This window comes from Alphaproteobacteria bacterium, from assembly GCA_018667735.1.
Taxonomy (GTDB): domain Bacteria; phylum Pseudomonadota; class Alphaproteobacteria; order Rickettsiales; family JABIRX01; genus JABIRX01.
In genome coordinates this window covers 1-40,937 of sequence record JABIRX010000040.1, presented here as the reverse complement: position 1 = coordinate 40,937, position 40,937 = coordinate 1, and the positions used below count along the sequence as shown (strand labels likewise).

Below are 40,937 nucleotides of genomic sequence, written 5' to 3'. Positions count from 1 at the left end.
GAAATCATTAAGCGAGCAAACAATACAAGCTAAACTGAACAGTAAAAGGAAAGAGTTAACAGAATTAGAAAGTAAAAAGGAAAGTCCAAGCCTATTTAAGAAAGATAATTCAGCAGGTATTACAAGTTTAAAAACAGAAATCCAAGGTATTAAGCAAGTGTTAAAAACTGCTAAGGGTTTAAGCAGTTTAAACCAAGTTACAAAATCTGTACTTACTAAAGGAGAGCCAATTATAACCGAGGATAAATTAAGAATAGTAACTCAATCCTCTTCACCAAATCTGGATGGGGAAAATCTTAAGACTGCACAAAATGCTAAAATTTTGACAGACTTAATCTCACAAAAATTAACAGAAAGCAAAGTTATTTTACAAAAAGCAGCTAAAGGACAACAGTTATCCTCAGCTAGAGATCCTGCAGGATTAGGAGGTCAGGCAGTCCAAGTGGCCTCTATCAGTGTTAATGCATTGTCAGCAGAATTTCTTGGTAAAATACCTGGTTTTACTCTTGCTAAAGAAGTCAGTAAAGCTGCAAAAGTTGAAGTAGACACACAATTAGCAAAAACAAAATACAAGGCAATAGAAGAGAGAGGTACAGATTTAGATGGATTTGCAGCTAAATTTTGCGACTCACTAAAATATTCTGATGCAGAGAAACCATCAATTTTAGCAACTCTTAACGAAGCAGACTTAGTTAAAATAGCAGAAGAATCAGTAGCTAGAATATATACACATATAGATTCCACAACAAAGAGAAGTTTGGAAGAAATGGTTGCAACAAAAAAAACTTTTATTAGTAAAGCTCAAGATCCAACAGCTGTAGGGACTCATCTTTCTGTAGATAGCACCAGAACAGTAAGAGAGACCAGAACAGTTGATGGTTTGTTATCTAGAGGTGGAGTTATTGTTGATGGTGTAAAATATGTATATGATAAAAAGGGCGCTGATAAGTATGGCTTTAGAGTTTCAGATAAAATACCAAAGGATTATCTTAAAGAGCAAGATTATAAAATAAGTCATGGTCAGCTAAAACTATCTGATTTGTTAGAAAGAGCAGCTACACAAGAAGAAAGAAACGAACATGATAAGGGAGCTTGTAGTGCCGAGATGAGTCAAGCACAAGCTATTATGCAGAGTTGTTTAAAAGAGGGTAGTCAAACAGCAATATTAAATAATTTTCTTGATGGTAGGAGTCAAGCAAAGCCACAATTGAAGGATAAAACTCAATCTACATTTAGTGAACAGTTAACAAAATATAAAACCGCAAAAGCTAAGTTAGCTGAAATTAATGCAGAACCAAAATTAGCTAGAGAATCAGAAGTTGGTGAGCGTAAATTTGCTGATCCAGTTACAGAAACGCAACAAAAACCAGAAAGTCTAGCACAAGTGGTAAAGAATCTGTTTAAGAAAGAGAGCCCAGCGCAGCAACAACCAGCAGAGCAGCAACAAGTAGAGCAGCAACCAGCGGAACAACAACCAAGTCGAAAGTATTTACAAATGTTTAAATCAGTAGTTTCAAAGATGATAAACAAAGACGATATATCTCAAGAAGTTAGATTTGATAAAGTATATCCTGAAAACGGTAGCGTAGGTATTGAAAATCCAATGCTACAGAGCAATGGTGGTGCTAAATTTGAACCTGAAAGAAGCTCACTTAGTAGTGGAGCTAGTTCAGATAGAAGTTTAAGTACAGAAAGGTTAAGTGAAATATTGGAAGGAGAAAATGTTGGAGCTTTGAGTGAAGCAAGTGTAGCACAGCAACAGGGAGGAGCGGTTCAAGTGGAGAACGCTGGGACAGCCCAAAGTACAGTAGGAATAGGAAGATGATAAGTTTAAGAGGTTTAATTTATAGAAAAGTTTTTTTGATTCTGTTTTGGGTTTTTATAAGTTCATTTTTTGGTAAAGGAATTAGACCTTTTTCAGTTAAATAGCCAAATTCACCAATAGCATTTTCACTGATTAATTCTTCAATAAAGGCTTGTAGAGAATTTGTTGCTGGATAATTGTCAGTTTTTACATAGACAAAAAGAGATCGAGAAATAGGATATTGACCAGTTGAAATATTATCAAAACTAGCAGAAAAATTATCAATTTTTGCAGCTTGTACCTTATCTAAATTTTCTTCTAAAAAAGAATAACCAAAAATACCTAATGCATTTGGATTATTATTTAATTTGTTAATGACAATATTATCATTTTCGCCAGCTTCAGCATATTTATCATCCTCTCTGATTATCGAGCAAATCTTATGACGCTTTTTTTTATCTGGATATTGAGTTTTAAATTCACTAAATTTGTCACAAGATTTATGCATTACTAATTCAACAAAAGCATCTCTGGTACCAGAAGTTGGAGGAGGGCCATAAACATAGATTTTTTGTTTAGGTAAATTCGGGTTAATGTCACTCCAGTAATGATAAGGATTCTTAACTAATCTACCATTAATTGGTACATTTTTAGCTAATGCTAAAAATAATTCTGTTCTACTTAAGTTAAATTTATGATGATTTATTTTATTAGCTATAATAATGCCGTCAAAGCCGATTTGAATTTCTGCAATATTATTTACCCCATTTTTAGCGCATAAGCTAATCTCACTAGCTTTAATTGGTCTGGAGGCGTTAGATAAGTCAGGATAAGCAGAACCTATGCCTTGACAAAAAATTTTAAAACCACCACCCGTTCCAGTTGCCTCTATGATTGGTGCTCTATTGCTAGTTCTGCGGCTAAACTCCTCAGATGCAGATGCAATAAAAGGAAAAACTGTTGATGAACCTACAGCTTTTACTTGATCACGAGCAAAAGTGGGATTGTTTAGAAATATAACTGCAACAATTAAGTGTAATGTAAAACGCATAATAATTTTAAGATTTATTAAAAATATGTTTAAAGCTTTTTATAAGAAAATCAATAAAGAAAGAGTTAAAAAACTACATAAAATTTAAAAGCCATATGAATATATCTTTAGATAATTTATAGTTATTTTTGATAAGGTTACATAAAAAATATTTGAGCTATTAATCAAGTGACGTAGATTTAAATATTTGGTTAATTTTCTAAAGGAGGTTATTTTAAATGTATAACCAAATGAAATGACTAAATTAAAATTGACAGTGAGTGTAAGATAATCTTAAAGCAGTTAATTTATATAAAATTAGGTTTTATGATGAAGGCCTTATTAAAAGTTTAATTTATGCTACAATTTACTATTTATGATTATTAGATGAGCTTGTTATTGTGAAGTTTTTTTGCAATATTTAGGCTGTCATAACAAAAAATAGCATTTGCCCCCGCTCTTTTACATGCGATTAAACTTTCAACAAGGGTTTTATCATAATCTAAATAGTTTTTTTCAGCAGCAGCTTTTAAGTAAGCATATTCACCACTTACATGGTAAGCAAAAACAGGTATAGAAAATTTCTCTTTTACTTTTTGCATAACATCTAAATAGCTAATTGCTGGTTTTACCATGATCATATCCGCACCCTCATTAACATCTAGTTCAACTTCTGCAAGATATTCAGATGAATTAGCAAAAGACATCTGATAGCTATCTTTATTTGCGCTATTTAAATTCTCACTAGAACCAACAGCATCTCTAAAGGGGCCATAAAAATTTGAAGAAAATTTAACTGCATATGATAAAATTTTAACCTCTGTGAAATTAGCTTTATCTAATTCTGTTCTTATATGGCCGATACGACCATCCATCATATCTGATGGTGCAATAATATCAGCTCCTGCCGTTGCTAAAGTTAGAGCTTGTTTTGCTAAAATTTTAATAGTTTCATCATTTAAAACTTTACCATTTTTAACTAAACCATCATGCCCTAATTGATTATATGGATCTAAAGCAACATCTGCAATAATACCTATTTGATCTTGATATTCTGCTTTAATGGCTTTTATCGTCCTACAAATTAAATTATTGTGATTATATGCCTCCCTAGCATCAATAGTTTTAAATTTTTCCTCAATAACTGGAAAAAGAGCAATTGCCTTTATACCATATTTAATGGCTAATTTAATTTCTGCCAAAAGTAAATCTATAGATAAGCGGTAAATATCTGGCAGTGCTTTAATTGCTGTTTTCTGCTTTTCACCTTCTTGCACAAATAAAGGTAAAACTAAATCGTTAACTGTCAAATAATGCTCTTTAAGTAATTCTCTAAGCCAAGAATCTGTTCTATTACGCCTTAGTCTAGTTTGGGGAAATGATCGTGACATAAAATTATTTATCTTGATGAATATATGCTACAGATTATATCCAAAATACATCTTTTAGCAAGCAAACATATCAATTTTATGTTTCAAAGAGACTTAAAACAACACTGGGGCAGATTAAGAGATGATTTGACAAAATATTTAAAATATACTAAAAATAATGGTCATGAGATGAATAACAGATTGATTATGAGTGTTACAAATATAAAATTACCAGCTTTAACCACAGAATCGGATATCAGTGCTTACATTAAAAGCATAGCGGTATTCCCTTTATTAGAGCCAGAAGAAGAAAAGATATTATCATATAAGTTGCGCGATACAGGTGATGTTAAAGCGGCAGAAAGGTTAGTTACGAGTCATTTGCGCCTAGTTGTGAAAATAGCATATAGTTATAAAAATTACGGCTTATCAATGATGGATATTATTTCTGAAGGGAATATAGGTTTGATGCGAGCAGTTAAGAAATTCGATGTAACTAAAGGTTTTCGCTTATCTACTTATGCAATGTGGTGGATTAAAGCGCAAATTCAAGAATATGTGTTGCGTTCTTGGTCTATGGTTAAGATTGGCACAACAGTTGCACAGAAAAAACTATTCTTTAATTTAAACAAGCTAAAAAACAAGATTTTATCATACGAAAAACAATATCTAGCACAAGAAGATGTTAAGTTGATTTCTAATGAATTAGGTGTAACAGAAGCAGAAGTAAATGAAATGTCATCACGCTTAGATTGTGGAGATATCTATCTATATGATCAAGTGGGTGGAGATAGTGATGCTCCATGTTTAATAGATAATTTAGCTTCTGATGCAGAAAGCCAAGAAGATTTATATGCTAATCAACAAGAAAGAGAAGCTAATCTTGCAATGTTAAAACAAGCAGTTAATTGTCTCAATGAGCGTGAAGAATATATTATCAATAACCGTAAATTAAGTTACAATCCAAGAACTTTAGAAGATTTAAGTGTTGAATTTAAAGTTTCGAAAGAAAGAATTAGACAAATAGAAGCTAGAGCATTAGAAAAAATAAAAGAATATTTTAATAATAAATAATGAAAATCTCTTTAATTATTCTGTCTTTAATTCTGTCTTCATGTGCTTCTCATCTTCGTTCCACAGAAAGAGCTGTAGCTGTTGTTTATAATTTAGAAACAGAGCAAAAGCTAGGAGTGGTCAAATTTAATTATGATAAAAAGGGAGATGTTGTAATTAAGGTAGAATTGCAAAATATTTCAGCTGGTGAACATGGCTTTCACATACATGAATATGGTGATTTAAGAAATCATGGCCATAATTTAGGTGGTCATTTCAATCCTTTTAACGTAAAGCATGGTAATCCTAAAGATGGTTTCTTAGTGCATGTAGGTGATTTAGGAAATGTTAGAGCAAATAAATCTGGTGTAGTGAGTACAGAATTTACAGATATAAAAATAAGTTTAAGAGGAAGAAATTCCATTATTGGTAGAGCCGTAGTGCTACATGCAGGGCGTGATAATTTTCAAATTCAGCCAGCTGGCCACTCAGGTAAGAAAATTGCAGCAGGTGTTATAGGTTTAGTTAAGTAAAATAAGTTACTTAATTAACTCGTTTTTAGCTATTTGTCTTAGCAAAAAAATCTTTTCTAATAATAGTAGCAGATCTAGCCGGGCCAGTTGATACAATATCAATAGTTACTTCTAGCTTGTTGGCAATAAATTCTATGTATTTTTTCGCATTCTCTGGTAAGTCTCCATAATTTTTGATAGAACTTATGTCACTATTCCAGCCAGGCATTTCAGTATAGATTGGAGTTAAGCTTGCTTGAAGTTTTTGTGATGCTGGTAAATAATCATATTCAGTGCCATCTAAGGCTTTATATTTGTAACATATTTTTAAATTATTTAATTCGGACATTACATCTAATTTGGTTAAGGCAATAGAATTTATGCCACAAATGGTAATCATTTGTTTTAATTGCACTAAATCAAGCCAGCCACATCTTCTATCTCTTCCAGTTACAGTGCCAAATTCATGACCTTTTTCTTGTAAATGTTGGCCAATATCGTCAAATAATTCAGTGGGGAAAGGTCCTTCGCCAACTCGCGTTGTATAGGCTTTTACAATTGCAATATTATGATCAATTTTATCGCAACCAACACCACTTCCTGTGAAAGCTTGACTAGTTATAGTATTGGAGGAAGTAACATAAGGATAAGTGCCATAATCATTATCTAGCATTACACCTTGGGCACCTTCAAACATGATGGTTTTACCCTGCTTTTTATAGTCATTAAGTAATTTCCAAGCAGGCTTTGCATATTTTAGGATCTGCGGAGCTATTTCCTTTAGTTTTTGCAAAATTTCAGCTTTACTTACAGTTACATTATTTATAGAAGTAAGAATTGGGCCATAAAATTTTAGCAATTCATCTATTTTTCTTTCTACAATGTCAAAATCAGCTAAATCACAAACACGGATATTCTTTCTGGAAACCTTATCTGCATAAGCAGGACCTATACCTCTTTTAGTAGTGCCAATTTTTTCATTTGAACGAATTTTCTCACAAACTTCATCTATAGTTTGATGTAAAGGTAAAATTAAATTAGCATTCTCAGCAATTATTAGTTGTTCATCAGCTATTTTAATCCCTTGCGCTTCTATTTGAGCAATTTCTTTGATTAGGTGAAAAGGGTCTACAACTACGCCATTACCAATAACAGATATTTTGCCTTCTCTTAAAATATTGGAAGGTAATAAGCTTAGTTTGTAAGTTGTGTCTTCTACTACTATGGTGTGACCTGCATTATGGCCACCTTGGAATCTGACTACTACATCTGAGTTATCTGATAAAAAATCTACTATTTTTCCTTTACCCTCATCTCCCCATTGAAGACCCACAATTGATATAAGCATTATTTTGTTCTAACTTGTTAATTAAAAAAGCCTTATTAATATATATTTAAACTCTTACTTTGCAAGGTCTAGCTGAGTTATTTACAAAGTTCTAACATTTTGCTATAGGACTTAGTAAAACCCATTAAAGAGTAAGTATCTATAGAATATGTGCCCTTGGTTGAAGTAGCTTTAGCATCAACCACACTGCCAGCTTTCATTGCGTTGATAATTATTTTATCTGTGTCGCTATTTTCAGCCCAGGCTAACTCCCCCTCTATTTTACGTAGAAAATAAGGTTGGTTTTTGATCAAAAGCTCTATTTCGCTACCTAGTTGATATGGATAACCCCCTGATATACTGATCTCTGGCTCTCTATCCTTAAATTTGCTAACTACCAAATATGCTTTTGATCTATTAGTGTAGTTTCCAGACTCCTCTTTTGGCACCGCAACTATGTAACAAATTTTATCTTGCTCTTTGGAGCTAGTTAAAACATGCCAATCTTCAAAAATATGTTCTAAGTTTTTTGCCTGTACATTATGGCAAATTAGAAATAAAAATAGAGTTGTGTAGATTTTTTTTAACATAGCACATGAATAATAATTTATATAATAAGAATATTAAAATGAATTTTTTATCTAAAGCAATCATTATTTTTACAATGTTCTTTTTTGTAGCTTGCGAAAAATATTATGTTGGTCATGTAAAAACATCATCACAACATTTTCCCAATATAGAAACTTTTAGTTACAATATTTACAATGATAGAGTTATCATTAAGGGGATTATTAATGACGAGCTTTTCGTTGGGGATTTATATCATGCTGGTTTAGTTAGAAAGATAGAACAATTTAGAAACCCTGATATAAAAAGAAGTATTATTTATGATCGTAACAATTTATCAATTATCAGACTGGTGGGTAATAAATCAAATGTTTTAGAATGTTTTGTAAAACAAAAAAGCATGAGAAGTATAAAAAAAGGTGGCCAAGGGCGTTGTTATATGGTAAGAACAGGGCAACATTTTGATATTACTTTTGAAAGGCCGTATTTTTAATGAAAGATAAATCAAACTTAAAAACATTATATGCAGTTTTAGCTATTGTAATAGGCATGTTTTGTTTAGCCTTTGCCTCAGTTCCACTGTATAATTTATTTTGCAAAGTTACGGGGTTTGGAGGTACACCAAAGATAGTGGAATATGAATCACAAAAAATAGGGGAAAGAGATTTTGAGGTTTTTTTTAACGCAGATAGTCACCTGGATTGGTTTTTTAAGCCAGTGCAAAGAAAAATAAAAACAAAATCTGGTGTGAATAATCTAGTGTTTTATGAAGCTAAAAACATCTCAGAGAAGAGCTTAACGGGGACTGCTACTTATAACATTACGCCATCTAAAGCTGGTGCTTATTTTAGTAAAATAGAATGTTTTTGTTTTAATAGACAAAAATTAGCGGCAGGGCAGAAAATGGATTTCCCCGTGTCATTTTATATAGATCCAGCAATAGAAGATGACCCTTACCTTAAGGATGTAACACAGATTACTTTATCATATAGTTTTTTTGAGGCGGAAGATTGATGCGTGATATTTTTGATTTAACCCTTAATGATTTAGCAGCAGACATAGCAGAGGCCGGCTTTGAAAAATACCGTGCTAAACAAATTTGGAATTGGATTTACAAGAAAGGCTTTAGTGATTTTAATGAAATGGCTAATTTGCCTAAGAAATTACAAAATTACCTCAAAGATAATTTTGCGATTAATCAGCTTTCCATAGTAACTGAGCAGAAATCTAAAGATGGCACTATAAAATGGCTTTTTGCCTTAGCAGATGGTAAAGAAATAGAAACAGTTTTTATACCAGAAGAAAAAAGAGGAACCTTATGTATTTCTTCCCAAGTGGGCTGTACTTTAAATTGCAAATTTTGCCACACAGGCACACAATTATGGCAAAAAAATCTTACAACAGCAGAAATTATAGCCCAAATATTTTATGCAAAGCAATTGGTAGGTGAATTTGCGGCAGAGAGAAAGTTAATAACTAATATTGTTTTTATGGGGATGGGTGAACCATTGTTAAACTATGATAATGTTAAAAAAGTTTGCAAAACCATAATTCTGGCAGAAAGTTTTGATTTTTCGTGGCGTAAGGTAACAGTCTCTACCTCAGGTATTATTCCGCGGATTAAAGATATGAAGAATGATTTAAAAGTAGGCTTGGCAATTTCACTTCATGCATCTAATGAGCAGCTCAGGACCGAAATAATGCCTATTAATAAAAAATACCCTTTGGCAGAGTTGCTCGAAGTGTGCAAAGATTATGTAGTGCATACAGAGCAAAAAATTATGCTTGAATATGTTATGCTTGAAAATGTCAACGACACTAAAGAGCATGTAGAGGAGTTGCTAGATATTGTGAAGAATATTCCTGTAAAATTTAATTTAATTCCTTTTAATAGTTGGCCAGGCTGCGAATATAGCTCATCTTCTAATAATCGAATACATAAATTTTCTGAACTACTTTTTAATGCGGGTATTGAGGCTCCAATTAGGAAAACTAGGGGTGAAGATATTTTTGCTGCTTGTGGTCAGTTAAAATCATTTCTGACTAAAGAAAAAAAAGCTTAAATCTTAATTTTTTACTCATATCATATAACTGCATATAAGGTGAAAATGTTAGATTTAAAAACAATAACTATACTTGGTGGAACTGGATTTATTGGCAGGTATCTAGTAAAAGAAATAGCAAAAACAGGCTTGAAAATAAATCTAGTTTCAAGAAATGCAAATAAAAGCCTATTTCTTAAAGTGGCTGGCTCAGTTGGTCAAATTAACTTGATAGAAGCTAATTTGCTAAAAGATATTGATAAGCTTGAGCAAATAATCAAAAATAGTGATGTAGTTATAAATTTAGTTGGTTCTAACAAGATTAAAAGAAAAGCTGATTTTAATGATTATTATGCAAAACTACCAGAATTGATCGCTAGATTTTGTGCAAAATATAAAGTGAAAAAATTTATACATATTTCTTCTTTATGTACTAAAGCTATATCAAAATTTTCAACCGCAAAATATTTGGGTGAAAAATTGGTTAAAGAAGAATTTCCAGCGGCTATAATTATACGGCCAAGCTTGGTGTTTGGTTTAGAGGATAGCTTCTTTAATAGAATTATTAAATTATCAAAAATATTACCATGTTTTCCTTTGCCTAAAAAAAACAATAGTTTGATTCAGCCAGTATATGTGAATGACTTAGCTAGGGCTTTAACTAAGATTTTATTTGCTGAGCAACATAAGAGCAGTATTTATTATTTGGTTGGTCCTGATGTTTTTAATTTAGGGGAACTGATTATAATGATAAATAAAAAAATGGGTAGAAATATTAAAGTGGCATATTTACCTAAATTTATTTTTAATATAGCTGCAATGATTGTTGAAAATATAAATTCTGAAATTGTTACAAGAGATTATTTAAAGCGCTTGAGTGAAGATAGTATTACCAAAGATAAGCAGTTAACTTTTTTTGACATGCAGATTCAATTGCATAATTTGGAAGAAATATTGCCAAATTACAATGGAGTACATAAATCTTCATGTTATTACAATGGTTTGCTAAAAGAAAAATCTTGAGTAAATAATAATTTTTAATAATATACACGAAAATATAATATTATATATATGAAAACACATCAGTTCCATTTAGTAGACCCAAGTCCGTGGCCTATATTATCTTCATTCGCAGCTTTTATACTTTGTCTTGGCGGTGTGTTTTTTATGCATGAAGTACCTGCTGGTAAAATTATGTTACCTGCTGGCTTATTGTTGGTGTTGTATAGTATGTATGTGTGGTGGCGAGATGTAGTTAGGGAAGCAAAAGAAGATAAAGCCCATACAGCCCCAGTTAGAAAAGGTCTTAAAATAGGGATGACCTTATTTATAGTGTCAGAGGGCATGTTTTTCTTTGCCTTTTTCTTTGCCTTCTTCCATGCAAATTTCTTTCCAGCTGATATATTAGATGGTGCTTGGGCTGTTAAAGAAGGAGTATGGCCTCAAGAGCAGGTTAAAACTATTGATCCTTGGAGCTTACCATTTTTAAATACGCTAATTTTATTGTTATCTGGCACAACAGTTACCTGGGCGCATTTTTCTTTGTTAAATAACAACCACAAAGAGTTAGTTCAAGCTCTTGGTTGTACAGTATTGCTTGGTTTTATCTTTACAGGTTTTCAAGTTTATGAATATCATCACGCATTGGCACATAATTTTAGTTTTAGTGAAACTACTTATGGCTCAATATTTTATATGGCAACAGGTTTTCATGGCTTTCATGTGATTGTGGGTACTATCTTTTTATTAGTATGTTATTTACGCGCTAAGAAAGGGCAATTTACGGAAGAAAATCATTTAGGTTTTGAGTTTGCCGCATGGTATTGGCATTTTGTTGATGCAGTTTGGCTATTTCTATTTGCTGCAGTTTATATTTGGGGCTCTTAATTTTAAAGAATGAAGATTTTTTCATTCTTTAATTTGTGGAATTTTTCAAGCATTGGTATCGCGCTAGAGTCTACTTAATAATAGTAGCGTGTGTTTCTAGGCATTTGTTTTAAATAAATTTCTTGAGGATAAGTCTTGTTGCTTTGCTTGTTCCATTTAATAATTTATTTTTAAATGTTATTCGCCTCTTTAGATATTTTTTTATAATTTTAATGAAAAGTTAAAAATAAAACTAATTAGCTATCAGTAATTTATTGCTAAATGAATTGCTTTAGGGCAAGGAAAAGTAATTATTACTAAGATTTTTCTGTAGTTGAGTGGTTTTTTATATTATTTTTTTTGTGCTGCTAGGCTGTATAGGTGCTCTACTTAATTTAAAATAAAATACAGATCACAGCTTTCTGTATCGGAAGATTTGTTATAGTTCTTTGGGTTGCCGGTTATATCATCTATGCAATTGCTATTAGTTAATGCTAGATCTATTCTGATAGAGCCTGTTTCTGGGTATGAATCATCAAATTTATGATCTAGAAAGAAGCTGGTTTTTGGACTCAGAGAGTTTTCGTCTATTCTGGTTAAAGAGCTGGTTGATTTTCCGATAAAAAGAGAATAATTATTTTTACTAGAATTTCCAAAAGCAGACCATAAAATATCGGTTAGTTGTGTTTTGGGTACATTGCTTTCTGCGATTGCATCATATGTTGCGTTAGTTGTGCCATCGAATGAACCAACAATCAGTGCGGCTTTGCTTAAATGTTCCCAAGCATAATAACCCTCACTATACCATAATATATCACCATTTCCATCTCCATAATTTGCGTCTGACCAAAAATTAAAATGGCTTGGTAAATCGCCAGGTAATTGATTATACTGGAAAGAGAATTCTTTGAATGCTCTGTCATAGATTGCAAAATCACTATATATTTTTTTTAATTTACTTGAGTAAGTTATTTTTGTAGCAGCTGAGGTTATAACTATTAAAATAGCTATAATTAAGATTACAATTGATAGTTCAATTAAGCTAAAAGCTTTGTTTTTTAGATTATATTTCATATTTTTAACTTAATATTTATCATGCCTGGATTTTTATGGTCACGCTCAAAAGAGGAGATTTTATATTTAGCTTTGTTACTTTCAATTATTCTGGGTATTTCAATATATAATACCCCATATTGACTATGTTCATTTTTACCAATGCCAGTTATTAATTCAATATTGCTTATTTTCTGTGTGTAAGCAAAGTGTAAATTATTTTCCATAATACTAACCGCTTGATTTAAATTCTGGAAATGCAAATCAATAATTAATTTACTGGGTATTTTGGATTCATCTTTGCTAGTTAGACTATTATCCGGTTTTTCCAGATAATTTAGCCAATCTTGTAATTCTGATTCTGGTATTTTCTTAGACATATAGTTTTTCTTGCTAAAAATAATTCTATCCACTAAAAAGTGGTTAGCAATAAAAAAAAATATATGACAGAAATAATACCTTTTGATAAAAGAGATGGTTACATATGGTATAATGGTAAGCTGGTAGAGTGGCAGGAAACCAAGGTGCATGTATTAAATCATGGCTTGCATTATGGAAATTGCGTTTTTGAAGGAACCGCAGTTTATAATAATAACATCTTTAAATTGAGAGAGCATACAGAGAGGTTAATTAACTCTGCTAAATTATTAGATTACACAATTCCATATAGTGTAGAAGAGCTAGAAGAAGCAACAAAATTAATTGTAAAAACACAAAAAGTCAGCAATGGTTATATCAGACCATTTGCATGGCGTGGTTCAGAAAGAATGGCAATTAGCGCTAAAGAGAATTCTGTGCATGTTGCTATTGCTACCTGGACTTGGCCTCCATATTTTTCGGTGGATGCTAAGATGAAAGGCATTAATATGGTTTTTGCTGAATATAAAAGACCAGCGCCAGATACTGCTCCTTCGGCCTCAAAAGCAGCAGGTTTATATATGATTTGCACTATAAGTAAGCATAAAGCGGAAAGAGAAGGTTATAATGAAGCGATTATGCTGGATTTTGAAGGTTATATAGCCGAAGCTACATGTGCTAATATGTTTTTTATTATTAATGATGAATTACATACACCAAAAGCGGATCGTTTTTTAAATGGTATTACAAGACAAACAATTATTAATCTTGCAAAGGAAAGAGGTTATAAAGTTGTTGAAAGAAGAATAAAGCCTGAAGAATTAGCTGAAACTCAAGATTGTTTTTTAACTGGAACTGCCGCTGAAATAACTAGGGTTAACTCTATTGAAACTAAAGATAAAAAACATAAATATCAATTTACCTGTCATGATATCACCACTAATCTAATGACAGATTACTCCAAAGCAATAGGAAGATAGTGTCTGATAATTTGTGGGTATATGGCATTAATGCAGTAAAAGAGCTAGTTAATGTAAATAAAAGGAAAATCTTACAGGTTTTAATTACTGAAAAGAATTTTTATAAATATCAAAATCAGCCAGAATTTGTTTTGCTATTTAAGCAAAAGATCAGACAAATAAATTTCAAAGATTTCAACAAATATTTCGTTGAGCAGGTTAACCATCAAGGAATAGCGGTTGAAATTAGCAAGCCAACTTTATTTCAAGAGCAAAACTTATTAGAAAACATTACTAACATAAAGCAATTAGTAGTTTTAGATCAAATTACTGATGTTGGAAATATAGGGGCTATTATTCGCTCTATGGTAGCTTTTGGGTTTAATGATTTAATTGTTACAGAGCATAATTCAGTTTCAGATTATGGTCATTTATTAAAAGCGTCAGCTGGTATGTCTGAGCATCTCAATATTTATAAAATAACTAATTTAACTAAATTATTAAATAAAATTAAACCTCATGATTTTTGGTTAGCTGGCCTAGATGGTAACGCGAAGAATGATGTTTCATATCTAAAAAAATATGAAAAAATAGCTTTAATTTTGGGCAGTGAAGGTAAGGGTATTAGGAGTTTAGTGAAGAAAAACTTAGATCTAATGGTTTCAATACCAATATCTAGTAAAGTAGAAAGTCTAAATGTATCAAACGCTGCCGCAATAAGTTTTTATGCTTTACATAATTAATTAAAGTTCTGTAAATAAATTACTTCCCAACTCAGTTGATAGTTTTTAGTTTCTTTAAGCTTTCTTACTAGGCTTTTGGTGAATGTTGATTTTTTTTCTTGGGTATTTGCTCCGATGTTTTTAAGATCGTAAAAGAAATCTAATAAAGTGCTATATTCTTTTTTGATTAATTGCCTTTTGACAAATAAATTGGGAATCTTTGCTTCTTCTAATTTCTTTTTAATACTATCAATATTATGCATATTTCTTAGATTTATCTCAGGAAAATCTTGCCTGATTTCTTTGAAGGATTCTTGGCCTAAAGTGCTAATGATATAAGGGGCGGTAGTTTTTTTTACTCTGCGAACCTCACGTAAAATTTTACTAAGATCACCCCACTGAGCTGCAAGTGATGATATAACTATATCAAAGCTATCATAGGGCAGAGGTAATTTCTCCATATCAGCTTGAATAGTTTTAGTGTTTTTTATTTGTGACGCAGCTGCTACCATCTCGTGTGATATATCAACTTGAGTAATCTTAAGGGCTGGATTAGAAAAGCCAGATAAAAGCATTTCAGCATTAATTATTTTGGCTAAGTAACCAGTGCCACAACCCAAATCTAAAATTTGATGCCCTGGCATTATTTTGTTTTTTATACGAAAAAAAACCTCGGCTGCTACTTCTTTTTGAAGCTCAGAATATTGATTATAAGTTTTAGCTGCTGAGGAAAAATTATTGCTAATATTTTGTTTAACTAGTTCTAAAGTCATGAATTAATTTATTGAATTTAATATTATCACTTAAAAAGGGCACATGAGAGGACTCCTTAAAGAGCTCAAGCCTAACATTTTTAAAGCTAGTTGCAAATTTTTTTCTACTCATGCTAGAAACTACCTGATCTCTTTGTCCATAAATATACATGATTTCTTGATTACCCTTTAATTCTAGCTTAGGAATTTCGGGTAATTTTTTCAGCCAATAAAGCAAATTTTCAGTTTTGTAGTCATAGTTATTTATTTGTGTGATAACTTTTCTAAAATATTTATCACCAGCACAAATATAATTTTTAAAATTTTTCAAAAATAATCTAGGATTGTTTTTGAAGTTATTTACAATTTGTTGGTGTAAACTTCTAGTTATACCATGAGATTCATGCAAATATTCATATGGGCTAGCAATAAGAACAATTTTGGGGATATGTAATCTTTGGGCAATTTTAAGTGCAATATGTCCACCTTGTGACCAGCCTATAATTAAGTCATAATGTGAGGAAAGCTCATTATAATTGATATTCTTGTGAGTAATGTAATTATAATAATCACTGATTTCTGTGAGGTTTTGGCTAATTAGCATAGGATGTTGAGCCCAGCCGCTAATAGTTAAGCTTTTACTCATTTTGATATTCTTCCATTTTTGCGGCAAGTGCTGCAAGCTGAGCTATTACAGCATATGTAGGTAACTTGGTAGAAAAATCCTTAAGATTATCTGCTGCTATGAACTCAGCTCCAGTAGAGTTTAAGTTGGTTTGGGCATCTTTATTGGCGTTTATTCTGAGAATAGAACCTGTTGCTCTACCATTTATTAAGTAAATAAATGGTTCACATGGTGCTCCTTGATAATTATCAATAGTTTCTATACCTTCTTGAATTAAAATCTGCTCATTTAATTTCTTGCTTTTGAGGCTGTTCATTTTGTTACGAGTTTTTTTATTAACTGCAAAAACATCATCTGCATTTTTAGCAGTCATTATGCCCATGCCATAAGTGCCTTGATTAGCTTTAATATACACATATGGTTCGCTAGTAATGTTGTGCTGTTTATATTTTTCGTTAATTCTTTGTAGAGTTTTTTCGGTCTCTAAAGCAATACATTCTAAGCCCTTTCGTTCTTTAAAGTTTACTTTTTTGCAGAATCCCAACTCTGTAGTAATAAAAAATGGGTCAAAATTAAACTCCTTAGCAAACTCGCTAGCTATGTGATTATATTTTTGGAAATGTTCATATTTTGTACGGCGATACCAACCCATACCAGTAGGTGGGATTATTTCTTGCTTGATATTTTTCAATATTTCAGGGCTACCCGAAGTTAAGTCATTATTAAAGATAATTAAATCTGGCTCATAACCATTTATGGTAATGATAGAGTCGTTTTTTCTTTCTAGTGGATATATGGTTAATTCTTGCCCCAAGGCATCTTCTATATTAATCGCTTGTGTAAATTCGGGGTTAAATGATGCTAAAAAAACTTCACGACCTGTATTTTCGATAATTTTTTTAAGGGTTGAAATATTTTCTAGATATTTAAGATTTCTAGTGTGGAACTCAGTTATTAATAAAATTTTAGCAATATCTTTATGGAGATATTTTTTTAACTCCAGAGCAGATGCATCTCTTGCTGCAGCCGATAGATTATTGAATCCTGCTGGGAATATATTTGTGTCTACTGCAGTTATTTTGTGACCCGAATAACGCAAATCAACAGAATTATAGATGAAGGGTGGATATTGTTTAAACTTTTCTGCAAACCAAGCTTCAATTGAAGTTCCTTGATTCTCTATTGTTGATTGTATTTCTGAAAGCATATTTTCTTTGAAAATAATAAGAAGTATCTTGTTTTTTAGGGATAATCTCGTAAATTTAAAATCCACCGATACAGCATAAATGACTGATTTATTAAAGCAAGTTACAAAAACAAATAAAAAAAACGATGAATATGATGCGCATAGCATAGAAGTATTAGAGGGCTTAGAGCCAGTTAGAAAGCGTCCAGGTATGTATATTGGGGGCACAGATTTAAATGCGATGCATCACTTGATTGCAGAAGTATTTGATAATTCTATGGACGAAGTAGTAGCTGGTTATGCTACTAAAATAGAAGTAAATTTTGAAGCTAACAACAAAATTTCAATTTCAGATAATGGTAGGGGAATTCCAATTGATAAACATCCTAAATATCCGGATAAATCAGCCTTAGAAGTTATCTTATCTACTTTGCACGCAGGGGGTAAATTTAGTAATAAAGCATATCAAACTTCCGGTGGTTTGCATGGTGTTGGTATATCTGTAGTTAATGCCTTGTCGAAGGAGGTTATAGTTGAAGTAGTGAGGGATAAAAAGCTTTATCGTCAAAGTTTCAGTAGAGGAGTAGTTACTTCAAAATTAGAATTTATAGAGGAGGTCAAAACAAAGTCTGGTACAAAAGTGACTTTTGTACCAGATGAGCAAATTTTCACAGAACAAGCGCATTTTGAACCAGAAAAATTATATAAATTTATCAAAGCTAAAGCTTATTTGCACAAAGGAGTGAAAATACATTGGCTTTCATATCAAGAATTTCAGAATGTTCCAGTAAAGGAGGAAATTTGCTTTCCAAATGGTATTGAAGATTTATTAACAGATATTTGTGGTAGTGAGAAGCTGGTTATTGAAAAGAAATTTTCAGGAAACGAGAATTTAGCAGCAGGAGGTAGAGTTGAATGGTGTATTGCTTGGCCCGAATATACGGATGGGCATCTGCAGAGTTTTTGTAATACAGTTAAAACCCCACTAGGTGGAACTCATGTTAGTGGCATGAAGTCAGCTCTTTTAAAAGGTGTGCAAAATTTTGCTAATCTACAAAATAAGAAAAATTTAAATGTTAATGGTGATGATATCTTAAATGGCTCTATAATTATATTATCAGTTTTTATCTCAGAGCCACAATTTCAAGGCCAAACTAAGGAAAAGTTAGTGAGTAGGGAAGTTAGCAAAAGAATAGAGGATGTAGTTAGAGACCAATTTGAACATTTTTTAATAGATTGTAATAAGCAAGCAAATATCTTGCTAGATTACTTTATTTACAAGGCTGCAGAGAGGCTTAACCGTAAGAAATTTAATGAAGTTAACCGTAAAACCATCTTATCTAAATTAAGATTACCAGGTAAATTAACTGATTGTTCTAGAACGGAAGCTGCTGGGACAGAAATTTTCATAGTGGAAGGTGATTCGGCAGGAGGTTCAGCAAAGCAAGCAAGAGACCGAAAGACCCAAGCAATATTGCCTCTAAAAGGTAAAATCTTAAATGTAGCAAGTAGTAGTAGAGATAAAATTTTAGCTAATCAGGAAATTAGCGATTTAAATGTCGCTCTTGGTTGTGGTTCAAGATCTTCTTATGATGAAACAAATTTGCGCTATGAAAAAGTAGTAATTATGACAGATGCTGATGTTGATGGTGCGCATATTGCATCATTATTAATGACATATTTTTATAAAGAGATGCAAGAATTAGTAAAAAATGGACATCTCTATTTAGCCATACCACCTTTATATCGTATTACTGCTGGAGGGGTTACTTATTACGCCAATGATGATAATGAAAGATCTACGATTATAGCTAAATTAGAGCGTAAATATAAAAAAATAGAATTAGGTAGGTTTAAAGGTCTGGGCGAAATGACACCTAAGCAATTAAAGGAAACTACTATGGATCCAAAAAAGCGCGCTTTATACAAAGTGTTATTAAATGAAGAAAATGCAGAAGATGCAAGCTCTAAAGTTGATTCTCTTATGGGAAGAAAGCCCGAGTTAAGATTCAAATTTATACAAGAGCAACAATATTTCTCAGCAAAAGAATTAAGTGAGGATCTTAATATTTAATCATTCTTCTAGCTATAAATTGGCTGTAATATTTAAACTCTTACTCGTTATTTTCTTTAGTTTAATCAATAGAAATCTCTTCGGAAATAATCTAGATACTCAGAACAGATTGTGTAATTTATTGACTGAATATGGTTTTAATGAAGTTGAGGTAATAGAGCAGAGTGATAAAAAATTATTATGTAAATCTAATATAATAATTAACAAATTAGAAGGAGATCATCCTGCCATTGTTTCTTATGCTCTTAAAAAAATAGATAAAGAAAAATATAATTTGATTTTAAAGTTAAAATTACATGATGTTGGGAATGAAAATTTAATCAATATAGCAAATGAGGAGTTTGTTAGTTACATAAATATTTTATTTGCAAAATATGTGCGTTGTAAAATAGCAGTTAATTTTAGTTACTATCTTAATGATAAAAAAACATATAAGAAAAATATTTGCGCAAGAGATATGCACTTAAAAACATATAAAAACACAAAAGATAATATATATATATCTGAGTTTACTATTATTTAATCTTTTTATATATTAGCTTCTGTTTTTTAGAGTGTTTTGTGTGTATATGAAAAAAATATGAGATTTATTTATAATATTGATATAATATATCGGCAAATAATAGGGCGGGGTAGCTACCTCCTGAGATATTTTCTAGAGGTTTGTTTTGGTCATTACCTAACCAAATTCCTAGCACCAAATCTTCTGTATAACCAATAAACCATGCATCGCGATAATCTTGTGACGTTCCAGTTTTACCACTAACTGTAATTCCATTAATTTGCGCATTTTTACCTGTGCCCCATATAACAACCCCATGTAGAAGATTGGAGATTTTTTTTGCAATTTTTTTATTTAATATTTTTTCTTTATAATATTCTGTTTGATATAAAATATTATTGTAATTGTCAGTAATGTTATTGATGGCGTATGGCTTTATTTGGTATCCTCCATTTGCAATCGCAGTATAAGAGCTCACCATTTCTAGCAAAGTAACCTCATTAGTGCCAAGCGCAATAGAAGGGTAGTTTGGTATTGTTGAATTAATACCAAGAGATTTAGCATTATTAATTATGTTAGCAATACCTACTTCATCTGCAAGGCGAGCAGCTACTGAATTTATTGAGCGTACAAACGCTTCTCTAAGAGTTATTTCTCCTCTATATTTGCCATCATAATTTTTAGGTTGCCAATTATCTATGATAATTTCTTCATCCATAATTTTATCATCACTATCATAACCATATTTAAAAGCTTCGATATAAGTGAATATTTTGAAAGCAGAACCTGGCTGTCTTTTGGCGTGAACGCTTCTATTATATTGGCTTTTTTTGTAATTATAACCTCCAAACATTGCTTTGATTGCGCCATCATAAGACATAGCTATAACAGCAATTTGCGTATTTTTTAATTTGGTTTCTGATTTGTAATATTGGTTAATTTTTTGATCAATAATTTTAGTTAGTTTTGGATCAAAGCTTGTGTTGATGTTGATATTAAAGGGAAAAATTTGAGTTTCTTCAATATTATCTAAAATATAATTTAAATAATATTTATAATTATCAGTATTAGATAGACTTCCGTCCCAGGCGTTATCCTGATATAGGCTAACTACGTATTCTTCTTCTGAAATAAAATTATTTTTTAGCATTACCTCTAATACTAAATTTGTTCTTTTTGCTGATAGTTCAGGGTTGTTTTTGGGAGAGAACCTAGTTGGTGCTTTTAGTAATCCCGCTAATAAAGCTGCTTCATGCAAAGATATTTCTTCAACATTCTTACCAAAGTAATCGAATGACGCAGCATGAACTCCATAATTACCAGAACCAAAATAAGCTTTATTTAGATATAATTCGAGAATTTCTTTTTTACTGTAATATCTTTCTAATTTTAGGGCTAAAAGCATTTCAGTAATTTTTCTTTTAAGTGTTTTCTCAGGACTTAAGAAATATAATTTTGCCAATTGTTGCGTTATGGTGCTAGCACCCTGTGCATAATAGCCGGATATAATATTGGTGATAAAGGCTCTGGGTAGAGCCATAAAATCAATACCTATGTGGTTAAAAAACTTTCTATCTTCAATAGCAAGTACAGCATCAACAAGATAACCAGGTAATTCTTCATAAATTATGTAATTATTATTTTCAGTACCATAAGTTTTGAGTAATTCACTATTATTGTCATATACATGAATTAAGGGCTTGTATTCCACATTTTTTATGGTTGAGACATCGGGTAATCTGTAATAAATTGTGGTAAGTAAAATGCTTAACAAGCTTAGGGAGATTAAGCAGAAGATACAAAAAAAATAGATGAATTTAAGTTTGGTTTTGTTTTTGCTTTTTTTATTCATGCCCAAAATGATAAATATATTTTTTTTTAAGGCAATTTGTAAATATCTTTATTTATAATTAATTATTGTATTTTATTGAGTTGCTAGTTAATTAATACTTAACAGCTATGTATTTTTATGTCAGAACAAAGTTTTTTAACCAGAGCAGGGAATTTTTTAGAAAATATGGCTGATCAAATCGAGGATATTGATATAGAAGCAAAATTATCTATAGAATTTCATGATGGTATTTTAGAGATTATTGATGAAAGTGATAGAACCTATGTTATAAATCAGCATTCAGCTACTGAAAAAATTTGGTATTCATCGCCATTTAGTGGAGCAGATTATTTTTCATACAAGCAAAATGAATGGCAAAATAAGGATGGTATAAGTTTGGTTAATAAATTAGCAGCAGAATTAGAAAGTAATTACGCTATTAAAATAAATGTTTAGTAAGCTTCTTAAATATATAAAACCATATAAATTACCCTTCTGCTTATTTTTAGTTTGCGTTGTTCTTACTTCCTTCTCAATGTTAGCTCTGGGGAAGGGCATAGGGTATTTTATTGATAGTGGATTTTCCTCTGGTGAGCAGCGAATTTTGTTGAAATCTCTAGCTTTGTTGCTGCTAATTGTAACGATACTTGCTTTTGCGATGTTTGGTAGGTTTTTTATTATTACTTACTATGGTGAAAAAGTAATAGCAGATATTAAGACTGATTTATTTAATCACTTAATTGGTTTGAGCCCTGAATTTTTTGAAAAAAATAAAATAGGAGAGTTAATTTCCAGAATTACGAATGACTTAGCAATATTGCAAAGTACTATTTCTTCTAGTGTATCGATATTTTTGCGAAATAGCTTAATGTTTTTAGGTTGTTTAATTATCTTATTATATTTGGATTTTAAATTAACCTTAATAGTTTTCGCTTTGATTCCAGTGGTAATTTTGCCTTTACTTTTGTTAGGTAGAAGGTTACGAGAAATTTCTAAAATATCCCAAGATAGACAAGCAGATTTATTATGTGTAATGGAGGAGCATATCTCTTTGGTTAAGCTTATACAAGCATATGCTAATGAAGATTTCGTCAAAGAAAAATTTAAAAACTCCATGAGAAGTAGCTTAATAATTGCAAAATTAAGAATATTAATAAGATCATTTTTAACGGTAACAGTAGTGATCATTGTTTTTGCTGGAGTTGCAGTGATTTTATATCAGGGAGGAGTTAAGGTTTTTGCGGGTGAGTTAACTACAGGAGAGTTCTCATCTTTTCTGTTTTATACCATTTTAATGGCAGGTTCCTTTGCCGCAATGAGCGAAGTATTTGGCAATATCCAAAAAGCTAAAGGGTCAACTTCCAGATTATTTGCTCTGCTAGAGGAGGAGGCTATCATAGTTGATGGCACAGATGATATAGTTAGCTTTGAATCTATAGAATTTAAAAATGTAGTTTTTTCTTATCCATCAAGGGCTGAGAACACTATAAATAATTTAAGTTTTAAAATTAAGCCAGGTGATATGATAGCTTTAGTGGGCAGTAGCGGTGCAGGAAAAACCACTATAGTTGAATTACTTCAGCGATTTTATGATGTTGATCAAGGGGAAATATTAATAAATGACAAGAATATAAAAAAATATAAATTAAGCCAATTAAGAAAGGTTTTTGCTTTAGTGCCACAAGATAGTTTTTTGTTTTCAAGCTCGGTCAAAGAGAATTTACTTTTTGCAAATCATAACTCAAGTAATAAAGAGCTTGAGCAAGCTGTCAAAATGGCCAAGGCTGATAAGTTTATTAATAATTTGCCTGAAAAATATGATAGTTTTATTGGTGAAAAGGGTATTAGGATATCATCGGGTGAGAAGCAAAGATTAGCAATTGCAAGGGCTTTCTTACGAAATTCGGATGTAATTTTACTTGACGAACCTACTAGTAATTTAGATAGTCAAAATGAACAATATTTGCAAAAGGTCCTGACTAATGATAAGAATGAGAAGACTGTAATTATAATAGCGCACAGGCTTTCCACCGTGAAAGATGCGGATCATATTTTAGTTTTAGATGAGGGCAAGATTATAGAGTCCGGCACTCATGATAATTTATATAGCAAGGATGGTTTTTATAAGAAGTTAGTGGATTTGCAGTTTAATGCATAAGATTTAATTTATTTTGGATGATCTGTTAATTTGTTATTGACTAAAATGCTAAATAAAATAAATTTCAGTGTACTTAAATTTTATGAGAAAAATAATTCAAAATTTACTTAAATATAAAGCTAATTTAAAGCAGCCAACATTATTGTTGATTATTGTAACTATTTTGCTTGGCGCGATAAATTTTGCGTTTTTATTTAGCGCTTCATCAGTAAATGAGCTTGCCAATAATTTTCCACAATGGTTAGTTATAGTAGATTTTTGTAATGTCTTTATAATTAGTTGTTTTTTTGTTTTTAAAGCAAAAAAATTCTTTAACATAAAGAATAAAGACCTATTTATATTCAAGTTTCAGACAAAAATAATCTTATTTTTTAGTTCAATTTGCATATTACCAGTCTTTATTGTGCTAATATTTTCTGCTTATTTTTTCCATTTTAGTTCTAAAAGTTGGTTTAACGGTATAGTTGATCATACGCTAAAAGAGTCGCTTGCTATTAGTGAGATTTACATAGAAGAGCAGCAAAAAGCAATTATTGATGATTTGTATAATATTAAAAAATTTGTTGAACAAAATACTACTAAAATTTTATTAGAACCGGCTAAATTTGATCATAATTTCTCTGGTAGGGCTGCAACTTTGTCATTAACTGAGGCAGTGATTTTTGTGCATAATGAAGATAAGGTTAAAGTCTTGGCTAAAACTTCTTTTTCGTTCTTTCCGCAGGTGGAGAATTTTGATCTAAAGAATCAATTTAAGCCAAATGAGTTGGGTTATAGCGTTGTTTTAGATGCTGATGATAACTATGTCCGCGCAATTATGGAAGTTAGTACGATGCCAAACACATATATCATTGTGGGTAGGTTAATCAGCGACAAGATAATAGGACATGTTAAGAATGCTACAGATGCTAACTCGAATTATGGTAAATTAAAAACAAATATAGGAAAGGTTAAATCTCAATCTGTGATTATATTTTGCTTTGTAATGATTTTGATTATTTTTTCTGTAATATTATTAGCATTTAATTATTCTTCTAAAATATTTATGCCTTTGATGGATATGGTTTTAGCTATTAGGCAAGTATCACAAGGTAAATATAACATTAGGATAAAAGCTGGATCTAAATCTGAGGAAATAGGAGTTTTGGTTAGGTCTTTTAATCACATGGTTAAGCTGTTGGGGCAAAAAACTAGTGACTTAAATTTATCCAATCAAATCATTAGTGCTAAAAAAGAATTTTTGGAGGTAGTTTTAGGTAATATGCCTGCCGCAATATTTGTTCTAGATATAGATAAAAAAGTAAAATTATTTAATAAATCTGCTAAAGCGATATTTAAGGATAAACCTTTGAATAATTCAGACTTCTTGTTAGTTTTTCCTGAAATTAGCTCGGTAATAGAAGAATTGCATAATAGTCCAGATGGTTTTGTAAGGAGTGTGGTTAAGGCCAATATATCTGGCGAAATTAGAGAGTTCTCTATATATGTTTCTATAGAAAAGTCGGAAGGAGAGATTAATGGTTATATTGTTAATCTTTTGTAAATTATTTCAATTTAAAATAACTGCTTTACATCCTGGTCAATTTTAGCTAAATTAAGTTATCACTAAAAGCATAAAGCAGGAGGTATTTATGACGCTTAGATCAATTAAGGCTATAGATAAAAGAATTGATGATTTAATTAAAAATAAAATTAGCAAAATCTCTAATGATGAAAATCTTAAATTATTTGCTAAGCTGTTTTACAGCAACATTATTCATGATGACCTTTTATCTAAGGGAGATGACTATTTGTGCGAGCTGGTAAAATCAAATTTTGAATTTATTGAAACAAGAAAACCGGGGGAGGATAAGTTTGATATTGCAACGCCAAAAGAAACTTCGGTTTTAGGTAACAAGTATAGCATAGTTAAGTTTGTGTCCAAGGATATGCCCTTTATAGTAGATAGTTTGACAGCTGAAATTATAAGGCAGGGTTATGCAATAGAAAGAATTATAAATCGTGTTATTTGCGTAGAAAGAGATGAAGGTGGAAAGCTAATTAAGCTTGTTAAGCCGTCATGTGAGAGCAAAGCGGGAGAGTTAGAGTCAGTAATGCATATCCAAGTCTCAAAAATCAGCTCAGATAGTGATAAAAAAAGTTTAGCTGATCAATTAAAATATGTATTAAGTTTGGTTAAGCAGTCAGTAGTGGATTGGAGGTCTGTTTTAGATAAGCTAACTGTAGTTAGGGACGATATTAAAGAATTGCACATAAGGGCAGATAAAAACGACTTATCAGAGTCGTTAGCTTTTTTAGATTGGATTGAAGATAATGCTTTTGTTTTTCTTGGTTATGCTGAATATAGCATAAAAATGGGTGAGCTTAATGCAAATTTTAAAGCATTAAATGACAGTAAATTGGGTATTCTGAAGCTGTGTGATCCAGATGACCTTAAGGTGGTTAGCAGGGACCTTTTGGAAACTAGTGATTTTGAAAATGCTGTTATTGAGATTACTAAATCGGATAATAAGTCTTTAATACATAGGCCGGCTCATTTGGATGTTATTAGAATTAAAAAATATAATAAAAAAGGAGATTTAGAAGGTGAGCATAGGTTTTTTGGTTTATTTACATCGCTAGTATTTTACCAAAATGCAAAAAAAATACCAATAATTAGAAGAAAAATAGAAAAAGTTATTAATAAATCGGGTTTTGATCTTAGTGGGCATAATGGTAAAGAGCTAGTTTCGGTGCTGGCTGCTTACCCAAGGGAAGAGCTTTTTCAGATTAAACAAGAAGAGCTTTTTGAAACTGCTATGGGTATTGTAGCTATTTCTGGTCGAGAGGTGTCAAAATTATTTGCTCGTCAGGATAAATTTGGTAGGTTTGCTAGTATAATTTGCTATGTACCTAAGAAAAATTTTAGCTCAGGTATAAGAGAGAAAATTCAAGGTATTGTAGCAAGAGAGTTTGAGGGTGAGGTTACTGCTCATTATACACAGATTTCTGAATCATTGCTAGCAAGAGTTAACTTCATTGTAAAAACAAGAGGGTTATCACCTAAAAAAATAGATTACCAAAAAATAGAGCAGGAGATATTAGATGTATCAACGCGCTGGAATGAAAGGCTTTTTGGTAAATTGGAGGTTTCTTCAGGCGAAGATGAAGCGAAAATAATTTACACAACTTACAAGGATGCTTTTTCTTTGTCCTACACGGAGCATTTTGGTGCGGATGATGCAGCACATGATATCACTTTAATAAATAAATTGATGTCTGGAAGTCATCCGTTAATAGCATTATCTAAGCCAGAAGAAAGCTCAAGCAAATATTTGCTAAAGATATATAGCCATGATAATCAAATACCATTATCTCAAATGATGCCAATTTTGGAGAATTTTGGTTTAGAAGTTATAGAAGAGCATACGTTCAAAATTAGTCCAAAAGTGGAAGATAAGGACGTGGTTATTTGGTTGCATAACTTTAAGGTTAATATCACTAATCTATCAACAAGCTCTTATCATGAAATTAAGAGTATTTTTGAAGATGCAATTTTACAATGTTGGTTAAATAAAATTGAGAATGATAGTTTAAATAAGTTAGTTTTAGCCGCAAATATATCAGCTAGAGAAGTTTCGCTAATTAGGGCTTACACTCGTTATTTAAAGCAAGCTAAATTTTCATACAGCTTAGAGTTTATAGCTGAGGCATTACATAAGAACGCTTTGATGACTAAGTTGTTTATTGATTTATTTGTTAATAAATATAAGCAGCAAGATGCAAGTAAAGTTAAAAAAATTGAAAGTGAGATATTAAATTTAATTACTAAGGTTACCAATTTAGCTGAAGATGCGGTACTTAGAAAATTTCTAGAGTTGGTTGAAGCAACCTTACGAACTAACTTTTTTCAATTAGATGATAATGATCAATATAAAGAATATATATCATTTAAGTTATCTTCTAAAGACATAAAGGACTTACCTTTGCCTAAACCTTATGCTGAAATATATGTTTATTCACCTGTAATGGAAGGTGTGCATTTACGCGGTGGAAAAGTTGCGCGTGGAGGTTTAAGATGGTCTGACCGCACAGAAGATTTTAGGACTGAGGTGCATGGTCTAGTGAAAGCGCAAATGACGAAAAACGCGGTTATAGTGCCAACTGGTTCTAAAGGTGGCTTTGTTATTAAGAAAAAGCTTGATTTATTGTCACGCGAAGAATTTATGCAAGAAGGTATTATTGCCTATAAAACATTTCTGTCTGGTTTGTTAGATTTAACGGATAATATTATATCAGGTAAAGTTGTTCCTCCGCAGAATGTGGTTAGATATGATAGTGACGATCCATATCTAGTTGTTGCTGCCGATAAAGGTACAGCAACTTTTTCAGATATAGCAAATTCTGTTTCAGAAAAATATAATTTTTGGTTAGGTGATGCTTTTGCATCAGGTGGCTCACAAGGTTATGATCACAAGAAAATGGGAATCACAGCTAAAGGTGCTTGGGTTTCGGTAACTAGGCATTTTTATGAGCTTGGTGTTAATATCGAAAATGAGAAATTTACAGTTGTGGGCATTGGTGACATGTCGGGAGATGTATTTGGCAATGGTATGCTTTTATCGCAAAATATTAAGCTAGTTGCAGCTTTTAACCATATGCATATTTTTATTGATCCAAACCCAGATAGTAAAAAGTCTTTTGTTGAGCGGGAAAGATTGTTTAATTTACCAAGGTCAACTTGGCTTGACTATGATAAGGCGTTAATATCAAAAGGCGGGGAAGTTTTTGAGCGTTCAGCAAAATCATTGGAATTATCAAAGGAGATTAAAAAGTTATTAAATATAAAAGTAGCTAGTATAGCACCAAATGATCTAATCAAAGAATTATTAAAATCACATGTAGATTTATTATGGAATGGCGGTATTGGTACATATGTGAAAGCCTCTTCCGAAAGTGATGCAGAAGTAGGAGATCATGCAAATGATGCTGTTAGAATTTCTGCAAATGAGTTAAATTGCCAAATAGTAGGAGAAGGTGGAAATTTAGGTTTTACACAAAAAGGTAGAATAGAATATGCCTTAAAAGGAGGCAAAATAAATGCGGATTCAATTGATAATTCCGCTGGAGTTGATTGTTCAGATCATGAAGTAAACATAAAAATAGCTTTGCAAGCAGCTATGGAAAATAAGAAGTTAGATCAGAATAAGAGGAATCAGCTTCTTGAATCTATGACAAGTGATGTAGAAGAGTTAGTTTTACGTGATAATTTTCTACAAACACAAGCTATTAGTATAGCAGAGCATCAGGGGGTTAAATCACTTGAGCAACATGATCGTATGATGCATAAATTAGAGAAGCTAGGTTTGCTTGACCGACAAGTTGAATTTCTGCCTAATGCCGATGAGGTGGCTAGAAGACATAGCATGGGTATTGGCTTAACTAGGCCTGAATTAAGCGTATTATTATCATATAGTAAAATTTACCTTTACAGTAACTTGCTCTCTTCTACTTTGCCTGATGAAGAATATTATGTTAATGAGCTTGTTAAATATTTTCCTGAAAAGCTATCTAAATTATACACAAATGAAGTTAAGGGGCATAATTTAAGAAGGGAAATTGTTGCAACTTACATTACAAATAGCTTGGTAAATAGGTTGGGGATCACATTTTTTAATCGTTTATCGGAAGATACAGGTCTTAAAATGTGTGATATTGCAAGAGCTTATACTATTACCAGAGATGTATTTAAGTTGAGGGATTTGTGGTTTGATATACAGAATTTAATTCCTAAGATTGATTCTAAAGTGCAGATAGAAATGTATCGAGAAATTGCAACCTTTATAGAGAGCACAACTGCGTGGTTAATTAGGGGTATTGAGCAACCAATTAAGGATATTGCCAAGTTAGTGAAAGAATTTTCGCCAAAAGTTGAAGAGGTTTATGATACTTTAGATAAATCTTTAGACAAATATGCGCAAAAAATACGCATGGAAAGATTTAAATATTATGTGAGTAAAAAAGTACCAGAGAATATAGCAAAGAAAATAGCTTCAATGGATATGATGTCATCAGCTTGCCAAATTGTGCAGGTGGCCAGGAATAATAATGAAGTTTCTATAGAATATGTTGCAGAGCTTTATTATTCTATAGGCACTAAACTTCATTTGAGATATTTGAGGCTTTCTGCTCATAATTTAAAGATTGACTCATATTGGGATAAATTATCGTTAAAAAGCTATATGGATAATATTTATGACCAACAGATGCGCATTACGGATGAAATTGTCAAATATAGTATAAATACAAAAGGGAAATTTACAGTTGCAGAGATTATTACTAAATGGTTAGAAAGCAATGATAAGCAAATTACAAGGTTTAATGAGTTAATATATGATTTGCAGACACATGATTATCCAGATTTTTCGATGTTAAATGTTGCCGGAAATAGAATTAAAGAAGTCACATCAATCGCATAAAGCATTCACAATTATAGAGCTATCTATAGTTGTAACAGTAATAAGTTTGTTACTATTGCTAATATCTCAAGGTGCAAGATTTTTAGAGTCTACTCATTTAAAGTCTATTTATAATGAGGCAGTAAAATATAAGCTTGCAGTTAGCGATTTTAAACAGAAGTACCAATTTTTACCTGGTGATTTTCCTCATGCTGATCAATATTTTTCTACTAGATGCGCCGCAACCTCCAGTGATTGCAACGGTGATGGTGATGGTTTTGTAAAAACTATTAACCTTGCAGAGAAAAATAGTTCTAATTATTCTGAGCCATTATTATTATGGCGGCATTTAGCCTTATCTGGTTATGTTAGTGGCACATATAGTGGTAAAGCTCAGGAGGTAGTAGGTGATAGGGATTGTGATAGTTATTACTTGTGTTGTACTAGTACTGATTGCCCCAGTTCTAGTTATAATCAGGCCATATATAGTTATTATTCTTGGCCAATTGGCACGGGAAGTAATAACCAATGTCAGGTGAATAGTAGTTATTATCCAAAAAACATTAATATTTTATATTTTGGTCAGCACATACAAGGTGGTAATAATTTAAATGCAGTAATTTCGCCAGAAAAAGCATATCTATTGGACCTAAAATTTGATGATGCAATACCAACTAAAGGTTTAATTCAAGCTAGAAGTGGAGAAAATGTATTAAATGCAAATTTAGGTCCTTGTATAGTTGATGCAAGTGGTAGTAATGTTAGTAATGACGCTGCATATGGTGAAAGTTATTTTTATAATTTTGCTATTTCCGGGGATCAATGTTCTCTAGCATTTTTGGATTTAGAAAATTCAATTTGTCAGCTAGATTAATTTTTTTTTAAGATATGAGTTAATTTCAACAAGTTCCTTACTTTGCAGGTTTTGTTCTAAATACTCTCTCACATTACTAATATATTTATTATAATTTGTACTTCCTTCGCGCGTAAATTTTGTAAATAAGCCTAATATTCTGGCATTTCTTTGAAAGCTTAAAATTTCATATTCTTGATAAAATTTACTTAAGTTTTTTATTTTTGCCTTATCAATGAAATATGAAAGATATTTCTTTTGATCTAAGAGCTTCACTTGCCGCCTAGCATCTTGAATGAGGGAAATTAAATCATAGGACAAAAAACTTTTACTAGCATCTTGATAATCTAATAAACCAATTTTATATAAATCTGCTCTATGCTTAAGGATCATAAGATTATCTGCATGGAAATCTCTTAGTGCTAAATATCTATGATTATCATTAAGTTTAGCTAGGACTTGTGCAAACATATTTGTCAAAATATCAGGATTTTCCTTTAAATAATATTTGCTAAATAGTTTAACACCATCAAGTAATTCAGTTTTGTTGTGATGTTTAAGGTCTAAATCTGTGATTTTTATTTTTACAACCTCATTTATATTATCAAGCGCAAGATAATATAATTTGTCAGTATCATTTGGTTGTTGTTTTAGGTAATCATTAAAGCTTATGGTACCAAAATCCTCTAAAACTAGGAAGTTATGCTCAGGGTCTGCTAGAATTATAGTTGGCACTGAGAGTTCGTGTTTTTGCAATAGATTGGTTATTTTTACAAAATCTAATAATGCTTTTTGGTCTCTGGATGAGTCCATTAATATGTAGCTATGTTGCTCAGTTGAAATTCTGTAATATTGGCGTAATGAGGCATCTTGCTTAAGTTCACTTAAGCTATATTTATTATTGAAATTTTTATTTAAAAACGCTGTTATTTTGTCCACTTTAAATACCATCTATAATATACTCTCTTTTGTCGTTGGCATAATCTCTGATTTTTATTCTAATATTATCTTTTGGTAACATATCTTTAATTAATTCAGGCCATTCTATCAAAGTAATATAGTTACTGAAAGCGTCATCAATTGCTATATTTTCAATCTCATTTTTCTCTTTTATTCGATATAGATCATAATGATATATGGGGCCATTTTCACTTTCATAAATATTTAAAATATTGTAGCTAGGACTAGTTACTTCATCATATACCTGTAAAACTTTGCAAATCTCTTTTGCTAGAGTTGTTTTACCAGCACCAAGCTCTCCAGATAATGTGATAATTTTTTTAGTTAAAATAGGTTTAAATAGAAAATTAGCTAAAATATTTAGTTCAGAATTTTTTAAAATTAGGTTTTTAGGCACTTTTTACTTTAAAGTTATTAATATTAGGTTAGTTTATGATTTTCAAATTATATGGTAATATCTATGAATATTCATGAATATCAAGCAAAGAATGTATTGAAACAATATGGAGTTCCTGTTCCTAATGGCTTTCCTGCTTTCAGTGCAGAAGAAGCAAAATCAGCCGCAGAAAAGCTAAATAGCGCAGTTTACGTGGTTAAAGCGCAAATTCACGCCGGAGGAAGAGGTAAAGCAGGTGGTGTTAAAGTTGTTAAAACTTTAGACGAAGTCTATAATGTAGCAAATGAGTTAATGGGTAAAACTTTAATTACGCATCAAACTGGTCCCGAAGGTAAAGAAATCAATAGAATTTATGTTGAAGAGGGCTCAAACATAGAGCAAGAATATTATTTATCAGCAGTTTTAGATAGAGAAACTTCCGCAATTACTTTTATAGCATCCAGAGAAGGTGGTGTGGAAATAGAAGAGGTAGCAGAAAGTAACCCAGAAAAGATTTTAAAAGTCTCCGTTAACCCAGGAATTGGTATTCAAGGTTATCATGTGAGAGAGTTAGCTTTTGGCCTTGGTTTTTCAGGAGATCAGTTGAAAAAGTTTGGTAAAATATTAAAAGGTGTATATGAAGCTTTTATTGCAACTGATGCAGCTCAGCTAGAAATTAATCCATTAGTTAGAACTGTAGAAGGTGATTTAATAGCACTAGATGCAAAAATGAACTTTGATACCAATGCTTTATACAGAAGAAGTGATATTTTAGCTCTGCGTGATGAAACGGAAGAAGATAAATTAGAAGTTGAAGCAAGTAAATATGATTTGTCATACGTTAAAATGGATGGAAATATTGGTTGTATGGTAAATGGCGCGGGCCTTGCTATGGCAACTATGGATATCATAAAATATTATGGCTCTGAGCCAGCTAATTTTTTAGATGTTGGTGGTGGAGCAACTAAAGAAAAAGTAACAGAAGCTTTTAAAATTATTTTATCAGATAGTTCTGTACAAGGAATTTTAGTTAATATTTTTGGCGGTATTATGCGTTGTGACATCATAGCTGATGGTGTAATAGCTGCTGCTAAAGAAGTTAATATATCAGTTCCATTAGTAGTAAGATTAGAAGGTACTAATGTAGATCAAGGGAAAGAGATTTTAGCAAATTCTGGTTTAGCTATCATAGCAGCTGATGATCTTGATGATGCGGCTAAGAAAATAGTTGCTGAAGTAAAAAAACTTAAAAAAGCATAGAGGTTAAAATGTCAGTTTTAGTAGGAAAACATACAAAAGTTATCTGCCAGGGTTTTACTGGTGCACAAGGTACATTTCATTCAGAGCAAGCAATTGCATATGGAACAAACATGGTGGGAGGAGTTACCCCAGGAAAAGGAGGTAAGACTCATCTAGACCTACCTGTTTATAATACTGTAAGGGATGCTAAAAAGGAAACAGGTTGTAATGCAACCGTAATATATGTACCACCTCCATTTGCAGCTGATGCTATTATGGAAGCAATAGATGCTGAGTTAGATTTGGCAGTATGTATTACAGAAGGTATACCAGTTCTTGATATGGTAAAAGTAAAAAATATGCTTAAGGGTAGCAAGACTAGATTAATTGGTCCAAATTGTCCTGGAATTATTACTCCTGACGAATGTAAAATTGGTATTATGCCAGGCCATATTCACAGAAAAGGTTCCGTTGGTATAGTATCTAAATCCGGTACTTTAACATATGAGGCTGTATATCAAACTACTCAATTAGGCTTAGGTCAATCTACCTGTATTGGAATTGGTGGAGATCCAGTTAACGGCACTAATTTTATTGATGCAATAGACATGTTCTTAGATGATAAAGAAACAGAGTCAATTATCATGATCGGTGAGATAGGTGGTTCAGCTGAAGAAGAAGCGGCTGAATATGTACAAGAGCAAGCAGCTAAAGGTAGAAGCAAGCCTATGGTTGGCTTTGTTGCAGGTAGAACAGCTCCTCCAGGTAAAAGAATGGGACATGCTGGTGCAATAGTATCCGGTGGAAAAGGTACTGCAGATGCTAAAATTAAGGCAATGAATAGAGCTGGCATAGCTGTTTCAGATTCTCCAGCTAAAATAGGGGCAACGTTAAAAGAAATTTTATAATAAAAAATGAAAAAATGCTTTTTATGTGCTTGAAATTGTGTTATACTAAATCAACATTAATTTTCGAGGTTTTAAATTATGACTCAAAAGAGCTTTAAAAAAGGTGATTTTGTTGTTTATCCATCGCACGGAGTGGGTAAAATAACTGATATAATGTCCCAGTCTTTGGGGGGCACAAATTTAGAGTTTTATCAAATTAGTTTTGAGAAGGACAAAATGAATCTTAGCGTGCCAGTTGCAAGGTCTTCTAAGGTTGGACTAAGGCGCTTATGTAGTCCCGAGCTGATTAATCAATCTTTAGATATAGTGAGTGAAACAGCTCAAGCTTCTAGAGGTATCATGTGGAGCAGAAGAGCTCAGGAGTATGAGAAGAAAATCAATTCCGGTGATATTCTAGCGATAGCTGAAGTTATTAGAGATCTTCATAGAAATGTAAAAAATCCTGATAGATCATATAGTGAAAGATTAATATATGAAAGTGCCTATAATCGCTTTGTCACAGAAGTTTGTCATGTAAGAAAAACTACTTTGGAGAAGTTTGAATCTGAATTTACGAGCATATTATATGTAGATGAAATAGATAATGAAGACGAGGATTTTGACGATGATGATGATGTTATCGCAGCATAGTTATAAGCTAATTTTAAAGCCTCCTTTTGGGAGGCTTTTTTTGTTGTAAATTATTTTTTAAATCACGATAAAGAAATAATGAACCACAAACTAGAATTATGTTATATTTTGAACCGGGTAAAAAATCATTAAACATAATGGTTAGATTATCAAAAATTCTAATATTTTGATAATCAATATTATTAGTGCAGAATTTTTTAAAATTATGTGTTGATTCGGCTTTAGCTTCATTTTCAACTGTCACAAAGCAGATATCTATATTTTTATTCAAAAAATATTTTAAAAAATCTGCATGATTTTTATTTGCGCTTCTGCCATAGATAAGGCATATTTTTGAATTATTATTCTGTATTAGCCATTTTGAAAGGTACATTGCTCCGGCAGGGTTATGAGCACCATCGAACCAGATTTCCTGATTGTTACTTGAAGATAGTTTTTCTAACCTACCTGGCCATTTAGTTTTTTCTATGGCTTTATTAATAGTTGCATCAGAGATTTCATGCAGTGATTGTGCCTTTATTGCAGTTATTGCAGTTACCAAATTAATAATTTGATGTTCACCATTTAGAGAGGGTAAGTTATAATATATTAATTCATTATTTTTAATATCTGCGTAGATAAGCTTGTTATTCTCAACAGAAAAATCATACGACTCATTATAATTATGAAGGCTGGTGTTTTGCAACTTGCTAAATTCTTTTATAATGTGATTAGAGATCTCATTTTGCGCTGCAGATATTACGGGAGATCTTTTTATGATATGGCATTTATCTATAGTTATTTCTTCTAGTGATGCACCTAAAAACTCTTCATGGTCGAATGATATTGGAGTTATTACTGATAATAATGGTGATGGCAAAATATTTGTTGGATCATTTTTTGCACCCATTCCACATTCAATAATACAAATATCAGCGTTAGATCTACTAAAGCTAAGAAAGGCTAAAGCAGCTTGAAATTCAAAGAAACTTGGTTCAATCTGGTTCTTTAACTTAAGCTTTATTTCTTCAGTAAGGCGATCTATTTGGCTATCATTAAGATGCTGATTATTTACTTCGAAGCATTCATTAAACTCTAATAAATGAGGTGTAGTAAAGCTACAAATATTTAAATTATGCTCTTGTAAAATTTGTTTCATAAAGGCGATGGTTGAGCCTTTGCCATTTGTTCCCGCTACATGTATGGTAGGAGGTAATTTTAGATGAGGGTCATCAAGCAGGCTTAATATTTCCATTATTTTGCCACTTTTTTTATAATATGGTGGCCATTTTGGCATGAACATAATGTTGTCAATTATAAAAATTAATAGGTTTAAGTCTTACAATATTTAAGTTACATAATTATTCCTTAAGTGCTATAACTCTTTATTTTCTAGTTAAGATCTAATAATTAGCATAGGAATTTGCTTTATAATTTGTTTATTTAGAGAGTTTGTACCTAATGTAATAATGCTTTTTATTTTTAGTTTGTGTAATTGAGGCCAAAATTCTAATCGCAAAAAGCTTTAGAAGGCCAAATATGTTTGAATTTTTAATGTTATTAAGAGTTTTTTAGCTTAATGACTTTCTGGTTTAATATTTCCAAGAATTTTTCTATACCATTATTTTTGATGATATAGTAGAATTCTGTTCTTTGGGTGGCAGAAAAGCTGATACCTTCTCCTACGATATCTACAATTTTAAATTTTTTATCATGTTCTATGATATATAAAATAATTTCAAAATTAGTATTATCTGAGAGGCTTACTTTTATTTTGCTGCTATATTTTCCTGGCGCTAGTTTTTTTGTTTCAATGATGTTAAAAGATTCGTCATTATAGCCTTGAAATTTAGGTGCGTAATTTAATATAAGATAGTCTTTAAATATTTTTTTGAAGTAATTTTGTTGTGTTACATTGCATTGTTTCCAATATTTGCCTAACACAAATTTTGCCGTTACATTAATGTTTATATTTTCTGATATTTCCTCTATTAACTCTTTGCGAATATCATCTATACTTGTTTTTTTTTGAATTATTTCAAAGATTTTACTGGTAAATTTAAAGGTAAATTTTTCTACATCTTTTAAATCTGCATGCGCATTGTTGATAAAAGTTAGTAATAATAAGTTAAGTATTATAATATTTTTAATTAATTTCATTTGAGATCATTTTATTTCTGCGTTGATAATAGGAGCTTTTTATTACACTGTAAGGGTCTAAAGTGTTTTTTTGGATGTCATCAAAGTGACCTAAGAGTTTTTCTCTTTGATTAATTACATCAGATGTAGTGTATAAAGATCTAAGGCTTTCCTCATTAATATACCAATTGGGACTTAAAGGCATATCAATTATTTTTCCAGTCAAATTCCTGGTGGAGCTTGGGCCAAAAAATGGTAACATCAAATAAGAGCCAGATCCTACATTGTATTTTGCTAAAGTTTGGCCGAAATCTTCTCTATTAGACTTTTTGAATTTAAAGTTTTGCTCAGCGGGCGCAAACAAGCCAAATATTCCAACGGTAGAATTTATCAGGAAGCTTCGCGCTGCTCTATATAGATTTTTGAAATCACCTTGTAATAAAGAGTTTGCTATTGTAATTGGCATAGTAATATTTTTATAAAAATTAGTAACATTAGCGCGTATTTCTTCAGATGTGGTAATTTGATAAAATTTGGCTGCAGGCTTAGTGGTGTAGTTATCTACAAAAACATTAAAAGCATAAATCTTGCGATTAATTTTTTCATAAGGGTCACTAATTTGATTAGGCTCCTCTTCTTCAATTGGGCTAAAAATGTTAAAATCATTTGCAAAGGTAAGTTTTACAGCAAATAAATTAATAAATGTTAAAATTAATATGTAATTTCTCATAATTAATATTTTAGTAGTTTTCTACAATATATTGTATAAAATAATGATTATTTATAATAGACCATGATTAGAAAAGCAAATATAATTAGAGAGACTAAAGAAACCAAAATTTCTGTGAAATTAAATTTAGATGGAACGGGTAACTACAATATCAATACATCTATAGGTTTTTTAGATCATATGCTTGAGCAATTATCAAAGCATAGCTTAATAGATTTGGAAGTAAAAGCAGATGGCGATTTACATATTGATTTCCATCATACTGTTGAAGATGTTGCTATCACAATAGGTCAAGCAGTAAAGAAAGCTTTAGGTGATCGAAAAGGAATTAATAGGTTCGCTTTTTCATATGTGCCTATGGATGAAACCCTGACTCGTGTAGCACTTGATGTTTCTGGTCGGCCCTATGTAGTTTGGAATGTAGATTTTTCTAGGGATAAAGTAGGGGATATGGATACAGAGTTATTTCGAGAATGGTTTTATGCTTTTGCGTTAAATTTGGGAGCTAATTTACATGTTGAAAATTTATATGGAACTAATTGTCACCACATAGTGGAGTCATGTTTTAAAGGTTTGGCAAATAGTCTTAAGCAAGTATGTAAAATTGATAGTAGAAGTGCGGATCAGATTCCCTCTACAAAAGGATCGCTTTAATCTATGCAGCGTTACTCAGTTTTTTCAAAAGAAAAATCAGATTTAAGCGATAATTACGAGATAGTTAAGGATTCGTTCAACATATGGGTTTTTATATTTGGTCCTATTTTGTTTTTATTTCACAAAATGTGGTTAAATTTTACTTTATATATTCTTTTATTATTGGTTCTTAATGTATTTTATGTAAAAGGCCTTTTATCTTTTGTTCTGATTAAGTTAATTGAGCTAGCATTCAGCTTTTATTTAGCTTTGGATTTTTCAAATATTAAGGAAAAATTTTTAATGAAGAGAGGCTATAATTTTGTAGGTTCCGAATGTTACCATGTTAATTTAATACCAACTATCAGATAGTACAAATATGAAGAAAGTCACAATAATTGATTATGGTGCAGGAAATATACATTCGGTATTTAGTGCATTTAGCAAGGTTTCACAGTATAACATAGAAGTTGTATCGAGCTCTGCTAAGCTAACAGCAACAGATTATTTGATCTTACCTGGGGTTGGTGCTTTTGACAAGCCAATGGAGTTTTTTGCTTTAAACCCAGAATTTAAAGCCTATATTCTGGCTCATGTGAAATCAGGAAAACCTTTTTTAGGTGTGTGTGTAGGCATGCAAATTCTGGGAGATATTGGGCATGAGAACAAATTAACAAGTGGGCTTGGCTTAATTGCTGGTGAGGTAAAAAAGTTCCCTGCTAATTTACCAATAAGAGTTCCACATATTGGGTGGAATAATTTGTTGGTTAAGCACGATGTGTTAAATGGCTTTAATTATAAAAAATTTCATCAGAAAGATTTTTATTTTGTTCATTCTTATTATTTTGCTTGTCAAAATAAAATTAATGTAATAGCTGAGTGTGACTACGGCAATAAGTTTCCAGCTATTTTAGTCGCTGAAAATATAATTGCTACCCAATTCCATCCTGAAAAGAGTGGTATTAATGGATTGAGTTTTTTAACAGAATTTTTAAATTTATAATATGATTATTTATCCAGCTATAGACATAAAAAATGGTTCTTGCGTTAGGCTTAAGCAAGGGAAGTTTGATGAAGTTACAGAGTTTAATGATAGTGTGTTAGATCAGGCGCTAAAATTTGAGCGTGCTGGTTTTGAATGGCTGCATGTTGTTGACTTAGATGGCGCAAGAAAGGGGAAGTTGGTAAACATATCATTGGTAACACAGGTTGTAGAGAGTACATCACTCAAAGTGCAAGTAGGTGGAGGAATAAGAAGTATGGAAGCTATAGATGAGTATATGAGCAGAGGAGTCCATAGGGTTATTTTAGGTACAGCCGCAATAAAAAATATATCTTTGGTAGCAGAGGCGTGTGAAAAATATCCAGGAAAAATAGCGGTTGGAATTGATGCTAGGGGAAATAGAGTGGCAGTTAATGGCTGGCTAGAAGAGACGGACGTTCTTATTCTTGATATGATAGATAAGTTAAAGAAAGTGGGGGTAGCAGCTATTATCTATACAGATATTAATAGGGATGGTTTGCTATCTGGATTTGATGAGGTTGGAACTAATGAGATTGCTAGTACCATATCCATTCCTATTATAGCTTCTGGAGGAGTTTCGAATGTGTCGGATCTGGAAAAGATCAAAAATTCGGAAGTAAATGGAGTGTCTGGTGTGATTATAGGGAGGGCATTCTATGAGGGTAAAATAACCTTTGGTGAAGCACTGGAATTTCAGAGTTAAAATATTAAAAAACTTTGTTGACTTATAATCAATCGTAGGGTAAATATACTGTCCTTACTTTTTGGCTCGTGTAAGCGAGACTCTTTGCAAGCATTATGCTGTTTTAGTTTGTAGCTAATAATAGCATGGCCACTTTAAAATTAGGAGGGGTGGCCGAGTGGTTAAAGGCAGCAGACTGTAAATCTGCCCGCGTATGCGTACGTAGGTTCGAATCCTACCCCCTCTACCAGCTTTTATAAGCGGGTGTAGCTCAATTGGTAGAGCGTTAGCCTTCCAAGCTGAAAGTTGAGGGTTCGAGTCCCTTCACCCGCTCCAAGAGCAAGTGGATGTTTTGCTAAAAGTAAGAGTATTTAGCTGTGCTAAATAAGATAATATATATAACCAACTTAACGGATGTAATTTTTAGGTATAAAAATGAGTAAAGAAACATTTAAAAGAGATAAATCACACTTAAATATAGGAACAATTGGTCACGTTGATCATGGTAAGACTACATTAACGGCGGCAATATTGAAATATTTTAGCTCTGAGAAGTT

40 protein-coding genes and 2 tRNA genes are annotated in these 40,937 nt (G+C 31.7%); 27 read left to right on the top strand and 15 right to left on the bottom strand.

Translation table 11 applies throughout. The annotated features are described in order from the left end of the window. On the top strand, nt 1-1,825 hold a 1,825-nt coding region (locus HOH73_04310; protein ID MBT5828078.1), incomplete at its 5' end, for a hypothetical protein. A 19-nt stretch (nt 1,826-1,844) separates the two neighbouring features. Here HOH73_04310 and HOH73_04305 read toward each other — a convergent pair. Together HOH73_04305 and hemB are read right to left on the bottom strand one after the other, a co-directional pair. Next, nucleotides 1,845-2,855 carry a phosphate ABC transporter substrate-binding protein gene (locus HOH73_04305; protein MBT5828077.1) on the bottom strand — a complete coding sequence of 337 codons (1,011 nt, stop codon included), beginning with the start codon at nt 2,853-2,855 and terminating at the stop codon, nt 1,845-1,847. Nucleotides 2,856-3,217: 362 nt separating this feature from the next. Then, complete coding sequence (hemB, locus tag HOH73_04300; protein MBT5828076.1) at nt 3,218-4,225, bottom strand: porphobilinogen synthase; 1,008 nt, start codon at nt 4,223-4,225, stop codon at nt 3,218-3,220. Nucleotides 4,226-4,411: 186 nt separating this feature from the next. On the opposite strand from hemB, the gene rpoH reads away from it, so the two are divergent. Both rpoH and HOH73_04290 read left to right on the top strand, forming a co-directional pair. Continuing rightward, nucleotides 4,412-5,278 (top strand): RNA polymerase sigma factor RpoH, encoded by an 867-nt coding sequence (rpoH, locus tag HOH73_04295; GenBank protein ID MBT5828075.1) that lies wholly within the window; start codon nt 4,412-4,414, stop codon nt 5,276-5,278. After that, nucleotides 5,278-5,790 (top strand): superoxide dismutase family protein, encoded by a 513-nt coding sequence (locus HOH73_04290; protein MBT5828074.1) that lies wholly within the window; start codon nt 5,278-5,280, stop codon nt 5,788-5,790. The genes rpoH and HOH73_04290 overlap by 1 nt, the downstream gene beginning before the upstream one ends. Before the next feature lie 25 nt (nt 5,791-5,815). On the opposite strand, the gene HOH73_04285 is transcribed toward HOH73_04290, so the two are convergent. Then, nucleotides 5,816-7,120 carry an adenylosuccinate synthase gene (locus HOH73_04285; protein MBT5828073.1) on the bottom strand — a complete coding sequence of 435 codons (1,305 nt, stop codon included), beginning with the start codon at nt 7,118-7,120 and terminating at the stop codon, nt 5,816-5,818. Between the two features lie 74 nt (nt 7,121-7,194). Continuing rightward, nucleotides 7,195-7,686, bottom strand: coding sequence for a hypothetical protein (locus HOH73_04280; protein ID MBT5828072.1), 492 nt, complete (start codon nt 7,684-7,686; stop codon nt 7,195-7,197). A 5-nt stretch (nt 7,687-7,691) separates the two neighbouring features. Here HOH73_04280 and HOH73_04275 point away from each other — a divergent pair, with 5 nt between their 5' ends. The 5 genes from HOH73_04275 to HOH73_04255 are packed head-to-tail and all read left to right on the top strand — an operon-like array spanning nt 7,692 to nt 11,592. Beyond that, entirely contained in the window at nt 7,692-8,156 is a 465-nt protein-coding gene (locus HOH73_04275; GenBank protein ID MBT5828071.1) for a hypothetical protein, read from the top strand. Further along, complete coding sequence (locus tag HOH73_04270) at nt 8,156-8,677, top strand: cytochrome c oxidase assembly protein (protein ID MBT5828070.1); 522 nt, start codon at nt 8,156-8,158, stop codon at nt 8,675-8,677. Before HOH73_04275 ends, HOH73_04270 begins: the two co-directional genes overlap by 1 nt. Continuing rightward, on the top strand, nt 8,677-9,726 hold the full coding sequence (gene rlmN, locus HOH73_04265; protein ID MBT5828069.1) for a 23S rRNA (adenine(2503)-C(2))-methyltransferase RlmN: 1,050 nt from the start codon (nt 8,677-8,679) through the stop codon (nt 9,724-9,726). The genes HOH73_04270 and rlmN overlap by 1 nt, the downstream gene beginning before the upstream one ends. 45 nt (nt 9,727-9,771) lie before the next feature. After that, a complete protein-coding gene (locus tag HOH73_04260; GenBank protein MBT5828068.1) occupies nt 9,772-10,728 on the top strand; it encodes a complex I NDUFA9 subunit family protein in 957 nt (318 codons plus the stop codon). Nucleotides 10,729-10,776: 48 nt separating this feature from the next. Further along, a complete protein-coding gene (locus tag HOH73_04255; GenBank protein MBT5828067.1) occupies nt 10,777-11,592 on the top strand; it encodes a cytochrome c oxidase subunit 3 in 816 nt (271 codons plus the stop codon). 369 nt (nt 11,593-11,961) lie between these two features. On the opposite strand, the gene HOH73_04250 is transcribed toward HOH73_04255, so the two are convergent. Together HOH73_04250 and HOH73_04245 are read right to left on the bottom strand one after the other, a co-directional pair. Next, nucleotides 11,962-12,645, bottom strand: coding sequence for a prepilin-type N-terminal cleavage/methylation domain-containing protein (locus HOH73_04250; protein ID MBT5828066.1), 684 nt, complete (start codon nt 12,643-12,645; stop codon nt 11,962-11,964). After that, nucleotides 12,642-13,037 carry a Smr/MutS family protein gene (locus HOH73_04245; GenBank protein MBT5828065.1) on the bottom strand — a complete coding sequence of 132 codons (396 nt, stop codon included), beginning with the start codon at nt 13,035-13,037 and terminating at the stop codon, nt 12,642-12,644. The genes HOH73_04250 and HOH73_04245 overlap by 4 nt, the downstream gene beginning before the upstream one ends. 30 nt (nt 13,038-13,067) lie before the next feature. Here HOH73_04245 and HOH73_04240 point away from each other — a divergent pair, with 30 nt between their 5' ends. Both HOH73_04240 and rlmB read left to right on the top strand, forming a co-directional pair. Next, entirely contained in the window at nt 13,068-13,961 is an 894-nt protein-coding gene (locus HOH73_04240) for a branched-chain amino acid aminotransferase (GenBank protein ID MBT5828064.1), read from the top strand. Next, a complete protein-coding gene (gene rlmB, locus HOH73_04235) occupies nt 13,961-14,683 on the top strand; it encodes a 23S rRNA (guanosine(2251)-2'-O)-methyltransferase RlmB (protein ID MBT5828063.1) in 723 nt (240 codons plus the stop codon). The genes HOH73_04240 and rlmB overlap by 1 nt, the downstream gene beginning before the upstream one ends. Here rlmB and HOH73_04230 read toward each other — a convergent pair. The 3 genes from HOH73_04230 to gshA are packed head-to-tail and all read right to left on the bottom strand — an operon-like array spanning nt 14,680 to nt 17,246. After that, the gene (locus HOH73_04230; GenBank protein MBT5828062.1) at nt 14,680-15,435 is read right to left on the bottom strand and encodes a methyltransferase domain-containing protein; all 756 of its coding nucleotides are present in this window, start codon (nt 15,433-15,435) and stop codon (nt 14,680-14,682) included. The genes rlmB and HOH73_04230 overlap by 4 nt on opposite strands. Next, entirely contained in the window at nt 15,416-16,060 is a 645-nt protein-coding gene (locus HOH73_04225; GenBank protein ID MBT5828061.1) for an alpha/beta hydrolase, read from the bottom strand. The genes HOH73_04230 and HOH73_04225 overlap by 20 nt, the downstream gene beginning before the upstream one ends. Next, entirely contained in the window at nt 16,053-17,246 is a 1,194-nt protein-coding gene (gene gshA / locus HOH73_04220; GenBank protein MBT5828060.1) for a glutamate--cysteine ligase, read from the bottom strand. Before gshA ends, HOH73_04225 begins: the two co-directional genes overlap by 8 nt. Before the next feature lie 79 nt (nt 17,247-17,325). Between gshA and parE the strand changes: the two genes are divergently transcribed. Both parE and HOH73_04210 read left to right on the top strand, forming a co-directional pair. Next, on the top strand, nt 17,326-19,299 hold the full coding sequence (gene parE / locus HOH73_04215) for a DNA topoisomerase IV subunit B (GenBank protein MBT5828059.1): 1,974 nt from the start codon (nt 17,326-17,328) through the stop codon (nt 19,297-19,299). A 121-nt stretch (nt 19,300-19,420) separates the two neighbouring features. After that, nucleotides 19,421-19,822, top strand: a complete 402-nt coding sequence (locus HOH73_04210; protein MBT5828058.1) for a hypothetical protein — start codon at nt 19,421-19,423, stop codon at nt 19,820-19,822. A gap of 64 nt (nt 19,823-19,886) precedes the next feature. Here the strand turns inward: HOH73_04210 and HOH73_04205 are convergent, their stop codons facing one another. Then, nucleotides 19,887-21,575 (bottom strand): PBP1A family penicillin-binding protein, encoded by a 1,689-nt coding sequence (locus HOH73_04205; GenBank protein ID MBT5828057.1) that lies wholly within the window; start codon nt 21,573-21,575, stop codon nt 19,887-19,889. Between the two features lie 195 nt (nt 21,576-21,770). Here HOH73_04205 and cyaY point away from each other — a divergent pair, with 195 nt between their 5' ends. The 5 genes from cyaY to HOH73_04180 all read left to right on the top strand — a co-directional run bounded on the left by cyaY (nt 21,771) and on the right by HOH73_04180 (nt 31,101). Then, nucleotides 21,771-22,088, top strand: a complete 318-nt coding sequence (gene cyaY / locus HOH73_04200; GenBank protein MBT5828056.1) for an iron donor protein CyaY — start codon at nt 21,771-21,773, stop codon at nt 22,086-22,088. Next, complete coding sequence (locus tag HOH73_04195) at nt 22,081-23,790, top strand: ATP-binding cassette domain-containing protein (GenBank protein MBT5828055.1); 1,710 nt, start codon at nt 22,081-22,083, stop codon at nt 23,788-23,790. Before cyaY ends, HOH73_04195 begins: the two co-directional genes overlap by 8 nt. An 82-nt stretch (nt 23,791-23,872) precedes the next feature. After that, entirely contained in the window at nt 23,873-25,333 is a 1,461-nt protein-coding gene (locus tag HOH73_04190; GenBank protein MBT5828054.1) for a hypothetical protein, read from the top strand. Between the two features lie 88 nt (nt 25,334-25,421). Beyond that, entirely contained in the window at nt 25,422-30,248 is a 4,827-nt protein-coding gene (locus tag HOH73_04185) for an NAD-glutamate dehydrogenase (GenBank protein ID MBT5828053.1), read from the top strand. Then, nucleotides 30,205-31,101 carry a prepilin-type N-terminal cleavage/methylation domain-containing protein gene (locus HOH73_04180; protein ID MBT5828052.1) on the top strand — a complete coding sequence of 299 codons (897 nt, stop codon included), beginning with the start codon at nt 30,205-30,207 and terminating at the stop codon, nt 31,099-31,101. The genes HOH73_04185 and HOH73_04180 overlap by 44 nt, the downstream gene beginning before the upstream one ends. On the opposite strand, the gene HOH73_04175 is transcribed toward HOH73_04180, so the two are convergent. Then, nucleotides 31,093-32,019, bottom strand: coding sequence for a phosphotransferase (locus tag HOH73_04175; protein MBT5828051.1), 927 nt, complete (start codon nt 32,017-32,019; stop codon nt 31,093-31,095). The two genes, HOH73_04180 and HOH73_04175, sit on opposite strands and share 9 nt — an antisense overlap. A 1-nt stretch (nt 32,020) precedes the next feature. Next, entirely contained in the window at nt 32,021-32,437 is a 417-nt protein-coding gene (gene tsaE / locus HOH73_04170) for a tRNA (adenosine(37)-N6)-threonylcarbamoyltransferase complex ATPase subunit type 1 TsaE (GenBank protein MBT5828050.1), read from the bottom strand. A gap of 63 nt (nt 32,438-32,500) precedes the next feature. Here tsaE and sucC point away from each other — a divergent pair, with 63 nt between their 5' ends. From sucC to HOH73_04155, 3 genes are all read left to right on the top strand, one after another. After that, nucleotides 32,501-33,676 carry an ADP-forming succinate--CoA ligase subunit beta gene (gene sucC / locus HOH73_04165; protein ID MBT5828049.1) on the top strand — a complete coding sequence of 392 codons (1,176 nt, stop codon included), beginning with the start codon at nt 32,501-32,503 and terminating at the stop codon, nt 33,674-33,676. Between the two features lie 8 nt (nt 33,677-33,684). Continuing rightward, the gene (sucD, locus tag HOH73_04160; GenBank protein MBT5828048.1) at nt 33,685-34,563 is read left to right on the top strand and encodes a succinate--CoA ligase subunit alpha; all 879 of its coding nucleotides are present in this window, start codon (nt 33,685-33,687) and stop codon (nt 34,561-34,563) included. A gap of 78 nt (nt 34,564-34,641) precedes the next feature. Then, nucleotides 34,642-35,193, top strand: coding sequence for a CarD family transcriptional regulator (locus HOH73_04155; GenBank protein MBT5828047.1), 552 nt, complete (start codon nt 34,642-34,644; stop codon nt 35,191-35,193). A gap of 13 nt (nt 35,194-35,206) precedes the next feature. On the opposite strand, the gene HOH73_04150 is transcribed toward HOH73_04155, so the two are convergent. From HOH73_04150 to HOH73_04140, 3 genes are all read right to left on the bottom strand, one after another. Further along, a complete protein-coding gene (locus HOH73_04150; GenBank protein ID MBT5828046.1) occupies nt 35,207-36,475 on the bottom strand; it encodes a hypothetical protein in 1,269 nt (422 codons plus the stop codon). Between the two features lie 257 nt (nt 36,476-36,732). Then, nucleotides 36,733-37,332 (bottom strand): ABC transporter substrate-binding protein, encoded by a 600-nt coding sequence (locus HOH73_04145; protein ID MBT5828045.1) that lies wholly within the window; start codon nt 37,330-37,332, stop codon nt 36,733-36,735. Continuing rightward, on the bottom strand, nt 37,319-38,041 hold the full coding sequence (locus tag HOH73_04140; protein ID MBT5828044.1) for a VacJ family lipoprotein: 723 nt from the start codon (nt 38,039-38,041) through the stop codon (nt 37,319-37,321). Before HOH73_04140 ends, HOH73_04145 begins: the two co-directional genes overlap by 14 nt. 66 nt (nt 38,042-38,107) lie before the next feature. On the opposite strand from HOH73_04140, the gene hisB reads away from it, so the two are divergent. From hisB to tuf, 7 genes are all read left to right on the top strand, one after another. Continuing rightward, nucleotides 38,108-38,695 (top strand): imidazoleglycerol-phosphate dehydratase HisB, encoded by a 588-nt coding sequence (gene hisB, locus HOH73_04135; GenBank protein ID MBT5828043.1) that lies wholly within the window; start codon nt 38,108-38,110, stop codon nt 38,693-38,695. A gap of 3 nt (nt 38,696-38,698) precedes the next feature. Further along, entirely contained in the window at nt 38,699-39,046 is a 348-nt protein-coding gene (locus HOH73_04130) for a DUF2628 domain-containing protein (GenBank protein ID MBT5828042.1), read from the top strand. Nucleotides 39,047-39,053: 7 nt separating this feature from the next. Beyond that, nucleotides 39,054-39,677 (top strand): imidazole glycerol phosphate synthase subunit HisH, encoded by a 624-nt coding sequence (gene hisH / locus HOH73_04125; GenBank protein ID MBT5828041.1) that lies wholly within the window; start codon nt 39,054-39,056, stop codon nt 39,675-39,677. A 1-nt stretch (nt 39,678) separates the two neighbouring features. After that, on the top strand, nt 39,679-40,401 hold the full coding sequence (gene hisA, locus HOH73_04120) for a 1-(5-phosphoribosyl)-5-[(5-phosphoribosylamino)methylideneamino]imidazole-4-carboxamide isomerase (GenBank protein MBT5828040.1): 723 nt from the start codon (nt 39,679-39,681) through the stop codon (nt 40,399-40,401). A 143-nt stretch (nt 40,402-40,544) separates the two neighbouring features. After that, a tRNA-Tyr gene (locus HOH73_04115) sits at nt 40,545-40,630 on the top strand. Nucleotides 40,631-40,640: 10 nt separating this feature from the next. Continuing rightward, a tRNA-Gly gene (locus tag HOH73_04110) sits at nt 40,641-40,716 on the top strand. 99 nt (nt 40,717-40,815) lie between these two features. After that, the coding region (gene tuf, locus HOH73_04105; protein MBT5828039.1) for an elongation factor Tu at nt 40,816-40,937 on the top strand (122 nt) is incomplete at its 3' end.

Bases quoted from the DNA above. Each gene is read 5' to 3' on its own strand.
- HOH73_04305 (MBT5828077.1), bottom strand. From the start codon at position 2,855: ATGCGTTTTACATTACACTTAATTGTTGCAGTTATATTTCTAAACAAT.
- hemB (MBT5828076.1), bottom strand. From the start codon at position 4,225: ATGTCACGATCATTTCCCCAAACTAGACTAAGGCGTAATAGAACAGAT.
- rpoH (MBT5828075.1), top strand. From the start codon at position 4,412: ATGAGTGTTACAAATATAAAATTACCAGCTTTAACCACAGAATCGGAT.
- HOH73_04290 (MBT5828074.1), top strand. From the start codon at position 5,278: ATGAAAATCTCTTTAATTATTCTGTCTTTAATTCTGTCTTCATGTGCT.
- HOH73_04280 (MBT5828072.1), bottom strand. From the start codon at position 7,686: ATGTTAAAAAAAATCTACACAACTCTATTTTTATTTCTAATTTGCCAT.
- HOH73_04275 (MBT5828071.1), top strand. From the start codon at position 7,692: ATGAATAATAATTTATATAATAAGAATATTAAAATGAATTTTTTATCT.
- HOH73_04270 (MBT5828070.1), top strand. From the start codon at position 8,156: ATGAAAGATAAATCAAACTTAAAAACATTATATGCAGTTTTAGCTATT.
- rlmN (MBT5828069.1), top strand. From the start codon at position 8,677: ATGCGTGATATTTTTGATTTAACCCTTAATGATTTAGCAGCAGACATA.
- HOH73_04260 (MBT5828068.1), top strand. From the start codon at position 9,772: ATGTTAGATTTAAAAACAATAACTATACTTGGTGGAACTGGATTTATT.
- HOH73_04255 (MBT5828067.1), top strand. From the start codon at position 10,777: ATGAAAACACATCAGTTCCATTTAGTAGACCCAAGTCCGTGGCCTATA.
- HOH73_04250 (MBT5828066.1), bottom strand. From the start codon at position 12,645: ATGAAATATAATCTAAAAAACAAAGCTTTTAGCTTAATTGAACTATCA.
- HOH73_04240 (MBT5828064.1), top strand. From the start codon at position 13,068: ATGACAGAAATAATACCTTTTGATAAAAGAGATGGTTACATATGGTAT.
- HOH73_04230 (MBT5828062.1), bottom strand. From the start codon at position 15,435: ATGACTTTAGAACTAGTTAAACAAAATATTAGCAATAATTTTTCCTCA.
- HOH73_04225 (MBT5828061.1), bottom strand. From the start codon at position 16,060: ATGAGTAAAAGCTTAACTATTAGCGGCTGGGCTCAACATCCTATGCTA.
- gshA (MBT5828060.1), bottom strand. From the start codon at position 17,246: ATGCTTTCAGAAATACAATCAACAATAGAGAATCAAGGAACTTCAATT.
- parE (MBT5828059.1), top strand. From the start codon at position 17,326: ATGACTGATTTATTAAAGCAAGTTACAAAAACAAATAAAAAAAACGAT.
- cyaY (MBT5828056.1), top strand. From the start codon at position 21,771: ATGTCAGAACAAAGTTTTTTAACCAGAGCAGGGAATTTTTTAGAAAAT.
- HOH73_04195 (MBT5828055.1), top strand. From the start codon at position 22,081: ATGTTTAGTAAGCTTCTTAAATATATAAAACCATATAAATTACCCTTC.
- HOH73_04190 (MBT5828054.1), top strand. From the start codon at position 23,873: ATGAGAAAAATAATTCAAAATTTACTTAAATATAAAGCTAATTTAAAG.
- HOH73_04185 (MBT5828053.1), top strand. From the start codon at position 25,422: ATGACGCTTAGATCAATTAAGGCTATAGATAAAAGAATTGATGATTTA.
- HOH73_04180 (MBT5828052.1), top strand. From the start codon at position 30,205: ATGTTGCCGGAAATAGAATTAAAGAAGTCACATCAATCGCATAAAGCA.
- sucC (MBT5828049.1), top strand. From the start codon at position 32,501: ATGAATATTCATGAATATCAAGCAAAGAATGTATTGAAACAATATGGA.
- sucD (MBT5828048.1), top strand. From the start codon at position 33,685: ATGTCAGTTTTAGTAGGAAAACATACAAAAGTTATCTGCCAGGGTTTT.
- HOH73_04155 (MBT5828047.1), top strand. From the start codon at position 34,642: ATGACTCAAAAGAGCTTTAAAAAAGGTGATTTTGTTGTTTATCCATCG.
- HOH73_04150 (MBT5828046.1), bottom strand. From the start codon at position 36,475: ATGTTCATGCCAAAATGGCCACCATATTATAAAAAAAGTGGCAAAATA.
- HOH73_04145 (MBT5828045.1), bottom strand. From the start codon at position 37,332: ATGAAATTAATTAAAAATATTATAATACTTAACTTATTATTACTAACT.
- HOH73_04140 (MBT5828044.1), bottom strand. From the start codon at position 38,041: ATGAGAAATTACATATTAATTTTAACATTTATTAATTTATTTGCTGTA.
- HOH73_04130 (MBT5828042.1), top strand. From the start codon at position 38,699: ATGCAGCGTTACTCAGTTTTTTCAAAAGAAAAATCAGATTTAAGCGAT.
- hisH (MBT5828041.1), top strand. From the start codon at position 39,054: ATGAAGAAAGTCACAATAATTGATTATGGTGCAGGAAATATACATTCG.
- hisA (MBT5828040.1), top strand. From the start codon at position 39,679: ATGATTATTTATCCAGCTATAGACATAAAAAATGGTTCTTGCGTTAGG.